This is a genomic window from Streptomyces cinnamoneus (assembly GCF_014650495.1).
Lineage (GTDB): Bacteria > Actinomycetota > Actinomycetes > Streptomycetales > Streptomycetaceae > Streptomyces > Streptomyces cinnamoneus.
The window spans coordinates 225,374-281,849 of the sequence record NZ_BMVB01000004.1 but is presented as its reverse complement, the minus strand read 5'-3'; the positions used below and the strand labels follow the sequence as shown (position 1 = coordinate 281,849).

The 56,476-nt window shown below is 72.1% G+C and carries 52 protein-coding genes and 8 tRNA genes (2 of these 60 cut by a window edge); 17 read left to right on the top strand and 43 right to left on the bottom strand.

What is annotated here, in order from left to right; genetic code table 11:
* The 4 genes from alaS to rpsD all read right to left on the bottom strand — a co-directional run.
* Positions 1–925: the beginning of an alanine--tRNA ligase gene (gene alaS / locus IE182_RS08320; RefSeq protein WP_190109015.1), read on the bottom strand. Its footprint begins 1,745 nt before the window's first position; the window shows 925 of its 2,670 coding nt (coding positions 1–925); it begins with the start codon at positions 923–925; its stop codon lies off the left edge, out of view.
* Positions 925–1,254: a hypothetical protein gene (locus IE182_RS08315; protein ID WP_190109014.1), complete on the bottom strand. Its 330-nt coding sequence runs from the start codon at positions 1,252–1,254 to the stop codon at positions 925–927. The genes alaS and IE182_RS08315 overlap by 1 nt, the downstream gene beginning before the upstream one ends.
* Positions 1,255–1,262: 8 nt before the next feature.
* The gene (locus tag IE182_RS08310) at positions 1,263–1,709 is read right to left on the bottom strand and encodes a DUF948 domain-containing protein (protein ID WP_190109013.1); all 447 of its coding nucleotides are present in this window, start codon (positions 1,707–1,709) and stop codon (positions 1,263–1,265) included.
* Positions 1,710–1,943: 234 nt separating this feature from the next.
* Complete coding sequence (gene rpsD, locus IE182_RS08305) at positions 1,944–2,558, bottom strand: 30S ribosomal protein S4 (protein ID WP_190109012.1); 615 nt, start codon at positions 2,556–2,558, stop codon at positions 1,944–1,946.
* Positions 2,559–2,746: 188 nt separating this feature from the next.
* Between rpsD and IE182_RS08300 the strand changes: the two genes are divergently transcribed.
* Positions 2,747–3,463 (top strand): DUF2470 domain-containing protein, encoded by a 717-nt coding sequence (locus IE182_RS08300; protein WP_190109011.1) that lies wholly within the window; start codon positions 2,747–2,749, stop codon positions 3,461–3,463.
* Between the two features lie 39 nt (positions 3,464–3,502).
* Here the strand turns inward: IE182_RS08300 and IE182_RS08295 are convergent, their stop codons facing one another.
* The 4 genes from IE182_RS08295 to IE182_RS08280 all read right to left on the bottom strand — a co-directional run bounded on the left by IE182_RS08295 (position 3,503) and on the right by IE182_RS08280 (position 7,676).
* Positions 3,503–4,852, bottom strand: a complete 1,350-nt coding sequence (locus IE182_RS08295; protein WP_190109010.1) for a replication-associated recombination protein A — start codon at positions 4,850–4,852, stop codon at positions 3,503–3,505.
* Between the two features lie 114 nt (positions 4,853–4,966).
* On the bottom strand, positions 4,967–5,617 hold the full coding sequence (locus tag IE182_RS08290; RefSeq protein ID WP_190109009.1) for a vitamin K epoxide reductase family protein: 651 nt from the start codon (positions 5,615–5,617) through the stop codon (positions 4,967–4,969).
* Between the two features lie 59 nt (positions 5,618–5,676).
* The gene (gene hisS, locus IE182_RS08285; protein WP_190109008.1) at positions 5,677–6,945 is read right to left on the bottom strand and encodes a histidine--tRNA ligase; all 1,269 of its coding nucleotides are present in this window, start codon (positions 6,943–6,945) and stop codon (positions 5,677–5,679) included.
* A gap of 11 nt (positions 6,946–6,956) precedes the next feature.
* Complete coding sequence (locus IE182_RS08280; protein ID WP_190109007.1) at positions 6,957–7,676, bottom strand: MBL fold metallo-hydrolase; 720 nt, start codon at positions 7,674–7,676, stop codon at positions 6,957–6,959.
* Positions 7,677–7,872: 196 nt separating this feature from the next.
* Here IE182_RS08280 and IE182_RS08275 point away from each other — a divergent pair, with 196 nt between their 5' ends.
* Together IE182_RS08275 and IE182_RS08270 are read left to right on the top strand one after the other, a co-directional pair.
* Positions 7,873–8,688: a peptidylprolyl isomerase gene (locus IE182_RS08275; protein ID WP_190109006.1), complete on the top strand. Its 816-nt coding sequence runs from the start codon at positions 7,873–7,875 to the stop codon at positions 8,686–8,688.
* 212 nt (positions 8,689–8,900) lie between these two features.
* Positions 8,901–10,130, top strand: coding sequence for a DUF349 domain-containing protein (locus tag IE182_RS08270; protein WP_190109005.1), 1,230 nt, complete (start codon positions 8,901–8,903; stop codon positions 10,128–10,130).
* A gap of 65 nt (positions 10,131–10,195) precedes the next feature.
* Here the strand turns inward: IE182_RS08270 and IE182_RS08265 are convergent, their stop codons facing one another.
* The 12 genes from IE182_RS08265 to IE182_RS08210 form a co-directional block, all read right to left on the bottom strand.
* Positions 10,196–12,742, bottom strand: a complete 2,547-nt coding sequence (locus tag IE182_RS08265) for a RelA/SpoT family protein (protein WP_190109004.1) — start codon at positions 12,740–12,742, stop codon at positions 10,196–10,198.
* 169 nt (positions 12,743–12,911) lie between these two features.
* On the bottom strand, positions 12,912–13,478 hold the full coding sequence (locus IE182_RS08260) for an adenine phosphoribosyltransferase (RefSeq protein WP_190109003.1): 567 nt from the start codon (positions 13,476–13,478) through the stop codon (positions 12,912–12,914).
* Positions 13,475–14,587, bottom strand: a complete 1,113-nt coding sequence (gene secF / locus IE182_RS08255) for a protein translocase subunit SecF (RefSeq protein WP_190109002.1) — start codon at positions 14,585–14,587, stop codon at positions 13,475–13,477. The genes IE182_RS08260 and secF overlap by 4 nt, the downstream gene beginning before the upstream one ends.
* A gap of 1 nt (position 14,588) precedes the next feature.
* Entirely contained in the window at positions 14,589–16,391 is a 1,803-nt protein-coding gene (gene secD, locus IE182_RS08250; protein WP_190109001.1) for a protein translocase subunit SecD, read from the bottom strand.
* A gap of 147 nt (positions 16,392–16,538) precedes the next feature.
* Positions 16,539–17,030, bottom strand: coding sequence for a preprotein translocase subunit YajC (yajC, locus tag IE182_RS08245; RefSeq protein WP_190109000.1), 492 nt, complete (start codon positions 17,028–17,030; stop codon positions 16,539–16,541).
* 165 nt (positions 17,031–17,195) lie between these two features.
* Positions 17,196–18,281 carry a Holliday junction branch migration DNA helicase RuvB gene (gene ruvB, locus IE182_RS08240; protein WP_190108999.1) on the bottom strand — a complete coding sequence of 362 codons (1,086 nt, stop codon included), beginning with the start codon at positions 18,279–18,281 and terminating at the stop codon, positions 17,196–17,198.
* A gap of 123 nt (positions 18,282–18,404) precedes the next feature.
* Entirely contained in the window at positions 18,405–19,022 is a 618-nt protein-coding gene (gene ruvA / locus IE182_RS08235; RefSeq protein ID WP_190108998.1) for a Holliday junction branch migration protein RuvA, read from the bottom strand.
* Positions 19,019–19,570 (bottom strand): crossover junction endodeoxyribonuclease RuvC, encoded by a 552-nt coding sequence (gene ruvC, locus IE182_RS08230; protein WP_190109164.1) that lies wholly within the window; start codon positions 19,568–19,570, stop codon positions 19,019–19,021. Before ruvC ends, ruvA begins: the two co-directional genes overlap by 4 nt.
* A gap of 130 nt (positions 19,571–19,700) precedes the next feature.
* Positions 19,701–20,453 (bottom strand): YebC/PmpR family DNA-binding transcriptional regulator, encoded by a 753-nt coding sequence (locus IE182_RS08225; RefSeq protein ID WP_190108997.1) that lies wholly within the window; start codon positions 20,451–20,453, stop codon positions 19,701–19,703.
* A gap of 62 nt (positions 20,454–20,515) precedes the next feature.
* A complete protein-coding gene (gene pdxT, locus IE182_RS08220; RefSeq protein ID WP_190108996.1) occupies positions 20,516–21,106 on the bottom strand; it encodes a pyridoxal 5'-phosphate synthase glutaminase subunit PdxT in 591 nt (196 codons plus the stop codon).
* A gap of 83 nt (positions 21,107–21,189) precedes the next feature.
* Complete coding sequence (gene pdxS, locus IE182_RS08215) at positions 21,190–22,095, bottom strand: pyridoxal 5'-phosphate synthase lyase subunit PdxS (protein ID WP_190108995.1); 906 nt, start codon at positions 22,093–22,095, stop codon at positions 21,190–21,192.
* A gap of 317 nt (positions 22,096–22,412) precedes the next feature.
* Positions 22,413–22,955, bottom strand: a complete 543-nt coding sequence (locus IE182_RS08210; RefSeq protein ID WP_190108994.1) for a LemA family protein — start codon at positions 22,953–22,955, stop codon at positions 22,413–22,415.
* 184 nt (positions 22,956–23,139) lie between these two features.
* Between IE182_RS08210 and IE182_RS08205 the strand changes: the two genes are divergently transcribed.
* Entirely contained in the window at positions 23,140–23,841 is a 702-nt protein-coding gene (locus IE182_RS08205) for a VC0807 family protein (protein WP_190108993.1), read from the top strand.
* An 85-nt stretch (positions 23,842–23,926) separates the two neighbouring features.
* Here the strand turns inward: IE182_RS08205 and IE182_RS08200 are convergent, their stop codons facing one another.
* Genes IE182_RS08200 through pgsA form a run of 3 tightly spaced genes read right to left on the bottom strand, consistent with a single transcriptional unit; the run spans position 23,927 to position 26,678 of the window.
* Positions 23,927–25,087, bottom strand: coding sequence for a glycosyltransferase family 4 protein (locus tag IE182_RS08200; protein ID WP_190108992.1), 1,161 nt, complete (start codon positions 25,085–25,087; stop codon positions 23,927–23,929).
* Positions 25,084–26,019: a phosphatidylinositol mannoside acyltransferase gene (locus IE182_RS08195; RefSeq protein ID WP_190108991.1), complete on the bottom strand. Its 936-nt coding sequence runs from the start codon at positions 26,017–26,019 to the stop codon at positions 25,084–25,086. The genes IE182_RS08200 and IE182_RS08195 overlap by 4 nt, the downstream gene beginning before the upstream one ends.
* Entirely contained in the window at positions 26,016–26,678 is a 663-nt protein-coding gene (gene pgsA / locus IE182_RS08190; RefSeq protein ID WP_190108990.1) for a phosphatidylinositol phosphate synthase, read from the bottom strand. The genes IE182_RS08195 and pgsA overlap by 4 nt, the downstream gene beginning before the upstream one ends.
* 254 nt (positions 26,679–26,932) lie before the next feature.
* Between pgsA and IE182_RS08185 the strand changes: the two genes are divergently transcribed.
* Together IE182_RS08185 and IE182_RS08180 are read left to right on the top strand one after the other, a co-directional pair.
* Positions 26,933–29,140: an elongation factor G-like protein EF-G2 gene (locus IE182_RS08185; protein WP_190108989.1), complete on the top strand. Its 2,208-nt coding sequence runs from the start codon at positions 26,933–26,935 to the stop codon at positions 29,138–29,140.
* A 165-nt stretch (positions 29,141–29,305) separates the two neighbouring features.
* The gene (locus tag IE182_RS08180; RefSeq protein WP_229844662.1) at positions 29,306–30,964 is read left to right on the top strand and encodes an AbeC-like domain-containing protein; all 1,659 of its coding nucleotides are present in this window, start codon (positions 29,306–29,308) and stop codon (positions 30,962–30,964) included.
* A 24-nt stretch (positions 30,965–30,988) separates the two neighbouring features.
* On the opposite strand, the gene IE182_RS08175 is transcribed toward IE182_RS08180, so the two are convergent.
* From IE182_RS08175 to IE182_RS08140, 8 genes are all read right to left on the bottom strand, one after another.
* Positions 30,989–32,224, bottom strand: coding sequence for a YncE family protein (locus IE182_RS08175; RefSeq protein ID WP_444544989.1), 1,236 nt, complete (start codon positions 32,222–32,224; stop codon positions 30,989–30,991).
* Positions 32,221–33,039, bottom strand: coding sequence for a polysaccharide deacetylase family protein (locus tag IE182_RS08170; protein WP_190108986.1), 819 nt, complete (start codon positions 33,037–33,039; stop codon positions 32,221–32,223). The genes IE182_RS08175 and IE182_RS08170 overlap by 4 nt, the downstream gene beginning before the upstream one ends.
* 207 nt (positions 33,040–33,246) lie before the next feature.
* Positions 33,247–33,585 (bottom strand): hypothetical protein, encoded by a 339-nt coding sequence (locus IE182_RS08165; protein ID WP_190108985.1) that lies wholly within the window; start codon positions 33,583–33,585, stop codon positions 33,247–33,249.
* Positions 33,582–36,965 (bottom strand): ALF repeat-containing protein, encoded by a 3,384-nt coding sequence (locus tag IE182_RS08160; RefSeq protein ID WP_190108984.1) that lies wholly within the window; start codon positions 36,963–36,965, stop codon positions 33,582–33,584. The genes IE182_RS08165 and IE182_RS08160 overlap by 4 nt, the downstream gene beginning before the upstream one ends.
* Positions 36,966–37,282: 317 nt before the next feature.
* On the bottom strand, positions 37,283–37,843 hold the full coding sequence (locus tag IE182_RS08155; protein WP_190108983.1) for an HIT family protein: 561 nt from the start codon (positions 37,841–37,843) through the stop codon (positions 37,283–37,285).
* A 76-nt stretch (positions 37,844–37,919) separates the two neighbouring features.
* On the bottom strand, positions 37,920–39,896 hold the full coding sequence (gene thrS, locus IE182_RS08150) for a threonine--tRNA ligase (RefSeq protein ID WP_190108982.1): 1,977 nt from the start codon (positions 39,894–39,896) through the stop codon (positions 37,920–37,922).
* 83 nt (positions 39,897–39,979) lie between these two features.
* Entirely contained in the window at positions 39,980–41,212 is a 1,233-nt protein-coding gene (locus IE182_RS08145) for a hypothetical protein (protein ID WP_190108981.1), read from the bottom strand.
* Positions 41,212–41,799, bottom strand: coding sequence for a DUF4365 domain-containing protein (locus IE182_RS08140; RefSeq protein ID WP_190108980.1), 588 nt, complete (start codon positions 41,797–41,799; stop codon positions 41,212–41,214). Before IE182_RS08140 ends, IE182_RS08145 begins: the two co-directional genes overlap by 1 nt.
* 165 nt (positions 41,800–41,964) lie before the next feature.
* Between IE182_RS08140 and IE182_RS08135 the strand changes: the two genes are divergently transcribed.
* Entirely contained in the window at positions 41,965–42,690 is a 726-nt protein-coding gene (locus IE182_RS08135) for an exonuclease domain-containing protein (RefSeq protein WP_190108979.1), read from the top strand.
* Between the two features lie 79 nt (positions 42,691–42,769).
* Here IE182_RS08135 and IE182_RS08130 read toward each other — a convergent pair.
* The 3 genes from IE182_RS08130 to IE182_RS08120 all read right to left on the bottom strand — a co-directional run bounded on the left by IE182_RS08130 (position 42,770) and on the right by IE182_RS08120 (position 43,577).
* Positions 42,770–42,841, bottom strand: a tRNA-Val gene (locus IE182_RS08130).
* Between the two features lie 159 nt (positions 42,842–43,000).
* Positions 43,001–43,072: transfer RNA gene (locus tag IE182_RS08125), tRNA-Val, on the bottom strand.
* Positions 43,073–43,145: 73 nt separating this feature from the next.
* Positions 43,146–43,577 (bottom strand): TIGR02611 family protein, encoded by a 432-nt coding sequence (locus IE182_RS08120; protein ID WP_190108978.1) that lies wholly within the window; start codon positions 43,575–43,577, stop codon positions 43,146–43,148.
* Positions 43,578–43,768: 191 nt separating this feature from the next.
* On the opposite strand from IE182_RS08120, the gene IE182_RS08115 reads away from it, so the two are divergent.
* Entirely contained in the window at positions 43,769–44,182 is a 414-nt protein-coding gene (locus IE182_RS08115; protein WP_003959770.1) for an SsgA family sporulation/cell division regulator, read from the top strand.
* Positions 44,183–44,392: 210 nt separating this feature from the next.
* Positions 44,393–44,926 carry a CGNR zinc finger domain-containing protein gene (locus tag IE182_RS08110; protein WP_190108977.1) on the top strand — a complete coding sequence of 178 codons (534 nt, stop codon included), beginning with the start codon at positions 44,393–44,395 and terminating at the stop codon, positions 44,924–44,926.
* Positions 44,927–44,947: 21 nt separating this feature from the next.
* On the opposite strand, the gene IE182_RS08105 is transcribed toward IE182_RS08110, so the two are convergent.
* Both IE182_RS08105 and IE182_RS08100 read right to left on the bottom strand, forming a co-directional pair.
* Complete coding sequence (locus IE182_RS08105) at positions 44,948–45,088, bottom strand: hypothetical protein (protein WP_190108976.1); 141 nt, start codon at positions 45,086–45,088, stop codon at positions 44,948–44,950.
* A 68-nt stretch (positions 45,089–45,156) separates the two neighbouring features.
* Positions 45,157–45,606 carry a hypothetical protein gene (locus IE182_RS08100; protein ID WP_190108975.1) on the bottom strand — a complete coding sequence of 150 codons (450 nt, stop codon included), beginning with the start codon at positions 45,604–45,606 and terminating at the stop codon, positions 45,157–45,159.
* Positions 45,607–45,778: 172 nt separating this feature from the next.
* On the opposite strand from IE182_RS08100, the gene IE182_RS08095 reads away from it, so the two are divergent.
* Positions 45,779–46,294, top strand: coding sequence for a DsbA family protein (locus IE182_RS08095; RefSeq protein WP_190108974.1), 516 nt, complete (start codon positions 45,779–45,781; stop codon positions 46,292–46,294).
* 52 nt (positions 46,295–46,346) lie between these two features.
* Here the strand turns inward: IE182_RS08095 and IE182_RS08090 are convergent, their stop codons facing one another.
* The 3 genes from IE182_RS08090 to IE182_RS08080 are packed head-to-tail and all read right to left on the bottom strand — an operon-like array spanning position 46,347 to position 49,070.
* On the bottom strand, positions 46,347–47,171 hold the full coding sequence (locus IE182_RS08090; RefSeq protein WP_190108973.1) for a GNAT family N-acetyltransferase: 825 nt from the start codon (positions 47,169–47,171) through the stop codon (positions 46,347–46,349).
* 40 nt (positions 47,172–47,211) lie between these two features.
* Positions 47,212–48,033 (bottom strand): aminotransferase class IV, encoded by an 822-nt coding sequence (locus IE182_RS08085; protein WP_190108972.1) that lies wholly within the window; start codon positions 48,031–48,033, stop codon positions 47,212–47,214.
* Positions 48,030–49,070, bottom strand: a complete 1,041-nt coding sequence (locus IE182_RS08080) for a chorismate-binding protein (protein WP_190109163.1) — start codon at positions 49,068–49,070, stop codon at positions 48,030–48,032. Before IE182_RS08080 ends, IE182_RS08085 begins: the two co-directional genes overlap by 4 nt.
* 276 nt (positions 49,071–49,346) lie before the next feature.
* Here IE182_RS08080 and IE182_RS08075 point away from each other — a divergent pair.
* The 6 genes from IE182_RS08075 (at position 49,347) to IE182_RS08050 (ending at position 49,880) form a co-directional block, all read left to right on the top strand.
* A tRNA-Gly gene (locus IE182_RS08075) sits at positions 49,347–49,419 on the top strand.
* Between the two features lie 35 nt (positions 49,420–49,454).
* Positions 49,455–49,528, top strand: a tRNA-Cys gene (locus tag IE182_RS08070).
* 1 nt (position 49,529) lies between these two features.
* Positions 49,530–49,601: transfer RNA gene (locus IE182_RS08065), tRNA-Val, on the top strand.
* Between the two features lie 23 nt (positions 49,602–49,624).
* Positions 49,625–49,696, top strand: a tRNA-Val gene (locus tag IE182_RS08060).
* 14 nt (positions 49,697–49,710) lie between these two features.
* Positions 49,711–49,782 (top strand) — tRNA-Val (locus tag IE182_RS08055).
* Between the two features lie 23 nt (positions 49,783–49,805).
* Positions 49,806–49,880: transfer RNA gene (locus IE182_RS08050), tRNA-Val, on the top strand.
* A 223-nt stretch (positions 49,881–50,103) separates the two neighbouring features.
* Here IE182_RS08050 and IE182_RS08045 read toward each other — a convergent pair.
* Positions 50,104–50,310, bottom strand: a complete 207-nt coding sequence (locus tag IE182_RS08045; protein WP_190108971.1) for a hypothetical protein — start codon at positions 50,308–50,310, stop codon at positions 50,104–50,106.
* 581 nt (positions 50,311–50,891) lie between these two features.
* Here IE182_RS08045 and IE182_RS08040 point away from each other — a divergent pair.
* Positions 50,892–52,244: a serine/threonine-protein kinase gene (locus tag IE182_RS08040; RefSeq protein ID WP_190108970.1), complete on the top strand. Its 1,353-nt coding sequence runs from the start codon at positions 50,892–50,894 to the stop codon at positions 52,242–52,244.
* 190 nt (positions 52,245–52,434) lie between these two features.
* On the opposite strand, the gene IE182_RS08035 is transcribed toward IE182_RS08040, so the two are convergent.
* The 3 genes from IE182_RS08035 to cobT form a co-directional block, all read right to left on the bottom strand.
* Positions 52,435–53,253 carry a TrmH family RNA methyltransferase gene (locus IE182_RS08035; protein ID WP_190108969.1) on the bottom strand — a complete coding sequence of 273 codons (819 nt, stop codon included), beginning with the start codon at positions 53,251–53,253 and terminating at the stop codon, positions 52,435–52,437.
* A gap of 120 nt (positions 53,254–53,373) precedes the next feature.
* Complete coding sequence (gene cobA / locus IE182_RS08030) at positions 53,374–54,612, bottom strand: uroporphyrinogen-III C-methyltransferase (RefSeq protein ID WP_190108968.1); 1,239 nt, start codon at positions 54,610–54,612, stop codon at positions 53,374–53,376.
* A 373-nt stretch (positions 54,613–54,985) separates the two neighbouring features.
* A protein-coding gene (gene cobT / locus IE182_RS08025) for a nicotinate-nucleotide--dimethylbenzimidazole phosphoribosyltransferase (protein WP_190108967.1) crosses the window boundary here: on the bottom strand, positions 54,986–56,476 show its end. The gene runs 2,184 nt beyond the window's last position; only the last 1,491 of its 3,675 coding nucleotides appear in the window; the start codon falls outside the window, past its right edge; its stop codon occupies positions 54,986–54,988.

Below are 56,476 nucleotides of genomic sequence, written 5' to 3'. Positions count from 1 at the left end.
GGCGCAGCACGTAGCCGCGGCCCTCGTTGCCGGGGGTGACGCCGTCACCGATGAGCATGGTGGACGTGCGCATGTGGTCGGCGACCACGCGCAGGGCGACGTCGGTGCCCTGGGCAGCGCCGTAGCGGACGCCGGTGAGCTCGGTGGCCTTGTCGATCACGACGCGCAGGGTGTCGGTCTCGTACATGTTCTGCACGCCCTGCAGGATCATCGCAAGGCGTTCCAGGCCGAGGCCGGTGTCGATGTTCTGGCTGGGCAGGTCGCCGAGGATCGGGAAGTCCTCCTTGCCCTCGCCGGCGCCGCGCTCGTACTGCATGAAGACCAGGTTCCAGATCTCCACGTAGCGCTCGTCGTTGACGGCCGGGCCACCCTCGATGCCGAACTCGGGGCCACGGTCGTAGTTGATCTCGGAGCACGGTCCGCACGGGCCGGGGACGCCCATGGACCAGTAGTTCTCCTTCTTGCCCAGGCGCTGGATGCGCTGGGCCGGCACGCCGACCACGTCGCGCCAGATGCGCTCGGCCTCGTCGTCGTCGAGGTAGACGGTGATCCAGAGCTTCTCCGGCTCCAGGCCGTAGCCGCCGTCCGCCACGGGAGTCGTCAGCAGCTCCCAGGCGTACTTGATGGCGCCTTCCTTGAAGTAATCGCCGAAGGAGAAGTTGCCGCACATCTGGAAGAACGTGCCGTGGCGGGTGGTCTTGCCGACCTCCTCGATGTCCGGGGTGCGGACGCACTTCTGCACGCTCGTGGCGCGCGGGAAGGGCGGCTTGACCTCGCCGAGGAAGTAGGGCTTGAACGGGACCATGCCCGCGGGGACCAGCAGCAGCGTCGGGTCGTCCGCGATGAGCGACGCCGACGGCACGACGGTGTGCCCACGCTCCTCGAAGAAGCGCAGCCAGCGCCTGCGGATTTCAGCCGACTCCATCAGTGGTCCTCTTTCCGGGTGAGCGAGTTGTAGGTGTGCTGCTGTTCGAGAGCGATGAGACGGCGCTGCTCGGGAAGTGCACGGTGGTCGGGCTCGGGCGGCGCGGCGTTCAGGCCGAGCGCGTCCTTGAGCGCCGCCTCGCGGTGCGCCATGCCCTCGCGCACGTCGAGCGCGAAGAGCTTGACCTTGCGGCCCGCGATGACGGCGCGGTCGGCCGCCTGCAGGGCCAGGCTCTCGGGGGTGAGCTTGGCGAGCTTGCGGTTGACCTTGGTGGTGGCCCAGACACCGGCTGCTACACCAGTGGTGAACCAGAACGTGCGGCGGAACATTTCTGGGGTCAACCCTTCTTGCGGGTGCGGCGGCTGCCGCGCCGGGCGGACGGCAGGTCCTGGCCGGCGGCCCTGCCCACGAAGACGGTGCCGCTGCCGCGCGCGGGCTCGGCCTTGCGGCCCATGGCACGCCGCACGCCGTAGCCGAACGCGGCCACCTTGACCAGCGGGCCGCCGAAGGCGGTCGAGACGGTGGAGGACAGCGCGGAGGCGTTCGCGGTGACCTCCTGGACGTCGGCGGCGATCGAGTCGACGCGCGCCAGCTGGGTGTTGGCCGAGCGGACGGTCGCGGATGCCTCGGCCAGCAGCGGTACGGCCTGCTCGGAGACCTCGGCGACCAGCCGGGTGGCGGCCTTCAGGGTCTGCGCCAGGCGCACCAGCACGAGGGCGATGAAGGACACGAGGATCGCCCAGAAGACGGCCACGAGGATCCCGGCCACCTCTCCACCGGACACGCTGCACCGCTCCCTAGCTGTAGCAATTTCTCTGAACGTCGGGTACTGACCTTATCGCGCCGGGCCTCGGCGCCCGTACCGCATTACCGGTCCGTACGTGCACGAATGTACGGAGATTCACCCGGCCCCCGGGAACGCGCAAGCCCGCCGGCTCGCCGGCCGTGAAGGCCGGGAGACGACGGGCTGTGCAGAAGGAGAGCGGTACTGCTCGTCCGGCTGTCGGGAGGTCCCGGATCAGCGGGCGTAGTACTCGACGACGAGCTGCTCGTCGCAGATGACCGGGATCTCCTTGCGGTTCGGGTCACGGTCCAGGCGGAACGCCAGCGCGGCCAGGTTGACCTGGAGGTAGCGCGGGGTCTCGCCCTCGGCGGCGAAGCCACCGGCGCGGGCCGTCTCGAAGAGGGCCTTGCTGCGGCTGCGCTCGCGGACCATCACGACGTCGTTCGGGCGAACGCGGAAGGACGGCTTGTCGACCTTGCCACCGTTGACCTCGATGTGGCCGTGGACGACCATCTGACGGGCCTGGTAGATGGTGCGGGCGATGCCCGAACGCAGGACCAGGGCGTCGAGGCGACGCTCAAGCTCGATGACCAGGGCCTCGCCGGTCTTGCCCTCGGCCTTCTTGGCGCGGTCGTAGGCGCGGGCCATCTGGCGCTCGCTGATGTCGTACTGGGCGCGCAGACGCTGCTTCTCGAGCAGACGGACCTTGTAGTCCGAGTTCTGCTTGCGGCCACGGCCGTGCTCGCCCGGCGGGTAGGGGCGGGCCTCGAAGTACTTGACGGCCTTCGGCGTCAGCGCAATGCCGAGCGCACGGGACTTCTTGACCTTGGGACGCGACTGGTTAGGCACGTTCTCCAGACCTCCGTTGTAAGTTAGGTTAGGCTTACCTTACTCAAGGAGATCGCATGTCTCGTCCGGGGAACACCAGTCACATCACGGACAGCACGAAGGAGGCCGACGCTACTGATGGCGTCGACGCGACGGAGGTCCGATCAGATCGTGGTCAGCCGCGTCCCAGCGGACTTGAAATCGCACGGATGCCGTCAGCAGCCGAGCGCACACGAACTCTCGTACAGAGTACATGCTCGGCGGTGCTGCTGATCCCGGGGCTGTCCGGCACCTACCCGGACCAGCTCATGCCCGACGCCCGGACCGTGGGTCCGGACGGCGAGGTCTTCCTCGTGCTGCCCGCCGATTCCCCGGCCGTACGGGCCGCCACCCACGCCCAGGACGACGAGCTGGCCGCCGTGCTGGAGCTCACGGACGTGGCCCCGGTCTCCGTGCCCAACCGTATCCGCGGCCGCGCCTGGCTGCACGGCTGGCTCACCTGCGTCCCGGGGGTGGCCGAGGCGGGGAAGATGCTGCTGCGGCTGGAGCTGGGCGAGGCGAGCGTCGACGATCTGTGGGGCGCGGACGGCGTCGAGCCGGAGCAGTTCGCCAAGGCACTCGCCGACCCGCTGGCCACCCATGAGGCGGAGCTGCTGCAGCACCTGCACTCCGGCCACGGCGACCAGGTGCGCGGCCTGTGCACGCTGCTGGGCGAGCGCGAGGAAGCGGCCCGAGACGCCTACGCCGCGGCGGTGCCGGTGGCACTGGACCGCTTCGGGATGCGCGTGCGCTTCACCCGCCGGCACGGCGGGGGCACGGCGGCGGACCGCTCCTTCGACGCACGCTTCGAGTTCCCCCAGCCGGTGCGCGACGTGATGGAGCTGCGCACGGAGATGCACCGCCTCTTCGAGGCCGCGGGGTTCTGAAGCGGTGTCCTCCTTCTCCCCCGGCCACCGCCGGGGGAGTCACTCGCCCCGCAGCCGGGCGCGGACGCGCTCCACGACGTCCGCATAGCGCGCTTCGGCCCCGTGCCGGGTGGGCTCGTAGTACACCTTCCCGTGCACGGAGTCGGGCGCGTACTGCTGCGCGGTGATGCCGCCCGGCTCGTCGTGGGGGTAGACGTACCCCTGCCCGTGCCCCAGCTTCTGCGCGCCCTTGTAGTGGCTGTCCCGCAGGTGCACCGGCACCGGCCCGGCCAGGCCCGCCCGCACGTCCGCCAGCGCCGCGTCGATCGCGAGGTAGGCGGCGTTGGACTTCGGGGCCAGCGCCAGCGCCACGGCGACCTGGCTCAGCGTGATCCGCGCCTCGGGGAAGCCGATCATCGCCACGGCCTGGGCCCCGGCGACCGCCGTCTGCAGCGCCGTGGGGTCGGCCAGCCCGATGTCCTCGCTCGCCGAGATCATCAGCCGGCGCGCGATGAACCGCGGGTCCTCCCCCGCCTCGATCATGCGGGCCAGGTAGTGCAGCGTCGCGTCCACGTCGGAGCCGCGGATGGACTTGATGAGGGCGCTGGCGACGTCGTAGTGCTGGTCGCCGTCGCGGTCGTACTTCACCGCGGCCCGGTCGACGGCGCCCTCCAGCGTCTCCAGGGTGATCTCGTCCTCGCCCTTGGCGATGGCCGAGCCCGCCCCCGCCTCCAGCGCCGTCAGCGCGCGCCGGGCGTCGCCGCCCGCGATGCGCAGCAGATGGGCCTCGGCCTCCTCGGGGAGGGTGACGGCGCCGCCGAGCCCACGCTCGTCGGTGAGGGCGCGCCGGATCAGGGCACGCAGGTCGTCGTCGGTGAGCGCCTGCAGCGTCAGCAGCAGCGAGCGCGAGAGCAGCGGGGAGATGATCGAGAAGTACGGGTTCTCCGTGGTGGCCGCGATGAGGGTGACCCAGCGGTTCTCCACGGCGGGCAGCAGGGAGTCCTGCTGGGCCTTGCTGAAGCGGTGGATCTCGTCCAGGAAGAGGACGGTCTCCTTGCCGTACCCGCCGGAGGCCCGGCGGGCGCCGTCGATGACGGCCCGCACCTCCTTGACGCCCGCCGTGATCGCGGACAGCTCGACGAAGCGCTTGTTGGTGGCCTGGCTGACCACGTAGGCCAGCGTCGTCTTGCCGATGCCGGGCGGGCCCCAGAGGATCACCGAGGACGGGCCGGCGGGACCGCCGCTGCCCTCCCCCACCAGCCGGCGCAGGGGTGAGCCCGGCTTGAGCAGGTGTCCCTGCCCGACGACCTCGTCGAGGGTGCGGGGGCGCATGCGGACGGCCAGGGGGCTGCTCGCCGGGTCCTTCTCCTGGCGGTCCTCTGCGGCTGCGGTGAACAGGTCGGGTTCCACGCCCGAAACCCTATGCCACCCCTCCCCCAGCTACCGCTGGGCGGTGCCCCCAGACAACGCCGCCGGACCGAGGGGTCCGGCGGCGTTGGTCGAGCCAGGTGCGTACGGGGCCGGTCAGGCCGTGCCGCCCGTCCAGAACCACCACCACTTGGTGAGGATCAGCATCCCGATGACACCGATCCACAGCACCGGTACCACCCAGTGGAACTCCAGGATTCCCCGCTTGAGCCCCTCGGGGGCCGGGATGAAGCCGTGGCGGAGGTTCTGCACGGTGACGTACCAGAACATCACGATGGTGGCGACCCAGGCCAGGCAGCACCACAGGCACAGCGAGCCGATGACGTACAGCGACTGGTACTGCAGCCACGTGACGAAGCCGACGCCGAAGAGGCAGCCGGCCTCCATGCCGAGCCAGTACCAGCGGCGGTAGCGGGCACCGGCGAGCAGGCCCATGCCGACGGCGATGATCACGCCGTAGGCGACCAGCCCGAGCATCGGATTGGGGAAGCCGAACGCCTTGGCCTGCTCGCTCGACATGATGTTGCCGCACGAGACGATGGGGTTCAGGCTGCAGCCCGGCACGAAGTTCGGGTCTTCGAGCAGCTTGAACTTGTCGAGCGTGATGACCCAGGACGCCAGCAGTCCCATCGCCCCGGTGATCACCAGCAGCAGGGCGAACCCGCGGCCGGCGCCCACCGCACCGGTGGACGGACCGTCCCGCTCCACGCCGTCGGTGTCGGAGCGGTCAAGAGCCGAAGTCGTCATAGCGCCGTCGATCCCATCAGTAGGTCGGTGTCGCCCATTCTGCACCAGTGGCCTGTGAATCAGCCGTGGGCCGAAAGGACTTCACTCACCACGGTGTCGAACGCGACGGCCTTCTGTTCGCCACTGGCCAGGTCCTTGAGCTGCACCACGCCCTCGGCCAGGTCCCGCTCGCCCGCGACGAGCGCGTAGCGGGCGCCCGAGCGGTTGGCCGACTTCATGGCGTTCTTCAGACCCTTTCCGCCAAAGGCGAAGTCCGTCGCGACGCCGGCCCGGCGCAGCTCGGTCACCAGGCCGAAGAGCACCCGGCGGGCCTCCTCGCCCAGCGGCACGGCGAACACCTGGGTGGGGGCGGGCAGTTCGAGCTCGATGCCCTCCGCCTCCAGCGCCAGCACCGTGCGGTCCACGCCGAGCGCCCAGCCGACGGACGGCAGCGCGGGGCCGCCGATCATCTCGGACAGGCCGTCGTAGCGGCCACCGCCGCCGACCGCGGACTGCGAGCCGAGGCCGTCGTGGACGAACTCGAAGGTGGTGCGGGTGTAGTAGTCCAGGCCGCGCACCAGCTTCTCGTCGTCCTCGAAGGCGACGCCGGCGGCGGTCAGCAGCTCGCGCACCTGCTCGTGGTACTCCTTGCACGCCTCGCACAGGTGGTCGCGGAGCATGGGGGCGCCGACGAGCTGCTTCTGGACGTCCGCGCGCTTGTCGTCGAGGACCCGCAGGGGGTTGATCTCGACGCGCCGGCGGGTGTCCTCGTCGAGGTCCAGGCCGCGCAGGAAGTCCTGCAGGGCGGCCCGGTAGGCGGGACGGCACTCCTTGTCGCCCAGCGAGTTCAGCAGCAGGCGGAAGTTCTTCAGGCCCAGCGACTTGTAGGCGTCGACGGCCAGGATGATCAGCTCGGCGTCCAGCGCCGGGTCCTCGGCGCCGATGGCCTCGGCACCGACCTGCGAGAAGTGGCGGTAGCGGCCCTTCTGCGGGCGCTCGTAGCGGTAGTACGAGCCGGAGTACCAGAGCTTGACGGGGAGGTTGCCGGCCTTGTGGAGGTTGGCCTCCAGGGCGGCGCGCAGCACGGAGGCGGTGCCCTCGGGGCGCAGGGCGAGCCGCTCGCTGCCCTCGCTGCGCTGGGTGAGGGTGTACATCTCCTTGGTCACGATGTCGGTGGACTCGCCGACGCCGCGGGAGAACAGCTCGACCTGCTCGAAGCCGGGGGTCTCGACGTAGCCGTAGCCGGCCCGCTTGAGCGGCGCGGAGATGGCCTCGCGGACGGCCAGGTAGACCGCCGAGACCGGCGGGATCAGGTCGTAGGTGCCCCGGGGGGCCTTGAAGGTGCTCACGGAAACTCTCGTCACATTCCTCGTCGCGGAGCCGGGTGTGCGGCTCCAAGGCCGGCGGCCACGTCCCGCAGGTACGGGTTGGTGGCGCGCTCGTGGCCGATGGTCGTCTGGGGACCGTGGCCGGACAGCACCACGGTCGAGTCCTCCAGGGGCAGGCACACGCGGGCCAGCGACTGGAGCATCTCGGCGTGGTCACCGCCGGGCAGGTCGGTGCGTCCGATGGAGCCGGCGAACAACAGGTCGCCCGAGAAGAACACCGACGGGACGTCTGCTCCGTCGGGGGCTTCGGGCATCCTGAAAGTCACCGACCCCTTGGTATGGCCGGGTGCGTGCGCGACGGAGAACTCCAGCCCGGCGAGGTCCAGCCGGCTGCCGTCGGTCAGCTCCTTGACGTCGTCCGGCTCGCCGACGGTCAGCTCGCCCATGAGCTGCTGCCCGATGGAGCGGCCGAGGGCCTTCTCCGGGTCGCTCATCATGTAGCGGTCGGCGGGGTGGATCCAGGCCGGGACGTCGTGGGCGCCGCACACGGGGACGACCGAGGCGACGTGGTCGATGTGGCCGTGGGTGAGGACGACGGCGACGGGCTTGAGCCGATGCTTCTTCAGTGCTTCCTCGACGCCCTGGGCCGCCTCGTGGCCCGGGTCGATGATCACGCACTCCTCACCTGCGGCCGGGGCGACCAGGTAACAGTTGGTCCCCCAGGCCCCGGCGGGGAACCCGGCAATGAGCACGTTCGTCCTTAATGATCGGTAATGATCGGTCGGCGTTGCGGCCGGTGGGAGTCCCGACGGGAGCCCCCGGCGTGACACCCGACCGCCTCAGAGCCTACCGGCGGCACTCCTGCCGCCGCGAACCCGTATACGGTACGGGCACACGCGCGACATACGGCTCATGACATGCGCAGCGACGGCACGAGGAGAGGACCCGGTGGTCACTAACGAGCAGCGGCGGCGGCAGCTCGCCCGGGAGAAGTTCGAGCGGCAGCAGCAGCGCCGCGAGGCGGCGCAGCGCAAGGCCCGCCGCCGCAACGCGGTGATCGCCGCCGGTCTCGCCGTGGTGCTGGCCGCGGGCGTGACCGCGTACGCGACGGGCGCCCTGTCCGGAGGCGACAAGGACCCGTCCGACACCACCGCGGACAGCACGCCGAGCCCCAAGAAGGTCGTGGACCCCTGCGCCCAGCCGGCGCCCGGCTCTCCCTCCGGCAAGACGTGGAAGTCGGAGCCGGAGATGAGCGTCGACAAGTCGGCGTCGTACGCGATGGACCTCAAGACGACGTGCGGCTCGATCGACGTCAAGCTCGACGCCGCGAACGCGCCGCACACGGTCAACTCCTTCGAGTTCCTGGCGAAGGAAGGGTTCTTCGACCACAGCAAGTGCCACCGGCTCACCACCGGCGGGATCTACGTCCTGCAGTGCGGTGACCCCAAGGGCAGCGGTCAGGGCGGCCCCGGCTACACGCTGCCGGACGAGAACCTCAAGGACGAGAAGCTCAAGGGCAACGTCTACCCGGCGGGCACCGTCGCGATGGCCAACACCGGCCAGCCGCACACCGGGGGCAGCCAGTTCTTCCTCGTCTACCAGGACAGCCAGCTGCCGCCGCAGTACACCCCGTTCGGCACGATCGGCGCCGAGGGCATGAAGGTGCTCAAGAAGATCGCCGACGCCGGCGAGCGATCGGGAGCCGGCGACGGCGCCCCGAACGCGACCGTGGTGATCGACAAGGCGGCGGTGACCAAAAACTGACGCCCGGACGGCGAAATTTCGGTCGCGCGGGATACGGACAGCCGGGCCGCCGTTCGCCTATGTTGGCGTTGTGTAGGGTGCCTGCTCCGACGGCTCTACGCACCCGGATGATCAAGCCGTCGGACCGGCCAGGGCGCGGCCCTGCCCGGCAATAACTGTGGACGATGCGCGCGGGCCGCCCACCGGCCCCGGCATCATGTGGAGGAGGCGCTGTGAGCAGCGACCCGTGGGGCCGCGTCGATGAGACGGGGACCGTGTACGTGCGTACCGCCGACGGCGAGCAGGTCGTCGGCTCGTGGCAGGCCGGGTCTCCCGAGGAGGCCCTGGCTTACTTCGAGCGCAAGTACGAGGGACTGGTCGTGGAGATCGGCCTCCTCGAACGACGGGTCAGGACCACCGACCTGTCCGCCAAGGACGCGATGACCGCGATCGACCACCTGCGTACGCAGGTCGACGAGCACCATGCCGTGGGTGACCTGGCCGCGCTGCGGGAGCGGCTGGACAAGCTGGTCTCCACCGTCGAGTCGCGCCGTGAGGAGCGCAAGGCGGCCAAGGCCAAGCAGTCCGAGGAGGCCCGTACGGCCAAGGAGGCGCTGGTCGCCGAGGCCGAGGAGCTGGCGGCGAGCGAGCAGTGGCGGTCGGCCGGCGAGCGGCTGCGCGCCCTGGTCGACACCTGGAAGGGCCTGCCCCGGCTGGACCGCAAGACCGACGACGAGCTGTGGCACCGCTTCTCGCACGCCCGCTCGGCGTTCTCCAAGCGGCGCAAGGCGCACTTCGCGTCGCTGGACGCGCAGCGCGAGGATGCCCGCAAGGCCAAGGAGAAGCTGGTCGCCGAGGCCGAGGCGCTCTCCGGGTCCACCGACTGGGGCCCGACGGCCGCGCGTTACCGCGACCTGATGACGGAGTGGAAGGCCGCCGGCCGCGCCCAGCGCGAGGCGGAGGACGAGCTGTGGACCCGCTTCCGGGGCGCGCAGGACGTCTTCTTCCAGGCGCGCAGCGAGGTGTTCGCCGAGCGCGACGCCGAGCAGCAGGGCAACCTCACGCTCAAGGAGGAGCTGGTCGTCGAGGCCGAGAAGCTGCTCCCGGTCGCCGACCTGAAGTCGGCGCGGGCCGCCTTCCGGTCGATCAACGAGCGCTGGGAGGCCATCGGGCACGTCCCGCGCGACGCCCGGCCGAAGATCGAGGGCCGGATGCACGCGGTCGAGCGCGCCATCCAGGAGGCCGAGGAGTCCGAGTGGCGGCGCACGAACCCGGAGGCGCGGGCCCGTGCGGCCGGTCTGACGGGCCAGCTGCAGTCGGCGGTCGACAAGCTCCAGGAGCAGGTCGACAAGGCGCGTGCGGCCGGCAACGACGCCAGGGCCGACAAGCTCGCCAAGGAGCTGGAGGGCCGCAAGGCGCTGCTGGACCAGGCGCTGAAGGGCCTGGAGGAGTTCGGCGGCTGAACGCCGGCATAAGGGCATGACGTAAGGGGCGCCGACCGTGGCCGGCGCCCCTTACGCATGTCCGCTTACGGCCTGCGGGCCGAGGTCACGCGGTAGACGTCGTAGACGCCCTCGACGCCGCGGACCGCCTTCAGGACGTGGCCCAGGTGCTTGGGGTCGCCCATCTCGAAGGTGAAGCGCGAGGTGGCCACGCGGTCGCGGGAGGTCTGCACGGCGGCCGAGAGGATGTTGACGTGCTGGTCCGACAGGACCCGCGTGACGTCCGACAGCAGCCGGGAGCGGTCCAGGGCCTCGACCTGGATGGCGACGAGGAAGACCGACGACTGGGTGGGCGCCCACTCGACGTCGAGGATCCGCTCGGGCTGCTGGGAGAGCGAGTCGACGTTGACGCAGTCGGCGCGGTGCACCGAGATGCCGTTGCCCCGGGTGACGAACCCGATGATCGGGTCGCCGGGCACGGGGGTGCAGCAGCGGGCCAGTTTGACCCACACGTCCTCGACGCCCTTGACGACCACGCCCGGGTCGGCGCTGGAGCGCCGCTTGGAGCGGCCGCGGATCGGCGCGGTCTCCTCGATGTCCTCGGTGGCCGCGTCCTCGCCGCCGAGCGCCTGGACGAGCTTCTGCACCACGCCCTGTGCCGCGACGTGCCCCTCGCCGATGGCGGCGTAGAGGGAGGAGATGTCGGGGTAGCGCATCTCGTGCGCGAGGGTGACCAGCGAGTCGCCGGTGAGGATGCGCTGGATCGGCAGGTTCTGCTTGCGCATGGCCCGCGCGATGGCGTCCTTGCCCTGCTCGATGGCCTCGTCGCGGCGCTCCTTGGAGAACCAGGCGCGGATCTTGTTCCGGGCGCGCGGGGACTTCACGAAGCCCAGCCAGTCCCGGGAGGGGCCGGCGCCGGGGGCCTTGGACGTGAAGACCTCGACCAGGTCGCCGTTGTCGAGGGTCGACTCCAGCGGCACGAGCCGCCCGTTGACCCGGGCGCCTATGGTGCGATGGCCGACCTCGGTGTGCACGGCGTAGGCGAAGTCGACGGGGGTGGCGCCGGCCGGGAGCGCTATGACGTCGCCCTTGGGCGTGAAGACGAAGACCTCGTTGCGGGAGAGGTCGAAGCGCAGGGACTCCAGGAACTCGCCCGGGTCCTCGGTCTCCTTCTGCCAGTCCAGCAGCTGCCGGAGCCAGGCCATGTCGTTGACGGTGTCCTGGTTCTTGCCGGCGTTCTTCGGCACGTCCGTGCGGATCTTGGAGGCTCCGGCGACGGCCTCCTGCTTGTACTTCCAGTGCGCGGCGATGCCGTACTCGGCGCGGCGGTGCATGTCGAACGTGCGGATCTGCAACTCGACGGGCTTGCCGCTGGGCCCTATGACCGTCGTGTGCAGCGACTGGTACATGTTGAACTTGGGCATCGCGATGTAGTCCTTGAACCGCCCCGGGACCGGGTTCCACCGGGCGTGGACGGTGCCGAGCGCCGCGTAGCAGTCGCGGACGGTGTCGACGAGGACGCGGATGCCCACCAGGTCGTAGATCTCGGCGAAGTCGCGGCCCCGCACGATCATCTTCTGGTAGACGCTGTAGTAGTGCTTCGGCCGTCCGGTGACGGTGGCCTTGATGCGGGCGGCACGCAGGTCGGCCTGGACCTCGTCGGTGACGATGGCCAGGTACTCGTCCCGCTTGGGGGCGCGCTCGGCGACGAGGCGGACGATCTCGTCGTACATCTTGGGGTAGAGGATCGCGAAGGCGAGGTCCTCCAGCTCCCACTTGATGGTGTTCATGCCCAGCCGGTGGGCCAGCGGGGCGTAGATCTCCAGGGTCTCGCGGGCCTTCTTCTCCTGCTTCTCCCGCTTGAGGTAGCGCATGGTGCGCATGTTGTGCAGGCGGTCGGCGAGCTTGATGACCAGGACGCGCGGGTCCTTGGCCATGGCGACGACCATCTTGCGCACGGTCTCGGCCTGCGCGGCCTCGCCGAACTGCACGCGGTCGAGCTTGGTGACGCCGTCGACGAGCAGGGCGACCTGGTCGCCGAAGTCCCGGCGCAGGTCGTCGAGGCCGTACTCGGTGTCCTCGACGGTGTCGTGCAGCAGGCCGGCCATCAGGGTGGCCGGATCCATGCCCAGCTCGGCGAGGATCGTGGTGACGGCGAGCGGGTGCGTGATGTACGGGTCGCCGCTCTTGCGCTTCTGGCCGCGGTGCCAGCGCTCGGCGACCTGGTAGGCCCGCTCGATCTGGCGCAGCGTCGAGGTGTCGGCCTTGGGGTCGTTCCCGCGCACGATGCGCAGCAGGGGCTCCAGCACGGGGTTGTACGGGCTGGAACGTTGCACGCCCAGACGGGCGAGGCGGGCGCGGACGCGGCTGGAGGAGCCGGGGCGGGGCGCGGCACCGGGCGAGGGCGTGGGCCGGGCGGGCGACGGGGAGGGCTGCGGGCGGGCCGCCGGCTGGGGCCGGGCGGCGGCCTGGTGCGGTCCGTCGCCGCCGCGCGGCGTGCTCCGGCCGCCGCCGGGGGCGGGCTCGGGGGCGCTGTGCGGGCTGCCGGTGGGCGTGCCCGCGGCCGCCGCGGCCTCGGGAGACGGCTTGTCCTGGTGAGCGGCGGTCAGCGGCTGGTGGACCTCGTCTGGCAAGAGCACTCCTCATGCGTTCCGGCCCCCCGTTCAGGTCCGGACTGCCATGGTATCGATCCCGGCCACCGGAGCGCCGCGCGCCCGGCTGTGGCAAGGCCACCGGCGCCCCGCACGACGCAGGGCGAGCACCGGAAGCTCCCGGTGCCCGCCCTGTGATCGTGGCCGTGCCTCAGACCGTGATCAGCGCCTCCAGGGGCGCGCCGGCGAGGGCGCCCTGCAGGCGCTCCCGGCCGGGCAGGAAGCTGAGCTCCATCAGCACGGCGACGCCCGCCACCTCGGCGCCGGCCCGGCGGATGAGCTGCAGGGACGCCTCGGCGGTGCCGCCGGTGGCCAGCACGTCGTCGATGACGAGCACCCGGTCGCCGCTGTCCAGGGCGTCCGCGTGCATCTCGATCTCGGCGCTGCCGTATTCGAGGTCGTACGCCTGGGCCAGCGTGGCGCCCGGCAGCTTGCCCGCCTTGCGCACGGGCACGAAGCCGAGCCCGGCACGGACGGCGACGGGGGCGGCCAGGATGAAGCCGCGCGCCTCCAGGCCGACGACCTTGGTGGCGCCGTGGCGCTCGCAGAGCCCGGCGAGGGCGTCGGTGAGCGCGCCGAAGGCGCGGGCGTCGGCGAGCAGCGGGGTGATGTCCTTGAACGTCACGCCCGGCTTCGGGTAGTCCGGCACGTCGTGGATGCGGCTGAGCAGCAGCTCGGTCAGCTCACGGTCGGCGCCCGCGGCGCTCGCGGCGGTCATCGGCGCTTGCCCGTCGCACCGCCGCGGCCGCGGTTGCGGCTCGCGGTCTGGCTGCGCTGGCCGACGACGCCGGCCGCGGCGTCCTCGGCGTCGTCCGCGTCGGTGGCGTCCTCGGGGGCCTCACCGGCCTCGGCCTTGGCCGCGTCGGCGGCGCGCCGGGCGCGCACCCGCTTGGCCAGGGCCTTCATCTGCGGGTCGCGCTCCTTGAGGTCGGCGACCAGCGGGGTGGCGATGAAGATCGAGGAGTAGGCACCGGCCGCGAGGCCGACGAAGAGGGCGAGGGAGATGTCGTTGAGCATGCCCGCGCCCAGGAAGCCGCCGCCGATGAACAGCAGGCCGGCGACCGGGAGCAGCGCGACGACCGTGGTGTTGATGGAACGCACCAGGGTGCCGTTGAGGCTGCGGTTGGCCATCTCGCTGTAGGTGAAGCGTGCCTGCTTGGTGAGGTCCTTCGAGCCCTCCTTCAGACCGTCGAAGACGACGACGGTGTCGTAGAGGGAGTAACCGAGGATGGTCAGCAGACCGATCACGGTGCCCGGAGTGACCTCGAAGCCGACGAGCGCGTAGACGCCGACGGTGATGGTGAGGTCGTGGACCAGCGCGATCAGGGCGGCGAGCGCCATGCGCCATTCGAAGGCGATCGCCAGGTAGATCACCACGAGGACCATGAAGGCCGCGAGGCCCGTCCATGCCTTGTCGGCGATCTGGTCACCCCAGCTGGGGCCGACGATGTCGGTGTTGACCTTGTCGAGCGGCACGTTGAGCTTCTTGGCCAGCGCCTCCTGGGTCTTGCGCGACTGCTCGGGGGTGAGGTCGCTGACCTGGACGCGCAGCGTCCGGTCGCCCAGCTTCTGGACGACGGCGGTGTGGCCGGAGGTCTCCTCCGCCGTCGTCCGGGCCTGGGTGGCCGAGACGGAGGTCTTGGGCGTGGTGAAGACCGCGCCGCCGGAGAACTCGATGCCCATGTTCAGGCCGCGCACCGCCAGGCCGACGATGGCCGTGATGGTGATGAGGATCGAGATGCCGTACCAGATCTTCCGCTTGCCGACGAAGTCGTAGCCGACCTCACCGCGGTAGAGCCGGGCGCCGAGAGTACCGAGTCGCGACATCTCACGCCTCCTTCGGGTCGACGGGGGCGGAGGCGCGGCGGCGGGAGGCCCGCAGCGGGGGCTTGACGCCGAGTCGCTTGGGGTCCAGGCCGGACCAGGGGTGGCCGCTGGCGAAGAACTTGCGGCGGGCGAGGATCGTCATGAGCGGCTTGGTGAAGAAGAAGACCACGACGACGTCGAGGAGCGTGGTCAGACCGAGGGTGAACGCGAAGCCCTGCACCTTGCCGACGGTGACGACGAAGAGCACCGCGGCGGCGAGGAAGGAGACGAAGTCGGAGACGAGGATGGTGCGGCGGGCGCGCGGCCAGCCACGCTCGACGGCCGGCCGCAGGGTGCGGCCCTCGCGGATCTCGTCCCGGATGCGTTCGAAGTACACGATGAAGGAGTCGGCGGTGATACCGATCGCGACGATGGCTCCGCAGACGGCCGGCAGGTTCAGCGCGAAGCTGATGGCCGGGCCGAGCAGGACCATGATCGTGTAGGTGAGGATCGCGGAGACCGCGAGGCTGGCGAGGGCGACGAGCGCGAGGCCGCGGTAGTAGGCCACCAGGTAGATGACGACCAGGGCGAGGCCGATGGCACCGGCGATCAGACCGGCGCGCAGCTGCTCACCGCCGAGCGCGGCGGTCACCGTGGTCTCGGTGACGACGTCGAAGGAGAGCGGCAGGGCACCGTAGGACAGCACGTTGGCGAGGTCCGTGGCGCTCTGCTGGGTGAAGCCGCCGGAGATCTCGGCCTGTCCGCCGCCGATCGAGGTGGAGACGGAGGGGTCGGAGACGACCTCGCCGTCCAGGACGATCGCGAACTGGTTCTGCGGGGCCGGCTTGCTGGCCAGCTGGCCGGTGACCTGGGCGAACTTCTTGGAGCCCGAGGAGTTGAACTTCAGCTGGACGATCCAGCCCTTGCCGCCCTGGGAGTCGAAGACGGCGTTGGCGCCGGTGACGCCGGTGCCCTCGACGGCCACGGGACCGAGGATCTCCTTGACCTGGCCGTCCTTGCGGCAGGCGACGATCGAGTCGGTCGGCTTGGCGCCCGCGGCGGCCTCGTTGGCCTGGGAGCGGCTCTCCTTGGTGGAGCAGTCCAGCGCGTCGAGCTTCTTCTGGAGAGCGGCCGCGTCCCCGGTGGCCGGGGTGGGCGTCGGCGCCTTCTTGTCGTCCTTCTTCGCGCCCTTGTCGTCCGTCTTGGCGGACGAGGGGGCGGAGGCGCCCGGCGTCGCGTCGGCCTTGTCGGCCTTGAGCGCGTCGGTCACGGGACGGCCCTGGGTGCTGGCCGACGGGGAGGGCGAGCCGGAGGACTTGTTCTTGTCGTCCTGCTTGCTCTTCTCGTCCTGCTTGCCCTTGTCGGCCTTGTCCTTGTCGCCGGTGGCGCTGGGCGCGGGCTCCGGGGTCTTGACGCCCGCGGTGGACGTCAGGACCGGCCGGAAGCCGAGCTGTGCGGTGGTACCGACCTGCTGGCGGGCCTGCTTCGCGTTCGTCCCCTTGGGGATGTTCACGATGATGTGCTTCACGCCCTGCGTCTGCACCTCGGCCTCGCTCACGCCGAGACCGTTGACACGGCGGTCGATGATGCCGACGGCCGTGTTCATGTTGGTGGTGTTGATCGCATTGGGCTTGCCGGGCTGGTTCTTGGCCTCCAGCGTGAAGCTCGTACCCCCCGCGAGGTCGATGCCCAGCCGCGGTGTGGTGTGCCCGGAGGCGAACATCCCCGCGGTGAGCGCCACCATGGCGATCAGGATCAGGGCCAGGACTCGGCCCGGCCTGCCCTGGCCGCCCGGGGACCTGCGGCCCTTCTTCGGTGCTGCCACCTTGTCGTTTCTCCCTGTCCAACCGTCCGGCGTCGGGTGTTCGCCGGACGGCCACGAGTGTTGTGGGGACTGCCCCCCGCCGGAGCCTAGACCGTAACGGAACCGCGGTGCACCGCTCGGTGGGTGCTCCGCGGTTCCGGGAAGTGGCTACTTCGCGTCGGTGTCGCCGTCCCGCTTGGCGTCCTTGGTCCCCGCCTCGGTCCCCTCACCGGACACGGCGGGCTCGGCGCCCTTGTCCTCGGTGGTGGCGGCGTCCTTGCCGAGGTCGATCTTCTTCTCGACCGGGGGCTCGCCGGACTCGACGGCCTCGGTCAGCGCGGAGGCGTCGTCCGGGACGACCGGGGTCTCCTCCGGCTCCAGGCCGTGGACGATGCGGTTGTACTCGGCGTCCTCCAGGACCGCGCCGATGGCGTTCTTCGCGTAGATCGCGTGCACGCCCGGGGCGACCTCCAGCAGGACCGTGTCCTCGTTGATCTCCTTGACGGTGGCATACATGCCGCCGATCGTCCGGACACCGGTACCCGGCTGCATGTGATCACGCATCTGCATGGCCTGGCGCTGCTTGTTCTTCGCCGACCGGGTCATCAGGAACATGGCCCCGATAAGCACGATGAACGGCAGGAGAGTCACGATATTCACGGGACGGGGATTCCTTCACACGACCGCTGGGGGCGCGGCCTGGTCTACGGGGGTGGTATGCCGTACATGTACGGACGGCATCGGCGGAGTCTAAGCGAGTCCGCACCTATGGAACAACGCCCAGCATGTCACCGTGGTTCCTGACCGGACCAGCCCCCGCGCCGGTCACTGCCCGAACAGGCTGTCCTCCTGCGCAACGGTGCCCGGGCCGCCGTGCACGGGCGGGGTCAGCCCGAGGTGCGTCCACGCGGCCGGGGTCGCGATGCGGCCCCTGGGCGTACGGGCCAGCAGCCCCTCCCGTACCAGGAACGGCTCGGCGACCTCCTCGACGGTCTCGCGCTCCTCACCGACGGCGACGGCGAGGGTGGACAGCCCGACGGGGCCGCCGCCGAACAGCTTGAGCAGTGCCGTGAGCACGGCCCGGTCCAGCCGGTCCAGGCCCCGCCGGTCGACCTCGTACACCTCAAGGGCCCGGGCGGCGACGTCCTGGGTGATCACACCGTCGGCCTTGACCTGGGCGTAGTCGCGCACCCGGCGCAGCAGGCGGTTGGCGATGCGGGGCGTGCCGCGCGAGCGGCCGGCGATCTCGGCCGCGCCCTTCTCGTCGATCTCCACGTCGAGCAGCCGGGCCGAGCGGTGGACGACGCGCTGGAGCTCGGCGGGGGCGTAGAACTCCATGTGCCCGGTGAAGCCGAAGCGGTCGCGCAGCGGGGGCGGCAGCAGGCCGGCCCGGGTGGTGGCGCCGACGAGGGTGAAGGGCGGCAGCTCCAGCGGGATGGCGGTGGCGCCGGGGCCCTTGCCCACGATCACGTCGACCCGGAAGTCCTCCATCGCCATGTAGAGCATCTCCTCGGCGGGCCGGGACATGCGGTGGATCTCGTCGAGGAAGAGCACCTCGCCCTCGGTGAGGGAGGACAGGATCGCGGCCAGGTCGCCGGCGTGCTGGATGGCGGGCCCGGAGGTGATGCGGATCGGGGCGCCCATCTCGGCGGCGATGATCATCGAGAGGGTGGTCTTGCCGAGCCCGGGGGCGCCGGAGAGCAGGACGTGGTCGGCGGTGGCGCCGCGGGCGCGGGCGGCCTTCAGGACGAGGTCGAGCTGCTGGCGGACCCGCTCCTGGCCGACGAACTCGGCCAGGTCCTTGGGCCGCAGCGCGGCCTCGACGGCACGGTCCTCGCCATCGGCGTCGGTGCCGACGAGGCGGTCGCCTGCCGGGGGTGTGGCGTATGCGGACTCGTCGTCCCAGTTCACGGGGGAAACCTCACGGTTGGATGCGTCGTCGGTGTGCAGGCAGGCGGTCCGCAGGGGCCGGGGGCGTCTCCCGGCGGTGGCCTGGTGGGCACGGACCACTCGGCGGTCCGCACCTAAACCGGCTCATCGCGCCCGGTTCAGCGTCTGCAGCGCCGCCCGCAGCAACTGCCCCACCTGCGGCGTACCGCCCTCGGCGGCAACGGCCTCCGCCTGCGGAGCGACCGCCGTCACGGCCTCGTCGGCCTCGCGCGCGGCGTACCCGAGCCCGACGAGCGCGGCATGCAGCTGATCACGCCAGCCTGCCGCAGGAGCGGACACGGCTGCGGTCGAGGAGCCGACCGGCTCGCCCAGCCGGTCCTTCAGCTCCAGCAGCAGCTTCTGCGCGCCCTTCTTGCCGATGCCGGGCACGGCCGTGAGCGCCTTCTCGTCGCCGGAGGCGAAGGCGCGGCGCAGTGCGTCGGGGGTGTGCACGGCGAGCATCGCCTGCGCGAGGCGGGGGCCGACCCCGCTCGCGGTCTGCAGCAGCTCGAAGGTCTGGCGCTCGTCGTCGTCGGCGAAGCCGTAGAGGGTCAGCGAGTCCTCGCGGACGACGAGGGACGTGGCGAGCCGGGCCTGCTGGCCGACGCGGAGTCCGGAGAGGGTGTTCGGCGTGCACTGGACGGCCATGCCGATGCCGCCGACCTCGACGACGGCGGTGTCGGGGGCGAGGGCCGCGACCGGGCCGGAGACGAAGGCGATCATCGGGTGCCCTTCGGGAGTCGTACGGAAGCGGTGGTGCGGCGCTGGGCATCGGCGAGCTGCTGCAGGCGGTTGGCCGCGGGGGCCCGCCAGATGTGACAGATGGCCAGGGCGAGGGCGTCGGCGGCGTCGGCCGGCTTGGGCGGGGCGTCCAGCCTCAGCAGCCGGGTGACCATGGCACCGACCTGGGCCTTGTCGGCCCGGCCGGAGCCGGTGACGGCGGCCTTGACCTCGCTGGGGGTGTGCAGCGCGACGGGCAGTCCGCGGCGGGCGGCGCACAGCATGGCGACGGCGCTGGCCTGGGCGGTGCCCATGACCGTACGGACGTTGTGCTGGCTGAACACCCGCTCCACGGCGACGTATTCGGGGCGGTGCTCGTCGAGCCACTGCTCGATGCCGCGCTCTATGAGGACGAGCCGCTCGGCGGCCTCCGACTCGGCGGGCGTGCGCACGACGCCGACGCCGACCATGCGCAGCGGACGGCCCGCGACGCCCTCCACCACTCCGACGCCGCACCGTGTCAGCCCCGGGTCCACGCCCAGCACCCGCATCGCGCCCCTCCCTTCGATCACCTGCCCGGCAGGCTATCGGCTGCCACTGACAACGGCCGATCACGCCGACGGGCCGGCGGGGTGCGTTCCCCCGCCGGCCCGTCGGCGTGATCGGCCGTTGCCGGACGTCTTACGCGTCGACCTTGGCCATGACGTCGTCGGAGACGTCGAAGTTGGCGAAGACGTTCTGCACGTCGTCGCTGTCCTCCAGCGCGTCGATCAGCTTGAAGATCTTGCGCGCGCCCTCCTCCTCCAGCTCCACCTGCATGGTGGGGACGAAGTTGGCCTCGGCCGAGTCGTAGTCGATGCCGGCCTGCTGCAGGGCGGTGCGGACCGCGACCAGGTCGGTGGCCTCGCTGAGGACCTCGAAGGACTCACCGAGGTCGTTGACCTCCTCGGCACCGGCGTCCAGGACCGCGCCGAGCACGTCGTCCTCGGTGAGCTCGCCCTTGGGGACGATGATGACGCCCTTGCGGTTGAACAGGTAGGACACCGAGCCCGGGTCGGCCATGGAGCCGCCGTTGCGGGTCATGGCGACGCGCACGTCGGAGGCGGCGCGGTTGCGGTTGTCGGTGAGGCACTCGATGAGCACCGCGACGCCGTTCGGGCCGTAGCCCTCGTACATGATCGTCTCATAGTCGGCGCCGCCGGCCTCAAGGCCACCGCCGCGCTTGACCGCGGAGTCGATGTTCTTGTTGGGGACCGACTGCTTCTTCGCCTTCTGGATGGCGTCGTAGAGGGTCGGGTTGCCCTCGATGTCGACGCCGCCCATGCGGGCCGCGACCTCGATGTTCTTGATCAGCTTTGCGAAGAGCTTGCCGCGCTTGGCGTCGATCACGGCCTTCTTGTGCTTCGTCGTAGCCCATTTAGAGTGGCCGGACATCCGCCTGTCTCCTTCGCGTAACCAAATTCTGAACGAACGACTGAGATCCTACCGGGATCTCGTTACTGCGCTGCGCGCACCATCTCCACGAAGAGGGCGTGCACTCGGTGGTCGCCCGTGAGCTCGGGGTGGAAGGACGTCGCCAGGACGTTCCCCTGCCGGACGGCCACGGCGTGGCCGTCGTAGGTGGCGATCACATCGGCGGCCCCGCCGACGGACTCGACCCAGGGGGCGCGGATGAAGACGCCCTCGACGGGGCCGCCCTCGATGCCGGCCACCTCCACCGACGCCTCGAAGGACTCGTTCTGCCGGCCGAAGGCGTTGCGGCGGACGATCATGTCGATGCCGCCCAGGGTCTCCTGGTCCTCACGTCCGTCGAGGATCTTGTCGGCGAGCATGATCATGCCGGCGCAGGTGCCGTAGACCGGCATCCCGGCGCGCACGCGCTCGCGCAGCGGCTCCAGCATCCCGAAGACGACCGCGAGCTTGGACATGGTCGTGGACTCGCCGCCGGGGATGACCAGGCCGTCGACCTCGGCGAGCTCCTCGGGGCGGCGGACCGGGCGGGCCAGGGCGTCGGCCGCGGCGAGGGCCACGAGGTGCTCGCGGACGTCGCCCTGCAGGGCGAGGACACCGATGGTGGGGGTGGACACGGGGACTGCCTCTCAGATCTGTGACGACGGGTGGGCGGCCCGCACAGCGCGGACCGCCCACCCGGGACGAACGTGCCTGCCGCTTACCAGCCGCGGTTGGCGTAGCGCTCGGCCTCGGGCAGGGTGTCGCAGTTGATGCCGACCATGGCCTCGCCGAGGTTGCGGGAGGCGTCCGCGATGATCTTCGGGTCGTCGTAGAAGGTGGTGGCCTTCACGATGGCGGCGGCGCGCTTGGCCGGGTCGCCCGACTTGAAGATGCCGGAGCCGACGAAGACGCCCTCGGCGCCGAGCTGGCGCATCAGCGCGGCGTCGGCGGGGGTGGCGACACCACCGGCGGAGAAGAGGACGACCGGCAGCTTGCCGAGCTCGGCCACCTCCTTGACGAGCTCGTAGGGGGCGCGCAGCTCCTTGGCGGCGGCGTACAGCTCGTTGTTGTCGAAGCCGCGCAGCTTGGCGATCTCGTTCTTGATCTGGCGCAGGTGGCGGACGGCCTCGACGACGTTGCCGGTGCCGGCCTCGCCCTTGGAGCGGATCATGGCCGCGCCCTCGGCGATGCGGCGCAGGGCCTCGCCCAGGTTGGTGGCACCGCAGACGAAGGGGGTGGTGAAGGCCCACTTGTCGGAGTGGTTGATCTCGTCGGCCGGGGTGAGGACCTCGGACTCGTCGATGTAGTCGACGCCGAGGGACTGCAGGACCTGGGCCTCGACGAAGTGGCCGATGCGGGACTTGGCCATGACGGGGATGGAGACCGCGCCGATGATCTCTTCGATCATGTTCGGGTCGGACATCCGGGCCACACCGCCGTCCTTGCGGATGTCGGCCGGGACCCGCTCCAGGGCCATGACGGCCACGGCGCCCGCGTCCTCGGCGATCTTCGCCTGCTCGGCGTTGACGACGTCCATGATCACGCCGCCCTTGAGCTGCTCGGCCATGCCGCGCTTGACGCGCGCCGTGCCGGTCTCGGGGTGCTGCGGGGTGGGGGTGGACACGATGTGACCTCACTAATCAAGGGCGGTGATGCTGCAAGCGTCATCAAACCCAGTGCCGCGGAGCCGGAAAAAGGGCCAATTCGAGGTGAGTGGCTTGTCCGGGCGGTCCACCGGCCGGTGGGGCCCGGTGGTCGGTGGGGTCAGTGGCTGGTGGGGTCGGTGTTCCGGTGTCGGGTCAGTGGTCGGCGGGGGCGGTGGCCTACGGGGCCAGCATCCGGTGGGCCGCTGGCCGGTGGGCCAGTGGTCGGCGGGCCCGCTGGCCGGTGGGGCCGGTGGCCGGTGGGGCCACTGGCCGGTGGGGTCAGCGGCCGGTGGGGTCAGCGGCCGGTCCGGTCGGCGAGGACCGCGGGGGGCTCGTCGTCCATCTCGAAGGCCATCGGGAACGGGGCGTGACCGGCGAGGCGGAACCAGCGCACCTTGCGGTGGCGGCGCAGCGCCCGGGCGGCCCGGACCGCGTCGTTGTGGAACCGCCGCGCCATCGGCACCCGGCGCACGGCCTGGGTCAGCTCCCCCAGCGACTCCTCGCCGCCCGGCGCCTCCCGCACCGCCTCGACCTGCGGCGCCTCGGCGAAGACCGCCCGCAGCGCCTGGCTCAGCTCGCTCTCGGCGACCTCGCGGTGCTCCTCCTCCACCTGGCGGGCGGCGTGCGCGGCCTGGTAGAGCACGATCGAGGCGGCCGGATCGAGGACCCCGGCGGTGGCGAGCTCCTGGGCGACCGAGGCCCGCCGCAGCAGCTGGGCGTCCAGGGCGGCGCGTGCGGCGTCGATGCGGCTGTGCAGCCGGTCCAGGCGGCCCGCGGTCCAGCTCAGGTAGACGCCGATGACGACCAGGGCGGCCGCGATCCAGATCAAAGTGGTCACGCCGGGTCACGTTACCGCTCGGTGAGGAGCCGTTCCGCGCCGCGGGCTCCACCCAGGGGTGGAGAGGAGGTGGAGAGGGGCCGCCGCACATTCGACCCTGGCTCCGATCCGTCTCCACCCACCGGGTCCCTAGTGTCGATGCAGGACGCCGGACCGCCCGACCGGGCATTGCAGGAGGCACCTCATGGACACCTCGGCACCGCACACGGACACACCCGCGCCGCACACGCCCGCGGCCGGGCACGGATCGCGCCCCGCGCGGGCGCTCCTGATCCCCCTGGCCGTCACCATCGTCCTGCCGATGGTGCTCTACTACGCGCTGCGGGCGCAGGGCGTCGCCCAGTGGCAGGCCCTGCTGTTCAGCGGCGCCATACCGGCGGCGCATGCGCTGGCCACCGCCGTGGTGCGCCGGCGGGCCGAGTTCTTCGACCTGTTCGTGGTCGCGCTGCTCGTCGTCTCGGCAGTGACGTCGCTGATCAGCGGGAACCCCCGGGTGCTGCTGCTGAAGGACGCGGGGCTGCCGGCGCTGCTGGGGGCGTGGATATTGGCCACGCTGTTCTTCTCACGGCCGTTCACGTTCCACTTCGGCAGCCGGCTGCGCGGGCCGGCCGCGGCGGCGGAGGCCGAGCGCGCCTGGCGCGACCGGCCGGAGTTCCGCGAGGCGCTGCGCGGGCTGACGGTGCTGTGGGGCTGCTTCCAGCTGCTCGACGCCTTCCTGAGCACGGTCGCGGCCCTGGTGCTGCCCATCGACGCGGTGCCCGTGGCGGGCAGGTTCCTGTCGTACGGGCTGCTGGCGGCGGTCGCCGTGATCACGGTGCGGCGCAGCCGCCGGTTCCGGGCGCAGCACGGCATAGCCCTGTTCGGGGCCCGGACCGCCGCGGGCTGACCCCGGCCCCGGCCGACCCCGGCGGGGGGGGCGGCCAACCCGGCGAGGGCCGGGGCCGGTCAGGGGCGGGGTCAGTCGCGGGGGGTCAGTCCCGGGCGAGGCCGAAGCGGGCGCGCAGGCTGATGCGCTCGTCGGCGGCGACCGAGGCCGCGCCGGCGGTGACCGTCTCGTAGACGGCCAGGATGTCGGTGCCGACCACGGACCAGTCGAAGCGGCGCACGTGCCGGCTGCCGCGCTCGCTCAGCTCCGCGCGGCGCCCGGCGTCGCCCAGGAGCCGGACGGCCGCGGCGGCGAGGGCGTCGGCGTCCTCGTTGGCGAACAGCTCACCGGCCGCACCCCCGTCGAGGACCTGCGTGAAGGCGTCCAGGTCGCTGGCGAGGACGGGGGCGCCGGCCGACAGGGCCTCGACGAGGATGATGCCGAAGGACTCGCCGCCGGTGTTGGGCGCGACGTAGACGTCGACGCTGCGCAGCAGGCGGGCCTTGTCCTCGTCGCTGATCATGCCGAGGAACTCGACGTTGCCGCGCATCGCGGGGGGCAGTCCGGCGACGGCTTCCTCCTCGTCGCCGCGGCCGGCGACGAGGAGCCGGGTGCCGGGGCGTTCGGCGAGGATCTTCGGCAGGGCGTTCATGAGGACGGGCAGGCCCTTGCGGGGCTCGTCGATGCGGCCGATGAAGCCGATGGTGCCGCCCTGCCACTCGGGCCGGGGCTCGGCGGCGGCGAAGAAGTCGACGTCGACGCCGTTGGGGATGACGACCGCATCGCCCCCCAGGTGCTCGACCAGGGTGCGGCGGGCGTACTCGCTCACCGCGATGCGGGCGCTGATCTTCTCCAGGGCGGGCTGGAGGATCGGATAGGCGGCGATCATCGCCCGGGAGCGCGGGTTGGAGGTGTGGAAGGTCGCCACGATGGGGCCCTGGGCGGCCCAGCAGCACAGCAGACCCAGCGACGGGGAGGTGGGCTCGTGGATGTGGATGACGTCGAAGTCGCCCTCGTGCAGCCAGCGGCGTACGCGGGCGGCGGAGAGGAAGCCGAAATTCAGGCGCGCGACCGAGCCGTTGTAGGGGACGGGCACAGCCCGGCCGGCGGAGACGACGAACGGTGGCAGCGGCGTCTCGTCGTCGGCCGGGGCCAGCACCGACACCTCGTGACCCAGCCGGATCAGGTGCTCGGCCAGGTCCCGGATGTGGAACTGGACGCCTCCGGGGACGTCCCATGAATAGGGGCAGACGATCCCGATCCTCACGGCTTCTCCGTTCCGGAGCTCTCGGATGGGCGGGGCCGGCTCGGCCGGGGTTCGAGGTCGGCGAGCCACAGCCGCTGCAGCATGTGCCAGTCCTGCGGGTGTTCGGCGATGCCCGCGGCGAAGGCGTCGGCCACCTGCTGGGTCATGGCCGCGGCCTTCTCCGCCCGGCTCCCGCCCTCCGGCACCTCGATGGGGGCGTATATCCGGCCGCGCATCACCGGCGAGCGGTCGTACCAGAGCGTGACCGGCAGCAGGACGGCACCGGTCTGGACGGCGAGCATGGCGGGCCCGGCGGGCATCTTGGCCGCCTCGCCGAAGAAGGAGACCTCTATGCCCGACGACGACAGGTCGCGGTCGGCCACCAGGCAGACCAGCCCGCCCGAGCGCAGCCGGCGGGCGAGCGTGCCGAAGGCGCTGCCGCCGGCGTGCGGCAGGACCTCCATGCCCAGGCCCTCGCGGTAGGCCACGAAGCGGTCGTAGAGCGTCTCCGGCTTGAGGCGCTCGGCGACGGTGGTGAAGGGCACCCCGAGCCGGGCGGTGACCCAGGCACCGGCCAGGTCGTAGTTGCCCATGTGGGGCAGGGCGATCACCACGCCGCGCCCGCTCGCCAGGGCCTCCTGCAGGTGGTGCAGGCCCTCGGGGGCGAAGCCGGTGCGGATGCGGTCCCTGCTCCAGACGGGCAGCCGGAAGGACTCCATCCAGTAGCGCATGTACGAGCGCATGCCCGCCCGGGAGAGCTGGGCCAGCCGGGCCGGGGAGGCGTCGGGCACGACCCGGGCGAGGTTGGCCTCCAGACGCAGCACGCCCTTGCCGCGCTGCTTCCAGGCAGCGTCGGCGATGCCCCGGCCCAGCCGCGTGGCCACGGGCTCGGGGAGCCGCTTGACGGTGCCCCAGCCGAGCCCGTACAGCGCGTCCGTCAGCCGCTCCCTCACGCGGCGTCGCTCCCGCCGGCGGCCAGCGCCGCGTCGGCCTCGGCGGACTCCCGGCGCACGGTGACCATCCGCTGGATCAGGGTGACGAAGCTGCCCACGGCCACGATCCACAGGGCGATCGGCAGCAGGACGTCGATGTGCGGCACGCCGAACGCGTGCAGTCCGGAGAGGCCGCAGGCCACCAGGGAGATCACCAGCCGCTCGGCCCGCTCGACCAGGCCGTTGACGTTCACCGGCAGGCCGATGCTCTCGCCGCGCGCCTTGGTGTACGACACGACCTGGCCGCTGGCCAGGCAGAAGATCGCCACGGCGCACAGCACGTTGTCGGAGCCGCTGCCCGCGTACCACAGGGCGAGCCCGCCGAAGATGGCCGAATCCGCGACCCGGTCCAGCGTCGAGTCCAGGAAGGCGCCCCAGCGGCTGGAGCGGCCGAGCTGGCGGGCCATGTTGCCGTCGACGAGGTCGGAGAAGACAAAGAGGGTGATGGTGATGGTGCCCCAGAAGAACTCTCCCTGGGGGTAGAAGACCAGCGCTCCCGCCACCACACCACCGGTACCGATGAGGGTCACCGCGTCGGGGCTGACGCCCAGGCGGATGAGCAGGGCGGCGAACGGCGTGAGAACACGCGTGAAGAACGCACGCGCGTACTTGTTCAGCATGGCCTTCCCGGAGGGTCGTGGCGGGCCGGATGGCGAAAGGGCCACCGGCTGGCCCATCGTAGCCAGGCCACCGGGGCCCGCTGCGCAGACGTCGCTCCGCCGGCCCATGGCGCAGGTCACGTACGCGACGGCCGGCACGGCGGCGGGCTCACTCGGGGGGCGGGCGGTTGCGCGCGCGTGTGCGACGTATGGACGCAGCGTGACCACGGTGGAAAGCTCGAAGAACCGCAGGTGTCGACCGGGAGGCGAGACACATGGGCGAGAAGACGAGTACACACCCAGGGGCCGCGGGCAGAGCAGTGGCGGCCGACCGGCCGGGCAACATCCGCAACGTGGTGCTGGTCGGCCACAGTGGCTCCGGCAAGACGACGCTGGTCGAGGCCCTGGCCCTGGCCACGGGCGCGATCAACCGGGCGGGCCGGGTCGAGGACGGCGCGGCCCTGTCCGACTACGACGAGATCGAACACCGTCAGCAACGCTCGGTCCAGCTGTCCCTGGTGCCCGTCGAGTGGGCCGGCATCAAGGTCAATCTGCTGGACACACCCGGCTACGCCGACTTCGTCGGCGAGCTGAGGGCCGGTCTGCGGGCAGCGGACGCGGCCCTCTTCGTCGTCTCGGCGGCAGAGGGCGCCGAGGGCATCGCCGGGCCGACCCGCATGCTGTGGGAGGAGTGCGCGGCGGTCGGCATGCCCCGCGCGATCGTGGTGACGCACCTGGAAGCCGCCCGCGCGGACTTCGAGCAGATGACCGAGACCTGCCGCACCGCCTTCGGCGGCGACTCCCCCGACGGCGTGCTCCCGCTCTACCTCCCCCTGCACGGGGCGGAGGGACCCGACGGCCACCGCCCGGTGGCCGGCCTCATCGGGCTGCTGACCCAGCGCGTCTTCGACTACTCCTCCGGCACCCGGACCGAGGCCGCCCCCGGCCCGGACCACCTGCCGCTGATCGAGGAGGCCCGCAACCGGCTCATCGAGGGGATCATCGCCGAGAGCGAGGACGAGACCTTGATGGACCGCTATCTCGGCGGTGAGGAAATCGATGTCAAGACCCTGATCGAGGATCTGGAGCAGGCCGTGGCCCGCGGCCGCTTCCACCCCGTCCTGGCCGCCGCGCCGGCCGCGGACGGCGACCGGCAGGGCCTGGGCACCGTCGAGCTGCTCGAACTGATCACCGGTGGTTTCCCGACCCCGCCCGAACGCACGGCCCCCGCCGTCACCACCCCCGACGGCGCCCCGCGCCCGGAGCTGGCCTGCGACCCGGCCGGCCCGCTGGCCGCCGAGGTGATCAAGACCGCCTCCGACCCCTACGTCGGCCGGATCTCCCTGGTCCGCGTCTTCTCCGGCACCCTGCGCCCGGACGAGACGGTGCACGTCTCCGGCCACGGCCTGGAGGACCGCGGCCACGAGAGCCACGACGTCGACGAACGCGTCGGCGCCCTCACCTCGCCGTTCGGCAAGCACCAGCGGCAGCTGAACCAGGCCGTCGCCGGCGACATCGCCTGCGTCGCCAAGCTCGTGCGCGCCGAGACCGGCGACACCCTCTCCGGCCGGTCGGACCCGCTGCTGATGGAGCCCTGGCTCATGCCCGACCCGCTGCTGCCCGTCGCCATCCAGGCGCACAGCAAGGCGGACGAGGACAAGCTCTCCCAGGGCCTGGCCCGGCTGGTCGCCGAGGACCCCACCATGCGGCTGGAGCACAACCAGCACACCCACCAGGTGGTCCTGTGGTGCCTGGGCGAGGCCCACCGGGAGGTGGCCCTGGAGCGGCTGCGCACCCGCTACGGCGTCCAGGTCGACGTGGTGCCGCACAAGGTGTCGCTGCGCGAGACCTTCGGCACCCGGGCGGCCGGCCGCGGCCGGCACGTCAAGCAGTCCGGCGGCCACGGCCAGTACGCCATCTGCGAGATCGAGGTCGAACCGCTGCCCGGCGGCTCCGGCATCGAGTTCGTCGACAAGGTCGTGGGCGGCGCGGTCCCCCGCCAGTTCATCCCCTCGGTGGAGAAGGGCGTGCGCGCCCAGGCCGCCCGCGGTGTCGCCGCCGGCTATCCGCTGGTCGACGTCCGGGTGACCCTCGTCGACGGCAAGGCGCACTCGGTGGACTCCTCGGACGCGGCCTTCCAGACCGCCGGCGCCCTCGCCCTGCGCGAGGCCGCCGCCGAGAGCCGCATCCACCTCCTCGAACCGGTCGCCGAGATCCAGGTCCTCGTCTCCGACGAGTACGTGGGCCCGGTCATGAGCGACCTGTCCGGCCGGCGCGGCCGCGTCGTGGGCACCGAGCAGTCCGGATCCGGACGCACGCTCGTCCGCGCCGAGGTGCCGGAGATCGAGATCGGCCGCTACGCGGTGGACCTGCGCTCCCTGTCGCACGGCACGGGACGGTTCAGCCGTTCCTACGCCCGGCACGAGCCGATGCCCCCGCAGCTGGCGGAGCGCATTCGCGAACAGGCGGAGAACGGCGCATAGTTCACAAGCCGCCCGCTTCAACTCACTTGGAGCGGGCGGCTTTCCGATCTCCCACGACAGACGGCCCCCGTCCCATTACGCTGAGCAGGCGGCCCATGACGCACGCCATGGGCGGTAGTCGGGAGCAGGCCGGCGCACCGGACGCGTACGGCATTGGGGGCAGCAGTGGCAGCAGGGGACGGGAACGACTTCAGCCCGGGCGCACAGATCCCGGTCTCCGGCGGCGCCGGACAGACCGCGGCCACCTTGGCCCTGGCCTCGGCGGCCTACCGGGACGGCCCGGTCGACGAACTCCTCAAGGCCAACTCCGACTGGGCCACGTCCGAGGTCAAGAAGCCCCGCATCTCCCTCTTCGAGCCCAACCTCGGCGAAGCCTTCGCCCGCGCCGTGCAGACCCGGATGCTCGGCGGCGGCCGCAAGCCCCTCATCCAGTCCTTCGGCCTCGAACCGCAGGTCATCGTCGAGCACTGCCTGGCCGCGTCCCGCATCCGCAAGCAGCGCGACGCCCGGCTCACCCTGATCACGGCGGTCTTCGGGCTGCTCTTCCTGCCCGGCGTCCTGCTGTGGCTCGGCGCCTTCCAGCTCCGCCGCAGCCTCGCCGGCGCCCAGAACAAGCGCGTCGGAGCACTCGGCTCCGCCCTGCTCGGGCTGCTCGGCCTCATCGTGGTGGTCTTCATGGTCAAGGCGCCGCTCAACGGCTTCCTCGGCCTGTACCTCCGCGCCATGGTCGTCGCCCCGCTCATCGGCGGCTTCCTCGCCCGCAGCATCTGCGAGCGCACCGCGAAGGACCTGCGCGACCGCTGGACCGGCCTGCTCGACGGCAACGCCATCAGCGCCAAGATCCCCGAGACCGTCCCCCAGACCCCCGGCGAGAGCGCCGCCGAGCAGCTGCGCCAGAGCCTGGCCCGGGTCTCCGCCGAGCAGAAGAGCAACCTCGTCTTCTACGCCGGCCCCAAGGGCATACTCGGCATGGGCACCCGCTGGGGCAGCTGGCAGCTCGCCGAGGACCTCGTCCCCCGCACCCCCGGCCAGGACATCAACCCCTTCCGCAGCTGGGACATCGTCCGGGCCGTCCACGACCAGCTCAAGCTGCTGGAGCGCACCCCGATCAACGCCGGCGGCCTCACCGCGCCGCACGTCGAGCACTGGGTCGTCTCCCCCATCGGCGAGGGCGCCGGAGCCGTCTCCCGCCCCGGCGGCACCGACACGGCCGCGTACCAGATAAGGGGCGCCAAGCTCCAGGAGATCTGCGACAAGCAGCACTTCGGCAGCGGCGACCGCCACTACCTCGGCGTGCAGTTCGTCCTCTGGGACGGCCAGCTCGTCATCAACCTCCTCATCAACGTCACCGTCCTCCACAAGACGCTGCGCATCGAGGTCACCGGCCACGCCCTCGGCCCCACCCACGCCGTCTTCAACGGCAAGCCCAAGAGCCGCACCCAGACCTTCAAGAAGGGCCTGAAGTTCTGGGAGACCTACACCCGCACGCTCCCCGTCGTCGAGCCGAGGGAGGTCGTACGGCTCGCCGCCCGCGCCCCCCTCACCTGGTACCCGCCGCTCCTGGAGTACTGGGGCGGCAAGCTCGTCCTGCCCGAGCCCTTCGGTCTGCGGCACGCCTGGGCCGACAAGCCCTGGCGCCACCGCTTCATGGCCGACGACGCCCTGCGCGCCGCCACGCCCGTCCTGCGCGTCGTGCACGAGGCCACGCTGCGCGTCCTGGCCGAGCACGGCGTCGACACCGACCGCTTCGGCAGCCGCGCCAACGCCCTCAGCGCCGCGGTCCAGGACGTCAAGCCCGCCCGGGTGGACGTCTACGACGCCTGAGCGGGAGCGTCCCCTCGCCGGGCCTCACCGGAAGATGCCGGTGTGGCCCAGCGAGTACCGCCCCGGCTGCGGGTAGACCGCCAGGCCGTGCGGCCCGTCGCCCACCTTGATCCGGGCGATCTGGTGCCCGTCCTCGGTGTCGATCGCGTACACCTCGCTGTTGTAGCGCCCCGACAGCCACAGCACCTTGCCGTCCGCCGACACCCCGCCCATGTCCGGGCTCCCGCCGTCCGGCAGCTCCCACTTCTTCACCAGCTTGCGGCTGGGCAGGTCCAGCACCGAGATCGAGCCCTCGCCGCGGTTGGAGATGTACATCGACTTCGAATCGCGGCTCACGTACAGACCGTGCGCGCCCTTTCCGGTGGGCATCAGCCACGGCTCACCGAACTTGTCCCCGTCGAGCACCCACACCCCGTCGGCGATCATGTCGGCCACGTACCAGGTCCTGCCGTCCGAGGCGATCTTCACGTCCTGCGGCATCGCCCCGTCGAACGGCAGCTTCTGCTGGCCGACCACCTTCATCTGCGCCGTGTCGACCTTCAGCAACTCCCCGGAGAACTCGCAGCTGACGATGAAGTACCGCCCGTCCGGCGAGAAGTCGGCGTGATTGACGCCCAGACAGTTCACGTGCTCGGTCTTGACCCGCTTCATCGTGTGCGCGTCCCGGAAGACCAGCTCCCGGTCCATCGACGCCATCACCACCGCGTACTTGCCGTCCGGGGTGAAGTAGAGGTTGTACGGGTCGTGCACGTCCACCGTCTTGCCCGCCTTGCCGGTGGCCGGGTCGATCGGGGTGAGCGTGTGGCCGCGGTCGTTGTTGACCCACAGCGTCTTCAGGTCCCAGGACGGGACGACGTGCTGCGGCTGGCTGCCCACCGGGATCGTCTCGATGACCTTGTACGTCTGCGGGTCGATGACGCTCACCGTGTCCGACTCCGTGTTGGGGACGTACACCCGCGAGGGGAAGTCCTTCACCACCGGCGACAGCGCGTTGGGCCGGTCGGCGGCGTACAGGTCGTTCGGGTCCAGCAGCGGCGGCATCCCCGGCAGCCCCTGCGGAACGCCCCGTGCCGCCGCACCCTGGCTGTGCGAGCCCTGTTGCGGCTGCTGCCGGCCGCCCGCCTCGTCGTCCTTCCCGCTGCCGCAGCCGGAAGCGGCCAGCAGGGCACACACGGCCGTGAGCAGCGCAGCGGCCGAACGCACGCCACGCGAGCGGAAGCACGTACGCGGACGGGGGCGGTGATGCGAGGACTGGATCATCGGGTCAGCAGCTCCGTTGTCGTCACCGCGCGCAGGCCGCGGCGGTGCAGGCCGTCGAGGATCGCGGGCAGCGCGGCCACCGTGCCGGCGTGCCCGAAGTGCAGACTCACCACCGACCCGGGCCGCACCGCGCTCAGCACGGCACGCCGGACCGCCTCGGCCCCCGGGTCGGTGAAGTCGAGGGAGTCCACGTCGTACGACAGGACGTGCGGGTACCCCGCCTTGCGCGCCAGCCGCACCACCAGATCGGTCGCCCGCTGCGCGCGGGAGGGCCGGAACCAGCGGCCGATGCCGCCCGTGAGCCTGCGCAGCCGGTCGGCGCACTCGGTGATCTCGGCGTAGGCGGCCTTCTCCGGCATCGAACAGATGCTCAGGTGCCGCATGGTGTGATTGCCCAGCTCGTGCCCGCCGTCGAGCACGCGCCGTGCCATCCGCGGCTCGGCGTCGAGCCAGTCGCCCACGGCCAGCACCGTGACCCGGGCCCCGGCCCGTTCCGCTTCCGCCAGTGCGGCGGTGGCCGACTTCGCGTCGCCGCGGCCGTGGAAGGTGAGCGCCACCGCCCGGCCCCGGCGCGGGCCGTGGTCGATCTGGGCCGGCAGCCCCGGGGGCAGCCGGGGCAGCAGCAGCGGCGGCCCCGGCGGCACGCCCGCGCCACGGGGCGAGCCCGTCGGCGAGGGCGTGCGCCGCGGCGGCGACGGCCGGACACCCCTGGCCGGCCGCTCCCCGTCGCAGCCCGCGGCGGCGGCCCCGGCGGCCCCGGCCAGGGCGCCGCCCGCGACGACGCGCAGGACGGTGCGGCGGTGAAGAAAGGTCACCGTCCTATTAGAGCTTCTTTGAAAAGAATTTGTGCGATTTGCCCGTTTTAGACAGGGTCGTGTCCTCTTCGATTGAGGTCAGCCGGGTCCGGTCGCGTTATGACCGTAACGGCCCCGGCCGACGCCCCGCCAGAGGCCCTGTGACGCACGCAGCCCCACCGGGAGGGATCCCGGTGGGGCTGCGCATCGAGGTGTCCGACTGTCCGGCTACGCCTCGGGGGCCTGCCGGTAACTGAGGGAGTGCAGTGCGCTCTCGACCGCGTAGCGGAGGTGATGCCGGGCACCGCCGGCATCGGCCTTCTCACGGAGGACCGGAAGGAACACCTCGTCGGGGTACCCCTCCCCCGGCACCTCCCCGGAACCCGAGAACTGGGCCCAGATGACGATCATCATCTCGTTGCAGGCCCGCGCCTGCTCCAGACCCTCCTGGCTGCCCTCCGTGAAGATCAGCCGGGCGGAGAACCCGAGCCGGCTCCCGAGGGCCCGCAGGAACGTCTCACGGAGAGGCGATGCGAGGACCGACCGGACTTCTTCCTGAACGCTCATTGAGGTATGTCCCAGAAATCCTCGTCGCTCATGATCCTTCCGCCGTGACGTTCACGCGGCAGGGAATGGATATCGTAGCCGCGGTCCTGCAGCACCTTGAGCCGCGTGTTCCCGTTCGCCACGTCCCCGTTCGGATGCACCCGCAGCGCTTCATCGGCGCCCGGCCGCAAGGAGTGCACGATCTCGTCCGTGTCCTTCTTGCCCCAGTACTCCAACGAGCTCTTACTGAAGCTCTTCTCGTTGTGTATCAGGTTCAGCGGGACGTTGCAGACGTCGTCGTCCCAGCCGAACATCGCGAACGACGCCCGGCGCGCGACGGCGCGCTTCAGCCCCGGCCTCTTGCACGCCTTGCCGAGCTTGCTGCCCTTGACGTAACTGACGCCCTTCTCGCCCCACTTGGCGAGCTTGGCGGCGGTCGCCCCCTCACCCGCGATGGGGATGGCGGCGAGGCAGGACATGCCGGCGTTGACGTAGTCGCCTTCCGCCCCGTACCAGGCGCAGTTGATGCCGTTGGTCACCGTGCCCAGGCCGGGCACGGCACCCGCGACGTCGAGCAGGAAGTGGCCGCCCTCGCGGAGCCAGCCCCACCTGCCGGCCTTCTTCTTCTCCTCGGCCTCCCGGCGGGCCTGCTCCTTCTTGGCCTGCTCGATCCGCTGCCTGCGGGCCTCCTCGTCGCGGCGGCGCTGCTCGTCCTCCGCGCGCTGCTTGGCGACCGCGACGGCGAAGGCTTCCTTCGCCGCCGTGCCGGCGGCCGTGGCGTCCTTGCCCGCCGCAACCGCCGAGGCACGCGCCGCGCTGGAGGCGGAGTACGCCTCGTCGGCGGACGACCGCGCCCACTGGGCCGAGGCTCCGGCACGGCGGGCGGAGTCGTCGGCGTCCCGGGCGTCCCGGCGGGCCGACGCAGCGGCCTCGCGGGCGGTCTTCGCCGACTTGGCGGCCTCGGCCGCCGACGCCTCGGCCTGCTGGGCCGAGGTCCTGGCCTGGTTCGCGTAGTCCTTGGCCTTGTCGGCCGACTCCTTCGCCTGCTTGGCGTAGGTGTCCGCCTCGCTCGCCGCCTTGCGGGCGACGGCCGCGACACGGGCGGCCTCGGCGGCGTCCTGCTGCGCGGTCGCCGCGACACCGGCGGCCTCGGAGATGATGCGCTGCACCTCGGCGACGTGCGTGGCCGTCAGCTGGTCCTTGCGGGCCGCCTTGTACTGCCCGGCCTGGATGAAGCCGTGCAGCAGTGCGGCCGGCCCCTCCAGGGCCACCTGGGCCGCGGCCTTGGTCTCGGCGCCGCCACTGGTGAACAGCTGCACGGCCCGTACGCGCTCGTCGGACTCCCGGGCGGCGTACTGCCCCTCGTTGAGGAACGCACGGAGCTTGTCGGTCGAGCCGTCCTTCAGCGCGGCCTGGGCCGCCTGCTGGATCTGACGGTCACTGCCGTTGGCGATCTGGACCACGCGGATGCGGTAGTCGTTCGCCGCGGCCTGGTGCTGACCCGTGCGCAGGAATTCGCCGACCTTGGCGGCATCGCCCTTGAGGGCCTCCTCCGCGGCCTTGCGCACCGGCTCCGAGTCGGCCTGGTCGGCCAGCGTCTCCACGCGGGCCCGCTCGTCCAGCTGGGCGGCCTCGTTCCAGCCCGCCTGCATGTACGCCCGGACCTCGTCGTCCGTCCCGGCGAGAGCGGCCTCGGCAGCCGAACGGCTCCACGGGCCACGGACCTTCATGGCCGCGAGGGCCACCTTGCGGCCCTTGGCGGCGACGTCCTTGGTGTCCGCGCCCGGCTTCGCGGCCTCGGCGGCGAGGCGCGCGGCCTGGTCGTCGAGGTCCTTCGCGTCCTTCACGGCACGGGCGGAGACGGCCTTGCGGTCCTCGTCGTCGGCCTTGAGGTCCCTGGCCTCCTCGATCGCGGCCGCGGTACGGGCCTTCAGCTCCTCGGCCTCGACCTTGCTCGCCAGCTTGTGCACGTCGCGAGCCTTCTCGACCGCGGCGGACGCGGCGTCGGCCGCCTTCTTGGCCGCCTCGGCGTGAGCGGTGGACTCGCTCGCCGCCTTCATCGCGTCACCGGCGTACTTCGCGGCCCGTTCGGCCTCGTCGGCCGCCTTCTCGGCGTGCTCGGCAGCCGAATTGGCCGCGTCCCGCGCCTGGTAGGCCGCGCTCGCCGCCTCCCGTGCCAGGGACTCGGCGGCACCCGCGGCACGCGTGGCCTCCCGCGCGTGCCGGTGGGCCGACGCGGCGGCCTGACGGGCCCGCGCCGACTGCGCACCGGCCGCCTCGGCCAGGCCGTTGGCCTGGTCCGCGGCCCCGGCCGCCGCCTCGGCGTTGGCACCGGCACTGGCCGGCGCCGACGCCGCCGCCCCGGCCCCCGCCGCCGCGGCACCCGCCTGCACGGCCGCCTGGGCCGCCAGCCGGGCGCCCTTCGCGGCCGTACGGGCGTCCTCCGCCGCCTTCCGGGCCGCGGCCGCCTGCCCGGCGTCCGTTGCCGCGGCGGCGGCGGCACCCCGGGCCCGCGACGCCGCCTGGGCGGCACCCGCCGCGGCGGACGCGGCCTGGGACGCGGCGCTCGCCGCGATGCGGGCCGAGCTGTTGGCCGCCCGTGCCGCGCTGATGGCCTCCTGCGCGGCCTCGGCCGCGCTGCTCGCCGCATTGGCGGCACGGCCCGCGGCGTTCGCCGCCCGCTGGGAGTCCTTCTTCGCGGCCTCGGTCTCGGCCGACGCCGCCTTGGCGGCCTCCTTCGCCAGCTGTGACGCGGCCACCGCCCGCTCCGAGGCGTCCTTGGCCGCCTCGGTCTCGCGCTTGGCCGTCTTCCCCGCCTCGGCGGCCTGCTGCGCCAGCTCGGCGACGGAGGCCCGCTCCTCGTCCCGGGCGCGCGCCACGTACTGGCCCCGGTCGAGGAACTCGCGCACGTCCTCCGAGTCGCCGTTCAGCGCGACCTTGGCGGCTTCCTTGGTCGCCGGGCCGCCGGCCGTGAGGATCTGTACGAGCCGGACGCGGTCGTCCTGCTCCCGGGCGGAGAACTGGTACTCGCTGAGGAAGCCGCGCACGTCCCCGGCCGTGCCGGCGAGCGCGGCCTTCGCCGCCTCCTGGACCTTGCTGCCGGCACCGTCCGCGATCTGCGTGACGCGTATGCGCTGGTCCTTTTCGAGCGGCTCCCACCACCCGTTCGCCAGGAACTTGTCCAGGTCCTCCCGGGACCCGGCGAGCGCCTTCTGCGCGGCTTCGCGCACCATCCGGCCGCCGATGCTGAGCAACTGGACCGTCTGCACGCGGTCGTCGTGCGTCTCGGCGACGTCCTTCTCGGCGCTCAGGAAGCGGCGCACGTCGTCGTCGCTGCCCGTGAGGGCGGCTTCGGCCGCCGCGGTGACGCCCGGGCCACCCGATTTCCACAATTCGACCACGCGGGCGCGGTCGTTCGCCGGCGACCCCTCCGCCGCAGTGGCGGGGCTCGTCCCGAGAAGACCTGCGACGAGCGCTCCGGGGAGCACTCCGAGGGACAGTAATCCTGCACCCAGAGGCCGTTGTCTCTTCGCTCGCGCGAAAGAGGCACCTGTTCTCACCACGCCGACCTTTCCTGTCAGTTGCAAACGCCATGCTCAGGCGTGGCGTGAATACTGACAGGTAAGTTCGGAATAAATAAGTCCGCATTTGCCGGACCAAACGGGCGGCCAAACGACCGACCAACCGGCCGCTCAAACAGCCGGCTGAACGGAACCTCTCAGACCGTCGGCCAGACGTCGGCGAGCATCTTCCGGGTGTCGGCGAGGAGCTGCGGCAGGACCTTGGTGTGACCCACGACCGGCATGAAGTTGGTGTCGCCGCCCCACCGCGGAACGATGTGCTGGTGCAGGTGGGCGGCGATGCCGGCGCCGGCCGTGGTGCCCTGGTTCATGCCGATGTTGAAACCGTGCGCCCCGGATGCGGTGCGCAGCGCACGCATCGCGCGCTTGGTGAAGTCGGCCAGCTCGACGGTCTCGGCCTCGTCCAGCTCCGTGTAGTCGGCGACGTGCCGGAACGGGACGATCATGCAGTGCCCGCCGTTGTACGGGTAGAGGTTGAGCACCGCGTAGACCAGCTCGCCGCGGGCGATGATCAGCCCGTCCTCGTCGGCCTTGGCCGGGATGGAGCAGAACGGGCAGCCGTCGTCGGCACCCGGCCCGGTGGGCTTGTTCTCCCCCTGGATGTAGGCCATCCGGTGGGGCGTCCACAGGCGCTGGAAGGCGTCGGGCGCCCCCACTCCGAACTGCTGCTCCGGCTCACTCGTCATGGGGGCCAGCATATTCCCCGGGACGGAAACGACGAGGGGCGGCCCTGACGGGCCGCCCCTCCAGTCCCGCTCACGCGGGAACCGTGCCTCACATCTGGACGCGACGCTCCACCACGTCGACGAGCTTCGCGATGGCCTGGTCGCGCGGGATGCCGTTCTCCTGCGAGCCGTCGCGGTACCGGAAGGAGACCGCACCGTTGGCGACGTCCTCGTCCCCCGCGATGATCATGAACGGCACCTTGGACTTCTGCGCGTTCCGGATCTTCTTCTGCATGCGGTCCGAGGAGGCGTCGACCTCGACCCGCAGGCCCTTCTTCTTCGCCTCGGCGGCGAACTCCTGCAGGTACTCGACGTGCGCGTCGCCGATCGGGATGCCCGTCGCCTGGACCGGGGCCAGCCACGCCGGGAACGCACCCGCATAGTGCTCCAGCAGGACGGCGAAGAAGCGCTCGATCGAGCCGAACAGCGCACGGTGGATCATGACCGGGCGCTGCTTCGTGCCGTCCGCCGCGGTGTACTCCAGGTCGAAGCGCTCCGGCAGGTTGAAGTCCAGCTGGATGGTCGACATCTGCCAGGTCCGGCCGATGGCGTCCTTCGCCTGGACCGAGATCTTCGGACCGTAGAAGGCCGCGCCACCCGGGTCGGCGACGAGCTCCAGGCCCTGCTTCTCGGCGACCTTGCGCAGGGTCTCGGTCGCCTCCTCCCACGCCTCGTCCGAGCCGACGAACTTCTCCGGGTCCTTGGTGGACAGCTCCAGGTAGAAGTCGTTCAGACCGTAGTCGCGCAGCAGGTCGAGCACGAAGGTGAGGGTGCGGTCGAGCTCCTCGCCCATCTGCTCACGGGTGCAGTAGATGTGTGCGTCGTCCTGGGTGAAGCCGCGGGCACGGGTCAGGCCGTGCACGACGCCCGACTTCTCGTACCGGTACACGGTCCCGAACTCGAACATGCGCAGCGGCAGCTCGCGGTACGACCGTCCCCGCGCGTCGAAGATCAGGTTGTGCATCGGGCAGTTCATGGGCTTGAGGTAGTAGTCCACGCCCTCGTCGAGCTGCATGGGCGGGTACATGCCGTCGGCGTACCAGTCCAGGTGACCCGAGGTCTCGAAGAGCTTCCCCTTGGTGGCGTGCGGGGTGTAGACGAACTCGTACCCCTCTTCCTCGTGCCGCTTGCGGGAGTAGTCCTCCATGACCCGGCGGATGATGCCGCCCTTGGGGTGGAAGACCGCCAGGCCCGAGCCGATCTGCTCCGGGACGGAGAACAGGTCGAGCTCGTTGCCGAGCTTGCGGTGGTCGCGCTTCTCGGCCTCGGCGAGGAACTCCAGGTGCGCCTTCAGCTCGTCCTTCGACGGCCACGCGGTGCCGTAGATCCGCTGGAGCATGGGGTTCTTCTCGCTGCCGCGCCAGTACGCGGCGGCGTTGCGCATGAGCTTGAACGCCGGAATGACACGGGTGGTCGGCAGGTGCGGACCGCGGCAGAGGTCCTTCCAGCACAGGTCGCCGGTCTTCGCGTCCAGGTTGTCGTAGATGGTGAGCTCGCCCGCGCCCACCTCGACGTCCGCACCGTCGTCGTGCGAGGCGGAGCCCTTGAGGCCGATCAGCTCCAGCTTGTACGGCTCGTCGGCCAGCTCCTCGCGGGCGGCCTCGTCGGTCACGACGCGCCGCGAGAAGCGCTGACCGCGCTTCTGGATCTCCTGCATCTTCTTCTCGATGAGCTTGAGGTCATCGGGAGTGAAGGGCTTCTCGACGTCGAAGTCGTAGTAGAAGCCGTCCTTGACCGGCGGGCCGATGCCCAGCTTGGCCTCGGGGAAGAGCTCCTGCACGGCCTGGGCCATGACGTGGGCGGTCGAGTGGCGCAGGATGTTCAGGCCGTCCTCGGAGGAGATCTCGACGGGCTCGATCTCCTCGCCGTCGGCGACGACGTACGCCAGGTCCTTCAGCTCGCCCGCGACGCGCGCGGCGACGATGGTGCGCTCACCGGAGAAGAGGTCGGCGGCCGTAGTGCCCGTCGTCACCACGCGCTCTTCCCGCTCGGAATCGCGTTGGATGATCACACGGACGTCTGACACCGGTCTCTCCTGACGTAGGGGGCGCTGCAGTGCTCACTGCGCGCCTGAATCGTACCGAGCCCGGACCCCTGGTCGCTAAACGGTTATACGGTGCCGTGCTGCTCCCCGCTCCCTTCCGCCCCGTCCCCCGTCCCCGCCTCCTCCTCCCCGGCCTTTTCCTCGAAGAGGTCGAGGTGCTCGTGGAGGGACTTCAGCAGGCGGTCCCGCTCGGCCTCGTCGACCCGCACGGGCAGGACGCCGCGGGCCCCGGCGAGGCGCCGGAAGCCGCCCCGGCTCTCCAAGCGGCCGCTGACGGTGACGGGCAGGCCGGCGAGGTGGGCGTGGCCGGCGATGCGGTAGTCGTCCTCGGAGAGGGTGGCGCGGACCTGGGTGACGTCGGCGCCGGCGAGGACCCGCAGTCGTACCGCGCCCGTGCCGCCGGGTGTCTCGCGGCGCATGTGCACCACGGTCGCGGTGATCCGGACGGGCACCGGGGGTTCGTCGCGCACGTAGCGGGCCCCTGCCTCGCGCAGGGCGGGGAGGTCGCCGGGGGTGAACTCCACGGGTTCGGGGTGGGCGGCGAAGCCGCGCGGGGCGCCGGCGGCCGGGGCCCAGCGCACGGCCAGGCGCAGGCCCTGCGAGCCGCTGATCAGGGTGACGAGGGCTGCGGTGAGCTCGTGGCAGACGCCGGCCTCGACCGCCGCGCCGAAGGCGTCGGTGCGGCCGGTGGCGCGCTGGTAGTCGGTGGCGTCGCGGGCCGCCTGCAGGGCGCGCAGCAGGGCGGTGACCAGGGGGCGGCCGCCTTCGGCGACGGCGCCGGCCGGGGGGTCGACGGGGACGAAGACGGTCAGTTCGCGGCCGCCGGGGGCGGGGCCCACGAGGAGGGGGGCGAGGGCGGCCTCGGCCCGGCGGCGGCGCCGGGCCCCGTGGTGGCCGGTGCGCTCGTGCGTGGCGAGGGCGCCGGCGAGCAGCAGGGCGCGGGCCCCGGCGCGCAGGCGTTCCTGGGCGGTCCAGGCGGCGGCGGGGGCGCGGGGGTCGGTGATCTCGCGGGTCCAGTGGATCTCGTCGCTGGGCAGGCGCAAGGCGATGAGGATGTCGCGGGCGGAGGGCGCAGCGCTGCGTTCGAGGGCGGTGAGGGCCTCGGTGAGCAGGTCGGCGCTGTCGGGGAGGGCGGGGTCGACCGGTACGAGGAGGCTGGCGCCGGTGCCGTCGGGGGGTGTCCAGCGGCTGTAGCGGCCGCCTTCTCCGCCGCGGCGGCGCCAGCCGTGCCGGGCCAGGAGGGCGCCGAGGACGGCGGGGTCCGGCTGGTGCCGGGATGGTGGGGTCGGCCGGTGCATCAGGGTCTCCCTCCCGCCCCGACCCGCGTCATGATCTCGCAGAGTGCGCGGTCGTCGAAGACGCGTGAGGTCGGGATCCGCACGGTGGTCCTGCGCCGGCCGGTGACGGGGTGGCCGGCGAGGTTGGTCCAGTAGCAGCAGTGCCGCAGGGCGAGGTGGTCGTGGCCGGCCCGCAGCCAGTCGTCCTGGGTGCGCGGCACGATCATCACGACGAGGATCTTGTGGACCGAGACGGGGGTGCGGGCGAGTTTGGCCAGGTGGTCATTGTCGAGGGTGAAGCCGAAGGTGGGGGCGGCGCGCAGGGGGGTGCGGGGGGCCAGTTGGTAGGTGCTCTTGAGCTGCACCTTGATGGTGACCTCGTCGTCGTCGGTGTGGCCGGGGGCGCTGTGGCTGACGTGCCAGTCGATGCCGTTGTCGGGGAAGGGCTGGGCCAGGGAGCAGCCGGCCGCGGCGGCGACGGCGTGCAGGTAGCCGATCTGGAGCGTCTCCATGCACGCGGTGGTGGCGAGGGTGCCGCGGCCGGGCGGGGTGTGCCCGGGCGGTCGGCTGCCGGTGGGCGTGGCCGGGTCGGGCTGAGCGAGCGCCATGTCCGAAAAACCTTCCGGGCTCGCCGGTCTTTGAGTCGTACATCTGTGTTGTCTCCGCGTGAACTGCCCGGCAAACAGCGGCGGTTCGGGTGGCATGGCGGCCGGGTATCACCTGGCGGGGAGGGAAAACACGCCATGTGACGGACAAGCGCGAGGAGTTGTGTCATGCCGTGCTGGTTCGAGGGGCCGCTGGCGGCCTTCGACACCGAGACGACCGGAGTCGACGTGGAGCGGGACCGGATCGTGTCGGCGGCTTTCGTGACGCAGTCACAGACGGGGGCCTCGCCGGTGATCACCCGTTGGCTGGTGAATCCGGGGGTGCCCGTGCCGGTCGAGTCGACCGCGATACACGGGCTGAGTGAGGATCATCTGCAGCGGCACGGCCGGTGGCCGGCGCCGGTGATGGAGGAGGTGGCGCGGGCCCTGGCGGTGCATGCGGCGCGGGGCATACCGCTGGTGGTGATGAACGCGCCGTTCGATCTGACGCTGCTGGACCGGGAGTTGCGGCGGCACCGGGCGTCGACGCTGGCGTCCTACCTGGGCGGCGGGTCGCTGTGCGTGATGGATCCGTGGGTGCTGGACAAGCATCTGGACCGCTACCGCAAGGGGCGGCGGACGCTGGCCGATCTCTGTGGGCAGTACGGGGTGGAGCTGGTGGGGGCGCACGACGCGGCGGCGGACGCCACGGCGGCGATGGAGGTGGTGCGGGCGGTGGGGCGCCGGTTCGCCTCGCGTCTGGAGCGGCTGAGTCCGGCGGAACTGCACACGCGGCAGGCGGTGTGGCACGCGGCACAGGCGCGGGGGCTGCAGGCGTGGTTCGCGCGCAACGGTTCGGACGAGGAGTGCGATCCGGCGTGGCCGCTGCGGCCGGATCTTCCTGCGGCGGCGTGAGGGGCGGGCGCCGGGTGGCCGAGCGGGGCCGGAACGCCGGAGGCCGGTCCGTCAGTTGACGGACCGGCCTCCGGTGATGTGGGCGATACTGGGATCGAACCAGTGACCTCTTCGGTGTGAACGAAGCGCTCTCCCGCTGAGCTAATCGCCCGGGATTTCGTCCGGGGTTTCCCCCGGCGACGCACTGAACAATACAGGTCGCGGTGGCTCTCGTTCAAATCCCGCCCGGAGGGCGCCCCGGCCGCCGCCGGGTGCACGAAAAAGGACCGGGGTCCGTGAGGTGCGTACCTCACGGACCCCGGTCCGGATGTGGGCGATACTGGGATCGAACCAGTGACCTCTTCGGTGTGAACGAAGCGCTCTCCCGCTGAGCTAATCGCCCGGGCGCACCGCAAACATTACCGCATGTCAGGCGGTGCCCAGAACCATCCCGCGCCTGGTCAGGGGCGCGGTGGTCACTTGCCGACCTTCCAGGGCATCGCGAAGCCGTACTTGGCCACGTAGACGCCGACGAGCGCGGCGACGATCACCAGGCCGGTGACGGTGAGGATGATGTTGCGGCGCCGGACCTCGGGGTCGAGGGCGCGCTGGGCGGCTTCGGTGACCTTGCGCTTGGTCCAGCGCAGCACCAGCTGGGCCCAGACGAACTCGGTCGCCCAGATGGCCATGCCGCCGAAGATCACCAACCAGCCGGGGCCGGGCAGGGGCAGCATGATGATGCCGGCGATCACCACGGCCAGGCCGACGACGAAGACGCCGACCTGCCAGCTCAGGTGCAGGGTCCGGTGCCGCTTGACGAAGTGGGGGGCCCGGGAGCCGAGGCCCTTGTCGGATCCGTCGGCGCCGTCCGTAGCGGCGTCTCTGCGCTCGTCACTCTCCGCGTTCATGCGGCCCAACGTACCGGACCGGTGCGAACTCACCGGTTCGGCGGTATGCGCAACGTGACGACTCGGCCGTCCGAGGTATACGAAGGGCCTCAAAACGGTCAGAGGGGTTTACAACGGCACCGTAGGTGGCATGTCGATTTCGCCGACGTGCGAATCCCCGAGCGCACACTGAGCGAAAGGCCCTGGCGCTTATGAACACCACGGTCAGCTGCGAGCTGCACCTGCGCCTCGTTGTGTCGAGCGAATCCTCACTGCCTGTACCCGCAGGCCTGCGGTACGACACGGCCGATCCCTATGCCGTGCACGCCACCTTCCACACCGGAGCCGAAGAGACGGTCGAGTGGGTCTTCGCCCGGGACCTGCTCGCCGAGGGCCTGCACCGGCCCACCGGCACGGGCGACGTCCGCGTCTGGCCGTCCCGCAGTCACGGCCAGGGCGTCGTCTGCATCGCCCTGAGTTCCCCGGAGGGCGAGGCCCTCCTGGAGGCTCCGGCGCGAGCACTGGAGTCGTTCCTCAAGCGGACCGACGCCGCCGTCCCGCCGGGCACCGAACACCGTCACTTCGATCTGGACACCGAGCTCTCGCACATCCTGGCCGAGAGCTGATGCCGGGCAGGAGCTGATCCGGGCGCGCCGGCCCACTCGGGGAGGCCCGCGCGCCACATCCGGACATCTCGCATAACGGCACGACACGGCGCCGTCACCGCGGATCCACCGCGGGCGACGGCGCCGTTGTGCTGGGGAGCCGCTAGAGTCTGCTGCCCGCAGTCGAACAATTGCCGCCCCACCTCCGTCCGGCCAGGGAGCGAACGATCCGTGCTGATCAATCACGACACCCGGTGCACGCTCGACGGCATCGTCGATCTGCTGAACATGGACCTCGACGCCCCGGACGCCCTGGAGGGCTTCGTCGAGCGCCATGACATCAGCAACGTCGGCCCGCTCGGGGAGTCGGATCTGGCGGCCGTGCGCTCCATACGCCAGAGGTTCGCACAGGTGTTCGACACCGAGGACACCCGGGCCGCGGCGGAGCTGCTGAACGCGCTGGTCGCCGAGGCGGGCACCACCCCCCGGCTGACCGACCACGACGGCTACGACTGGCATGTGCACTACTTCGCGCCGGGCGCCTCGCTCGCCGAGCACCTGGCGGCGGACGGGGGGATGGCGCTGGCCTTCCTGCTGGTGGAGGGCGAGCTCGAACGGCTGCGACGCTGCGAGGCGCCGGACTGCGGGCGCGCCTTCGTCGATCTCTCGCGCAATCGCTCCCGCCGCTACTGCGACGGCCGCACCTGCGGAAACCGCCTGCACGTCGCGGCGTACCGGGCGCGGCGGCGGGGCACCGCGGACTGAGTCCCGGCCGGTGGCCGGGCGTCACCAGCGGTAGAGGTCGTGCACGGCGGTGAGCAGGATCAGCGTCGCGACGAAGGCGAGGAAAAACATCAGTGGCGGCTGGGAGAGCGCGAACAGACAGCCGCGCGGCTCTTCGGTGATCTGGGCCGGTTCGTCGTTCATCTCCGACAGATCATGGCGCAGCCGCCCGCGACTACCTCACCAACGTGTCACTCGTGAGGGGGAGTTGTTCAGATTCCGTGTTTTTTGAGGATCGCTTCGATATCGGAGAAGTCCTCTGCGTCACCGCCGGTGGCACCGCGCCGCCGGGTGCCCGGGCGGTCCGGCGCGCGGGCCGGGCCGAGGGTGGGTGCGGAACCGGCGGGCTCGACGGCACCGCCGCGGGAGGCGGCCTGCGCCGCCCGGCGTTCCGTGCGGCCGCCTCCGGTGCGGCGGCCGGCGGCCCGGCCGATCAGGAACAGCAGGGCGGAGAGGGCGAGCACGCCGAAGCCGGCCCAGACGCTGGGCTTGAGGACGAGGTCCTGGACCCAGTCGACGATGCCCGTCATGACCAGGCCGATGGGGATCAGGGACCAGGCCGCGATGCGGATCGCGGCGAGGAAGCGCTTGCGGTAGGCCGTCAGCAGGGCGATGCCCAGGCCGGCCGCGGACAGCGCGGCGCATACGGTCGAGGTCAGCATCCGGTCCTCCTGCCGAAGGTGGCTCCTGCATCCATCGTGCACCGCCCGTGGCGGCCGCGGCCACGGCCGGGCCCGGAGATCGGGGACATCTCCGGGTCGTCTCGGGGTCGCCCCGCCCGGGCACTGCCGGATCCCGCCGGTGGATACGGATACGGGCTGGAAGACTGGCCCCATGAGCGATACCGACACCTCCCCCACCGCTCGCCCCGTCCTCGACGTGTGGTGCGAGCTGCAGTGCCCCGACTGCCACCGGGCCCTGGACGACCTGCGCGCGCTGCGCGCCCGCTACGGCGACCGGCTGGAGATCCGGCTGCGGCACTTCCCGCTGGAGAAGCACAAGCACGCCTACGCCGCCGCGCAGGCCGCCGAGGAGGCCGCCGAGCAGGGGCAGGCGTGGCCGTACGCCGAGGCCGTCCTGGCGCGCACCGGGGAGCTGGGCGCCCAGGGCGAGCGGCTGCTCGTGGACGTGGCGGGCGAGCTGGGCCTGGACGCCGAGGAGGTGGACACCGCACTGATCGACGGGCGGCACATGCTGATCGTCGACGCGGACCAGGCCGAGGGCAAGGCGATCGGTGTGACCGGCACGCCCACGTACGTGATCGACGGCGAGCGGCTGGACGGCGGCAAGAGCCAGGAGGGCCTGCGGGAGCGCATCGAGGAGATCGTCGACCGGCTGCTCGCCGGCTGACCGTCCCCTCCCCCGGGGTGCCGCGGCCGGTGCGGTCGTTCGTCCGGTGCGCCTAGTGCAGCAGCTTGTACAGGTGGATCTCGGTCGGCTCGTATCCCAGGGACGCGTACAGCCCGAGCGCCGGGCTGTTGGCGGCGAAGACGTTGAGCTCCAGGGCGGCGGCACCGGCCGCCAGGCTCTCGCGCTCGGCGAGCAGCATCAGCGTGCGGCCGTGCCCCCGGCCGCGGTGGGGGGCGGCGACCTCGACGCCGAAGACCCAGGCGCTCCCCCCGGGGCGCACCGCCGCCCAGAGCGTGCCCACGTCCGTACCCTCGTGCGCGAGGATCCGCAGGATCGTGCCGGGGGTGGCCGGGCCCTGTGGCAGCAGCAGGGCGTCGTCACGCTCGGCCTTGGCCTCCGCGTGGGGGCGCGGGACGCCGCGGTCCACCCACTCCTGGACGTACGCCGCCTTCTCCGCCTCGCGCCAGCGCCCGTACTCCTCCTCCCCCATGGGCCGCGCGACGCTGCCGGCGGGCAGGGCGGGCGCTGCCGTCAGGGGCTTGGCCAGGTTGCGGTTGCGCTCGGCGTAGCCGAGCGCGGCCGCCAGGCCCAGGGCGGTCCCCGCGCCCGCCGGGACGCTCACCGTGATCTGTGTGCATCCCCAGCTGCGCAGCACTTCCTCGGCGGCGAGCGCGGCGACCGTGCCACGGCCGCGGTGCCGGTCGCGTTCGTCGATGGCGAGCCGCTCGATCCTGCCGAAGCCGGGCCCGAAACGGGTGTCCATGGCGAGGTCGATCCTGCCGACGGGCCGGCTGTTGACGCAGACCTCGTACGACCGGGACCGGCCGCCGTCGCCGGTGCGCTGCTCGGGTGCGGTGGGCCGCAGGGTGGTGGTCACGTTCGTGTTGTACCGGCCCCGCGGCCCCGCGTCATCCGGTTTACGGGTCGAGGTCCGCGGTCGCGTGCTCGTCGAAGATCCGGGCGGCCTTGGCGGTCACCGGGCCCGGGGCGCCGGGGAGTTGACGGCCGTCGAGGGTGTGGACGGCCTGGACGTCGCGCAGGCTGGAGGTCAGGAAGACCTCGTCCGCGCGGTCGAGGACGTCGAAGGGCAGCTCGGTCTCCTTGGCGCCGGTCCACTCGACGACGAGGGCGCGGGTGATGCCGGGCAGGCAGCCGGAGGCCAGCGGCGGGGTGTGCAGCTCGCCGTCGAGGACGACGAAGACGTTGGAGCCGGTGCCTTCGCAGAGCGCGCCCGCGGTGTTGGCGAACAGCGCCTCGGTGGCGCCCTGCTCCCGGGCGCGGGCGAGGGCGACGACGTTCTCGGCGTAGGAGGTGGACTTCAGGCCGGCGAGCGCGCCGCGCTCGTTGCGGGTCCAGGGGACGGTGACGGCGGCCGTGGAGTCCGGGTGGCGGGTGGCCTCGACGACGGCCACGACGAGGGTGGGGGCGGCGGTGCCCCGGTCGGAGCCGAGCGGGGAGACGCCGCCGGTGTAGGTGATGCGCAGCCGGCCGAGCGGCAGCGGGTTGGCGTCCAGCACCGCCGCGCAGGCGTGGCGCACCTCGTCGAGGTCGGGCTCGGGCAGGCCCAGGCTGCGGGCGCCGTCGGCGAGACGGGCGAGGTGGCGGGTCAGGGCGAAGGGCCGGCCGGCGGTGGTCTTGAGGGTCTCGAAGACGCCGTCACCGACCGTGAGCCCGTGATCGAAGACCGAGACCCGGGCGGTGTCGGCCTCGCGCAGGGCGCCGTTGAACCAGATGCTCACCGTTTCGTCCCTTCTAGCGGCTCGTGTGCCCCCGACGCTATCGCGAGGAGCCGGGACGCCTTGAGTTCCGTCTCGGCCCACTCCCGTTCGGGGTCGGAGCCCCAGGTGATGCCGGCGCCGGTGCCGAAGCGCAGGACGGGGCCGCCGGGGCCGGCGCGGTCGATCCAGAAGGTGCGGATGCCGACGGCCAGCTCGCCGGTGCCCCGGTCGGCGTCGACCCAGCCGATGCCGCCGCAGTACGGGCCGCGGGGGGCGGGCTCCAGCGCCTCGATGATCTCCAGCGCGCTGGCCTTGGGGGCGCCGGTCACCGAGCCGGGAGGGAAGGTGGCGGTGAACAGCTCGGCCCAGCCCGCGCCCGGGGCGATCTCGCCGCGGACGGTGGAGACGAGGTGGACGAGGCCGGGGTGCTGCTCGACGGCGCACAGGGCGGGGACGGTCACCGAGCCGGTGGTGCACACGCGCCCGAGGTCGTTGCGGACCAGGTCCACGATCATCACGTTCTCGGCGTGGTCCTTCTCCAGCAGGTCCTCGGCGGTGCGGCCGGTGCCCTTGATGGGGCCCGACTCCACGGTGCGCCCCGAGCGGCGCAGGTAGAGCTCGGGTGAGGCGGTGGCCACCTCCACGCCGTGCGCGGGCAGCCGGACCGTTCCCGCGTAGGGAGCGGGGTTGCCCCGGGCGAGGAGGGCGGTGAGGTCGTCCACGTCGGCGGTGGAGGGGTCGGGCAGGGGTGCGCTCAGCACGCGGCAGAGGTTGGCCTGGTAGACCTCGCCGGCGGCTATGTGCTCGCGAATGCGCCGTACGCCCGCGGTGTAGGCGGCGCGGTCCAGGGAGCTGGTCCACTGCTCGGGGGCGGGGCCCCGCCAGCGGCCCGGTACGGGCGCGGGGGCCCGGCAGGGGCGTACGTCGCCGAAGCGGGCACAGGTGAGTCCCCCTTCGAAGTCCGCGACGACGGCCCACCAGCCGGTCGAGTCCAGGGCCGCCGGATCGGTGGTCACATCGCGCAGATCGGTGGCGAGGAGGCCGCCGAAGCGCGCCATCGGAGAGACGCTCAAGGGGAGGCTGTGCACGTCATCGAGTCTATGGCGCGGCCCCTGAAGATCGTTTCTGCCCGTGGCACGGCCCGGCTCGCGGGGTGCCGAGGGGCTGCCCGCGGGGTGCCCGGCGGGCGTCGCCGGGCCGTCCCGGAGGCGCCCGCGGGACGTCCCCGTGAACGATCAGCGCAGCATGCTGGGCAAACGGAATTTGAGCTGGCGCCGGAATCCGCTAAAGTTCAACACGTCGCCGGGACGCGGAAGCGGGCCGGAAAGACAAATGCGGACGTAGCTCAGTTGGTAGAGCACCACCTTGCCAAGGTGGATGTCGCGAGTTCGAGTCTCGTCGTCCGCTCGAGTTGGGGGATCTTCCCGAACCCCCGCACTCCTGGTGGAGTGGCCGAGAGGCGAGGCAACGGCCTGCAAAGCCGTCTACACGGGTTCAAATCCCGTCTCCACCTCCAAGGACGATTAGCTCAGCGGGAGAGCGCTTCCCTGACACGGAAGAGGTCACTGGTTCAATCCCAGTATCGTCCACCGAGGTCCTCACGGACCTTCCCGCGCGATTAGCTCAGCGGGAGAGCGCTTCCCTGACACGGAAGAGGTCACTGGTTCAATCCCAGTATCGCGCACGCAGCAGCATCCCGGACGATTAGCTCAGCGGGAGAGCGCTTCCCTGACACGGAAGAGGTCACTGGTTCAATCCCAGTATCGTCCACCGAGGTCCTCACGGATCTCCCCGCGCGATTAGCTCAGCGGGAGAGCGCTTCCCTGACACGGAAGAGGTCACTGGTTCAATCCCAGTATCGCGCACCACCACGGCCGGGGGCCGGGGCTTCGAGCCCCGGCCCCCGGCCTGTTCCATGCCCTGCCCGCCTCGGGTGCGAGCCGCCCACAGTCGGCGTGTGACCTGCACAAACGCGACGGCCGGGTACCTCCCCAGGTACCCGGCCCGTCGTGCCGTCCGCCGCACCCCCGTCCCCACGGGGTTATGACCGGTCTGCACCCGGCCCGGGCCGCTCTCCCGGGCCGAAGACGCTCAGCGCCCCAGCATTCCGGCCACGGACGACGCTTGTGTGACGACGGCGTCCCAGCCGCCGAAGGCGACGGCGAGGAGCGCCGCCAGCGGCAGCACCATGGCCACCGCCACGAGCGGGTGACGGGTCGAGGACGGACGCTCACCGAAGACGTCCGTGGCCCGGTGGCCCTGCGGCCGCCGGCCCGTGCGTCCTGCGATGTCCGCCATCGCCCGCTCCCTTCGTGTGTTCGGGAGCGGCGGGCACCTGGCCTCGGGGGACGAGTGTCGTACCCGCCGCTTGCCTTCAACACTAGGGGCGCGGCCCGGGCCCGGCGTCATGCCCTCGTACCGCTTGAACGTTCTCCCGGAGGATGAGGCCGGACCCCGGGGGCTACTCCCCTGGGTGGAGAACCTCCCCCTGACGTTGGGGTCATCCCGGAAGGGTCCTGGTGACTTCCCTCACTTCCGCCGCCCCGGGGCGGCCGTCCCGCGCCGCACCGCCGCCCTGCCCGGCCGCCTCCGCTTCATACGTTCGACTCGGCTGCCCCGCGTCCCGGACCGCCCGCCCCCGGTGGCCGTCGGCCCCGTCAATCCCCCCTGCCCACCCGGCCCTTGAAGCCCAGGTCGCGGGGGAAGAACGGGCCGCCGGCGCCCGGGGCCCCGGCCACGGGCCTCCCGTCGGCCGACGGCAATCCGCTCGCCGACGCATGCGCGGCCTCGCAGCGCGACCGTCCGTCAATCCGTAAGCTGTGCCACGTCAGACGCCGGGAAGCTACGTGGGGAAGCCCCACCGGAGGTAGGGGACGAAGATGACGATGATGCGGCTCCGGCGCGAGGACCCGCGTGTCGTCGGCTCGTTCCGGCTGCACCGGCGGCTGGGCGCGGGCGGCATGGGCGTGGTCTACCTCGGCTCCGACCGGCGCGGCCAGCGGGTCGCCCTGAAGGTCATCCGTCCGGACCTGGCGGAGGATCAGGAGTTCCGCTCGCGCTTCGCCCGCGAAGTGTCCGCCGCACGGCGGATCCGCGGCGGCTGTACGGCGCGGCTCGTGGCCGCCGACCTGGAGGCGGACCGCCCCTGGTTCGCCACCCAGTACGTACCGGGGCCCTCCCTGCACGACAAGGTGAACGAGGAAGGGCCGCTGTCGGCCGCTCAGACCGCGTCCATCGGCGCGGCGTTGGCCGAAGGGCTCCTGGCCGTGCACGACGCCGGCGTGGTCCACCGCGACCTCAAGCCGTCGAACATCCTGCTCTCCCCCAAGGGCCCCCGCATCATCGACTTCGGCATCGCCTGGGCCACCGGGGCCAGCACGCTCACCCACGTGGGGACAGCCGTCGGATCGCCCGGCTTCCTCGCCCCCGAGCAGGTGCGCGGCGCCGCCGTGACGCCCGCCACGGACGTCTTCGCGCTCGGCGCCACGCTGGCCTACGCCTCGACGGCGGACTCTCCGTTCGGGCAGGGCAGTTCGGAAGTCATGCTCTACCGCGTCGTCCACGAGGAGCCGCAGCTCATGGGCGTCCCCGACGCCCTCGCCCCCCTCGTGCACGCCTGCCTCGCCAAGGACCCCGAAGAGCGGCCCAGCACCCTGCAGCTGTCCCTGCGGCTCAAGGAGATCGCCGCCCGCGAGGCCCACGGCATCGGCGAGGGCCGGCCGCCGTCGCCCCGCCGCGAGCCGGACCGGCCCTCCGCCCGGCGCGCCGCCGAGTACGAGCGCCAGCGCACCGAACGGCGGCCCGGGAGCTCACCCACGCCGCGGCCGCACGCGCCCCAGGGAATCCACGGGGGGCGCAGCGGGCACGGCGGGCACGGCGGACATGCCCCGCAGGGGGCTGCCGGAGCCTCCGGCCCCGGCGGGGCCGCGGGCGCCGGCCGCGGCAACGACGGGCGGACGGTGGCGCAGCGGGGTCAGAGCACCGGCGGCCGTAAGACGGCCCCTCGCGGCGGCGGGCGCACCAGGCCGGCGACGCGGCGGCCCGGGCCGGACCGCAAACTCCTGCGCCAGCGGCTCATCGTCTTCGTGGTCGTGACGCTGCTCGTCGCGCTCGGCATCGCCGCCGCCCAGGGCTGCCAGGGGCCCGCCCACAGCATCGGAGAGCTGCCCGGCGGCAGTCCGCAGGGCGGCGGCCACCACGCCGTGGCGGCCCCCGCGGATCCTGCGGGCTGAGCCTGCGCGGCCCCTCCGTGAGCCTGAGCCTGCGCGGCCCTTCTCAGGGCCTGAGCCTGCGCCGCCCCTCCTCAGGGCCTGAGCCTGCGCGGCCCCTTCTCAGGGCCTGAGCCTGCGCCGCCCCTCCTCAGGGCCTGAGCCTGCGCCGCCCCTCCTCAGCGGCCCCTTCTCAGGGCGCCCGCCGCCCTGCTCAGGCCGGCGGGCGGCCCGCCGTCACGGCGTAGAACGCCACTGCCGCCGCAGCACCCACATTGAGCGAGTCCACTCCGTGGGCCATCGGGATGCGCACCCACTCGTCCGCTGCCCGCAGCGCACGGGCCGACAGCCCGTCACCTTCCGCCCCCAGCATGAGCGCCACCCGGTCCAGCCGGTGCGGCGCCGCCTCGTCCATGGACGTGGCCTTCTCGGCCGGAGTGAGGGCGAGGACACGGAACCCCGCTTCCCGTACGGTCTCCAGATCGCGGGGCCAGCTCTCCAGCCGCGCGTACGGCACCGAGAAGACCGCACCCATGGAGACCTTCACCGAGCGCCGGTACAGGGGGTCCGCGCAGTCGGGCGAGAGCAGGACCGCGTCCATGCCGAGCGCCGCCGCGCTGCGGAAGATCGCGCCGATGTTGGTGTGGTCGTTGATCCGCTCCATCACGACGACCCGGCGGGCCGTGCGGAGCAGGTCCACCGCCTGCGGAAGCGGCCTGCGCTGCATGGACGCCAGCGCGCCGCGGTGCACGTGATAGCCCGTCACCCGTTCGGCCAGGTCGGGCGTGACGGCGTAGACGGGGGCGGTGCTCGCCTCGATGACGTCCTGCATCACCTCCACCCACTTGGGCGTCAGGAGCATGGACCGCATGGCGTAGCCGGCCTGGTGGGCGCGGCGGATCACCTTCTCGCCCTCGGCGATGAAGAGCCCCTCCTCGGGCTCGCGGCGGCGGCGCAGCTCCACGTCCGTCAGACCGGTGTAGTCGTACAGCCGCGGGTCGGCGGGATCGTCGATGGTGATGAGTTCGGCCATGGGTGGTCTTGCCTTGTCCCTTGCGGTGATTGCCTGGGGCTCTGCCCCGATGCGGTGGGGGCCCGGGGCCTTGTCCCTTGCGGTGATCGGCCTCGGCGTGGTCCGGGGCCTCGTGCTGCGCTACGGCGCCTGGGCGGGGGCCGGGAGACCCACCGGCACCACATCGCCGATGACGATGACGGCGGGCGGGCGTATGCCCTCCGCCCGTACCTTCTCCCCCGCCGTCGCGAGGGTCGCGTCCACGCGGCGCTGGGCTGCGGTGGTGCCTTCCTGGACCACCGCCACGGGGGTGTCGGCCGAGCGGCCGTGCCGGATCAGTGTCCCCGCGATCGCGCCGATGTTCTCCACCGACATCAGGAGGACCAGCGTGCCGCGCAGCCGGGCGAGTGCCTCCCAGTCGACGAGCGAGCGGGGGTCTTCGGGGGCCACGTGACCGCTGACGACCGTGAACTCGTGGGCCACGCCCCGGTGGGTGACGGGGATTCCGGCGGCGGCCGGGACGCTGATCGAGCTGGAGATGCCCGGGACGACGGTGCACGTGATGCCGTGCTCGGCCAGGGCCTGGACCTCCTCCATGCCGCGGCCGAAGACGAACGGGTCGCCGCCCTTGAGGCGGACGACCGCCTTGCCCGCCTTGGCGTGCTCGACGAGGGCGTTGTTGATGGCCTCCTGGGCCATGAAACGGCCGTAGGGGATCTTCGCCGCGTCGATGACCTCGACGTGGGGCGGAAGCTCGTCGAGCAGGTCGCGGGGGCCGAGGCGGTCGGCGATGACCACGTCCGCCTCGGCGAGGAGCCTGCGGCCCCGCACGGTGATCAGGTCGGGGTCGCCGGGGCCGCCGCCGACGAGGGAGACGCCCTTGGCGCGGGCGCGGTGGTGAGGGGCCGTGAGGGTGCCGTCGCGCAGGCCCTCGATCACGGCGTCGCGCACGGCGGCGGAGCGGCGGGGGTCCTGGCCGGTGAGGACGGCGACGGTGACGCCGGCGGCGCGGCCGGTGGCCGGGGTCCAGGCGGAGGCGGCCTCGGCGTCGTCGCTGCGGACGGCCCAGACGCGGCGGGCCTCGGCCTCGGCGGAGGCGGCTTCGTTGGCGGCGGGGTCGTCGGTGGAGATCAGGGCGTACCAGGCGTCCCGAAGGTCGCCGTCCTGGTAGCGGCGGCGCTCCCAGCGGACTTCGCCGGCCTCGGCCATGGCCTCCACGGAGGGCGTGGCGGAGGGGGAGATCAGCAGGACGTCCGCGCCCGCGGCGACGAGGGCGGGCAGGCGTCGCTGCGCGACCTGGCCGGCGCCGAGGACGACGACGCGGCGGCCGGCGAGGCGCAGTCCGACGGGATAGGCGGCGACTTCTGGGTGCTCGGCCATGGGCGTGCGGCTCTCCTCGTGCGAATGCGCTGGTGGGGACACCTTAAGGGGCGGCGGCGGGTGTGGGGGAGCGCGTTCGTGGGTGCGGGGGCGGGCCGGGACGGACCCTTCTGGGGGCTGGATTATTTACGGCAACCGTCCTGCGTGGACAGTGCTCCGAAAGACGCCGCAAATAACCCTTACGCCCCCTGCCAGGGTCCGTCCCGGCCCGCCCCCTCCCGCCGTCTTCCGACAACCCGTCGGTTCGGGAGCCCGTTCGTCCGCCGGTTCGGGGGCAGGAACCCGCTCGCCCATCGGTTCGGAGGCGCGTCTCCCGTCGGCTTTGGGCCTGAGCCCGCCCGGTGCCACGTGTGCGTGGCACCGGGCGGAGGCTTCAGCTCTTTTCCGCTACGCCCGCGGTGTCGAACGTCGCCACCTCGTGCATCGCACGAGCCGCGCTCTGCACGACGGGCAGCGCCAGCAGGGCTCCGGTGCCCTCGCCGAGGCGCAGGTCGAGGTCGACCAGGGGGCGCAGGCCCAGCTTGGTCAGCGCCGCGACGTGGCCGGGCTCGGCGCTGCGGTGGCCCGCGATGCAGGCGGCCAGGGCCTCCGGCGCGATGGCGCGGGCGACCAGGGCCGCGGCCCCGGCGCTCACGCCGTCGAGGATCACCGGCGTGCGCAGGGACGCGCCGCCCAGGATCAGGCCGACGAGCGCGGCGTGCTCCAGGCCGCCGACGGCGGCGAGCACACCGACCGGGTCCTTCGGATCGGGCTTGTGCAGCTCCAGGGCCCGGCGCACGACGTCGATCTTGCGGGCGTGCATCTCGTCGTTGATGCCGGTGCCCCGGCCGGTGATCTCGGCCGGGTCCGCACCGGTGAAGACGGCGATCAGGGCGGCCGACACGGTGGTGTTGGCGATGCCCATCTCGCCGGTGAGGAGGGCCTTGTTCCCGGCCGTGACCAGGTCACGAGCGGTTTCGATGCCCACCTCGACCGCGTGCAGGGCTTCCTCGCGGGTCATCGCGGGGCCGGTGGTGAAGTCGGCCGTGCCCGGGCGGATCTTGCGCGGCAGGAGGCCGGGCGTGCTCGGCAGCTCCGCGGCCACGCCCACGTCGACGACGCAGACCTCGGCGCCGACCTGGTTGGCGAAGGCGTTGCACACGGCGCCGCCGCCCAGGAAGTTGGCGACCATCTGCGAGGTGACCTCCTGGGGCCACGCCGTCACGCCCTGGGCGTGTACGCCGTGGTCGCCCGCGAAGATCGCGACGGCGGCCGGCTCCGGGATCGGCGGGGGGCACTTGCGGGAGAGGCCGCACAGCTGCGCGGAGATGATCTCCAGCATGCCGAGCGCACCCGACGGCTTGGTCATCCGCTTCTGGCGCTCCCACGCCTCGCCGAGCGCCTTGGCGTCCAGCGGCCGGATTCCGCGCAGGGTCTCGGCGAGCAGGTCGTGGGGGTCCTCGCCGGGCAGCGCGCGGCGCCCGTACTCCTCCTCGTGCACGACCCACGACAGCGGGCGGCGCTTGGACCAGCCTGCCTGCATCAGCTCGGGCTCGTCGGGGAACTCGTCGACGTAGCCGATGCAGAGGTAGGCGACGACCTCCAGGTGCTCGGGCAGGCCGAGGGCGCGGACCATCTCGCGCTCGTCGAAGAAGCTGACCCAGCCGACGCCGAGGCCCTCGGCGCGGGCGGCGAGCCAGAGGTTCTCGACGGCGAGCGCGGAGGAGTACGGCGCCATCTGGGGCTGGGTGTGCCGGCCGAGGGTGTGGCGGCCGCCGCGGGTGGGGTCGGCGGTGACGACGATGTTGACGGGCGTGTCGAGGATCGCCTCGATCTTCAGTTCCTTGAACTGCTTGGCCCGTGCCTTGGGCAGCGACTTCGCGTA

Coding starts and splice junctions, on each gene's coding strand:
- IE182_RS08315 (WP_190109014.1), bottom strand. CDS start 1,254: ATGTTCCGCCGCACGTTCTGGTTCACCACTGGTGTAGCAGCCGGTGTC.
- IE182_RS08300 (WP_190109011.1), top strand. CDS start 2,747: ATGCCGTCAGCAGCCGAGCGCACACGAACTCTCGTACAGAGTACATGC.
- IE182_RS08290 (WP_190109009.1), bottom strand. CDS start 5,617: ATGACGACTTCGGCTCTTGACCGCTCCGACACCGACGGCGTGGAGCGG.
- IE182_RS08260 (WP_190109003.1), bottom strand. CDS start 13,478: ATGACCGCCGCGAGCGCCGCGGGCGCCGACCGTGAGCTGACCGAGCTG.
- secF (WP_190109002.1), bottom strand. CDS start 14,587: ATGTCGCGACTCGGTACTCTCGGCGCCCGGCTCTACCGCGGTGAGGTC.
- ruvA (WP_190108998.1), bottom strand. CDS start 19,022: ATGATCGCCTTCGTCTCCGGCCCGGTCGCGGCCCTCGCCCCCGACACC.
- ruvC (WP_190109164.1), bottom strand. CDS start 19,570: ATGCGGGTGCTGGGCGTGGACCCGGGGCTGACACGGTGCGGCGTCGGA.
- IE182_RS08225 (WP_190108997.1), bottom strand. CDS start 20,453: ATGTCCGGCCACTCTAAATGGGCTACGACGAAGCACAAGAAGGCCGTG.
- IE182_RS08205 (WP_190108993.1), top strand. CDS start 23,140: ATGGACACCTCGGCACCGCACACGGACACACCCGCGCCGCACACGCCC.
- pgsA (WP_190108990.1), bottom strand. CDS start 26,678: ATGCTGAACAAGTACGCGCGTGCGTTCTTCACGCGTGTTCTCACGCCG.
- IE182_RS08185 (WP_190108989.1), top strand. CDS start 26,933: ATGGGCGAGAAGACGAGTACACACCCAGGGGCCGCGGGCAGAGCAGTG.
- IE182_RS08175 (WP_444544989.1), bottom strand. CDS start 32,224: ATGATCCAGTCCTCGCATCACCGCCCCCGTCCGCGTACGTGCTTCCGC.
- IE182_RS08165 (WP_190108985.1), bottom strand. CDS start 33,585: ATGAGCGTTCAGGAAGAAGTCCGGTCGGTCCTCGCATCGCCTCTCCGT.
- IE182_RS08155 (WP_190108983.1), bottom strand. CDS start 37,843: ATGCTGGCCCCCATGACGAGTGAGCCGGAGCAGCAGTTCGGAGTGGGG.
- IE182_RS08145 (WP_190108981.1), bottom strand. CDS start 41,212: ATGCACCGGCCGACCCCACCATCCCGGCACCAGCCGGACCCCGCCGTC.
- IE182_RS08140 (WP_190108980.1), bottom strand. CDS start 41,799: ATGGCGCTCGCTCAGCCCGACCCGGCCACGCCCACCGGCAGCCGACCG.
- IE182_RS08135 (WP_190108979.1), top strand. CDS start 41,965: ATGCCGTGCTGGTTCGAGGGGCCGCTGGCGGCCTTCGACACCGAGACG.
- IE182_RS08120 (WP_190108978.1), bottom strand. CDS start 43,577: ATGAACGCGGAGAGTGACGAGCGCAGAGACGCCGCTACGGACGGCGCC.
- IE182_RS08115 (WP_003959770.1), top strand. CDS start 43,769: ATGAACACCACGGTCAGCTGCGAGCTGCACCTGCGCCTCGTTGTGTCG.
- IE182_RS08105 (WP_190108976.1), bottom strand. CDS start 45,088: ATGAACGACGAACCGGCCCAGATCACCGAAGAGCCGCGCGGCTGTCTG.
- IE182_RS08100 (WP_190108975.1), bottom strand. CDS start 45,606: ATGCTGACCTCGACCGTATGCGCCGCGCTGTCCGCGGCCGGCCTGGGC.
- IE182_RS08095 (WP_190108974.1), top strand. CDS start 45,779: ATGAGCGATACCGACACCTCCCCCACCGCTCGCCCCGTCCTCGACGTG.
- IE182_RS08080 (WP_190109163.1), bottom strand. CDS start 49,070: ATGGCGCGCTTCGGCGGCCTCCTCGCCACCGATCTGCGCGATGTGACC.
- IE182_RS08045 (WP_190108971.1), bottom strand. CDS start 50,310: ATGGCGGACATCGCAGGACGCACGGGCCGGCGGCCGCAGGGCCACCGG.
- IE182_RS08040 (WP_190108970.1), top strand. CDS start 50,892: ATGACGATGATGCGGCTCCGGCGCGAGGACCCGCGTGTCGTCGGCTCG.
- IE182_RS08035 (WP_190108969.1), bottom strand. CDS start 53,253: ATGGCCGAACTCATCACCATCGACGATCCCGCCGACCCGCGGCTGTAC.
- cobA (WP_190108968.1), bottom strand. CDS start 54,612: ATGGCCGAGCACCCAGAAGTCGCCGCCTATCCCGTCGGACTGCGCCTC.